We start from the raw sequence: 57,671 nt of genomic DNA on the forward strand, positions 1-57,671 counted from the left end.
GGAGTTGTATGAACGAAGAAAAGAGACAATCGAACGAAATTTTGCAGATTTGAAAGAGAAGCATGGTCTGCGCTGGACAAATTACCGTGGATTGGAAAGAAACCAGATGCAGGCGATGCTTGTTTGTGCTGCGATGAATTTAAAGAAATTAGCAAACTACCTATGGAGAATGGGCACCTCTCCTCTTTTTCAATTATGTATGTCGTTATTTTCGTCGGTTCATCAAGGAAAACAAATATCAAAATGGAACAAAATGGTTGTAAAACAACTGTCTTACAACCATTTTGTCAACAGTCTGAAAGGTTTTAACCTTTTGTTTGACCAAAAAATAAAGCTTGGTTCGTGGCAAGAATATTTAAAAATGAGAGAAATCATTTTAGATTTTAATGATAAATATAGAAACTTACTATCAAAGGACCTTGGTGCAGTAGGAGGACTCCTGTTTGAAATTGGAACGGGAAGATTAGTCATTAGTGAAAACTATGAAATCACATTAGAAAATATGGAAAAGCAAACAAAAGCAAAAATGAAACGTCATTCTGAAGTGATAAATGATGCTATCGAGGAAAATGACCACTCGGAAATGCAATATCATTTAGCAAGATTAGGGAAAGCGCTTGGTTATGATGTATGGATTGCTCAAAATGATCATAAGAGAGAGTGGAATAATCAAAAGTTAGGGGAATTTTCCTTAAAACGCTTAAATTTGCCCAATATCTCTCAGTCAATAAAGGAAACCATTGCTCTCATTGATGTCATTTGGTTGGACAAAAAAGAAAGAATTGTTGGTGCATTTGAGGTTGAAAAAAGTACATCTATCTATTCTGGGATTTTAAGACTCTATGACTTGGCTTTAACTATGAGTGAAAATCAAACTAAGTTTTATTTAGTTGCTCCGGATAAACGCGAGAAAGAAATTAAAGCACAACTTTTAAGGCCGTCCATTCGACATTCAAATGCCTGTCAAATTTCTTACATTTTATTTTCTGAACTCCGATGTGATTGTGATGCGATGTGCAAATTTGGGACTGACATAGGTGTTTTAGACAAAATTTCAAGAAATGTTGGATAAGTATCTAAACGTTTCACTCGGTTGGATAAAAATCAGTTACGTTTCATTGGTTACTGGTCAACAAGAAGCATGAAGCGAAACGACAGTCCACTATGGAGCCGTGTGCGGCGTCGACAAATCAAAACCGTGATGAAAACAATCATCTTTTTTACAGTTAAATGCGTTCATCAGGATTCAGGTGTCACCTAATTTTCTGAATTTCTCCATAGAATCTCCATATTTTATTTTTAACATGATCATATAAAGAAAGAAAATTTGTTCACGGAGGGGAATTTATGAAGGGGAATAAACATATTTCTAGCACCCATAACAAAAATCATCACCATGACCACCATCATCATGATCATGGTCATCATCACGCTCACCATCAAGAGAAACATTCATGTCATCACGAATCCAACACTTTCAGTTCTAGCTCGATGCACTCGGATACCTCACATCAAACAGAAGAGAGAGAAAAACACGAAGATGATGAACAATTGTATCGAAAACTAATGAAAAAATGGTGGTTTGCCGGAATATTGTCGGTTCCTATTATATTGGTATCTTATCCAGATTTTTTTCCAATCATAAGAAATTTGTTGCCTATGGGAAGCAGTCAACTCTGGTTTAGCAGACTGCTCATGGCAGTAGTAGCCTTAATTGTGATGATTTATAGCGGAAGCCAGTTTTTCATTGGGGCATGGGAAGGATTAAAACAACGTTCAGCCAATATGCATACACTGATTGCCATCGGGATCAGTGCGGCATGGATTTATTCGGTTGTCGCCTTGCTTTGGCCGGACTTATTTCCAGATCCATCGATGGCGGAAGTGTATTACGATGTTTCAACGGTTGTCACGGCGTTAGTTGTATTAGGAATGGCGATGGAAGAAAAAGCGAAGGGCAAATCATCTGAAGCGATTAGAAGACTCATTGGTTTACAACCTAAGACGGCTCGGGTGTTAAGAGAAGGAGTCGAAACAGAAATTCCTATATCGCAAATTCAGATCGGGGATATCGTTGTTGTACGGCCCGGTGAAAAGATACCAGTGGACGGGATAATTCTTGACGGAAGTTCAACTGTTGATGAATCGATGTTGACCGGCGAATCGTTGCCTGTACAGAAAGTTCAAGGAGACGAAGTATTTGGCGGCACGATGAATAAAACAGGGAGCTTTACATTTCAGGTGACAAAGTCACCGGATGATACCGCATTATCTAATATCATCAACATGGTGAAGCAAGCTCAAGCCTCCCGTATCCCTGTTCAACGAATTGTTGATAAAGTTTCTGAGATTTTTACTCCGAGTGTAATCATTTTAGCTATCATTGGGTACTTAATTTGGTTTAATTTCGGTCCTTCACCTTCAAGTATGTATGCTCTAATTGTTTTAGTGACGACGCTCATTATTGCCTGTCCTTGTGCATTAGGAATGGCCACTCCTATGTCTTTAACAACCGGGATAGGCAAAGGAGCGGAAAACGGGATTCTCATCCGTTCCGGCGAAGCGCTGCAAATCGCCCAGAAATTAACGACCATCGTTTTAGATAAGACGGGGACGATCACCATGGGCAAACCTTCATTAACCGATGTGATCGCCGTTGGTTCCCTCAAAGAAAAAGAATTAATTTATTTCGCAGCAACGCTCGAACAAGGATCGGAACATCCGTTAGCAAGTGCAATACTTGAAGCAGCTAAAGAGAAAAATATATTGCTGGGAAAAACCGAGAATTTTGAAGCTATACCGGGGCATGGCGTGCAAGGATGGATTGATGGCCACCATGTTCTATTCGGAAACTTAAAACTCATGAAGAAAGGCAACATTGCAACAGAAGCCTATATACAACATGCCGAAAGATTGGCGGACGAAGGAAAAACACCTATGTTTTTGGCGGTTGATGGAAAACCGGAAGGAGTCATCTCCGTAGCGGATACGGTGAAACAAGATTCTTTAGAGGCAATTACGGCAATGAAAAACATCGGATTAGAGGTGATCATGGTTACGGGGGATAATGAGCGAACGGCGCGTGCAATCGCGAAAAAAGTAGGGATTACCAATGTCATCTCCGATGTGCTTCCGCAGAATAAAGCAGAAATTGTTCGGAAACTGCAAGCAGATGGAAAAAAAGTAGCGATGGTGGGAGACGGAATCAATGATGCCCCGGCACTTACGCAGGCAGATATTGGAATGGCAATTGGAACCGGTACGGATGTAGCGATTGAAGTGAGTGATATTACCCTTGTTAAAGGAAGTTTAAAATCGGTAGTGCAGGCGATTCAAATTAGTCGGGCAACGATGAGAAATGTATATCAAAATTTATTTGGTGCGTTCATTTATAATACACTAGGCATCCCAATCGCTCTTGGCGTGCTCTATCCATTGACCGGTTCATTATTGTCTCCGCTTGTAGCCGCAGCGGCAATGGCGTTTAGCTCTGTTACAGTTGTGGCAAACGCCAATCGCCTGAAACGTTTTAAACCAAAGGAGGTATGATTGATGGATATGACTCAAATGATCGTTAATGTGAGTGGGCTGCTCCTTATTGTTTTCGTTGCTTGGTTTTTCTGGGGGCCTAAAAAGGGCGGATACAAAGCTACCTTCACCCCATCTGGATATCAAGAAGCAGAAATAATCGTCAAAGGTGGCTATACTCCACACATTGTTATAGTAAAAAAAGGAAAGCCGGTGAAGTTTCAATTTATTCGCAAAGAGGAAAACTCTTGTTCGGAAATGGTTGTATTTCCTGAATTCAATAAAAGTGCGGCTCTCCCTGTTGGGGAAAAGGTGACGGTTGAATTTCTGCCAAAAGAAAGCGGAGAATATTCGTTTCAATGTCAAATGGGGATGTATCGCGGGAAAGTAGTTGTCGAGGATTAAAAGATGACATAGTGGTTTTTTCATCGTCTTTGGCGAGGAGACCCCCACTTCAACGACCAAAGGGAGTAAGTGGGAGGTCAACTACCCCCACTTAGCTAACGCTTGAAGTGGGGGTAGTTGACAAAAGCTATAAACTAAGCGGAAGAGGAGAGAGACGGAATGAATTGGGCTAATCTTTTAATATTGTTACTATGTCCTTTAATGATGCTATTTTGTATGAGAGGACATAAGCATCATAAACATCATGATCATCATTCTTCTGATCATCATTCCATCAAGGAATTACAGGATCAGATTACAAAATTACAGACAGACAATGAACGATTAAAGGAACAATTAAAAAGTAGATGAGTGGTGAGAAGTGTGTACTAAAAGTGCTCGCTTTTAGTACGCACTTGGCTTTTATGTTATATTATTATTAAGTTTTACATACAACTAAGTGGAATAGCATACAAAAATATGTTGGAGAAAGGTGGTTGATGAAAGTGTTTCATTATACGGTTGAAGTACAAAAGGAAATGAATGAAACGATGGAAATATTGGAGGAGAGTTTAAAAAGAGAAGGATTCGGAGTTTTGTGGAAATTTAGCGTCACGGAAAAGCTTCAAGAAAAAGGATTCGATTTTCAAACACCGTTTGTGATTTTGGAAGTATGCAATCCTCAAGAGGCAGCGCGTGTACTTTCTGAAAATTTATTGGCAGGTTATTTTTTGCCATGCAAAATCGTGGTGTATAAAGAAAATGAAACGACAAAAATTGGGATGCCAAAACCAACCATGTTGATCAGCATGATGAATAATGAACAATTGGAACACTTAGCCGAGGATATTGAAAAAAGATTGATATCCTGCATCAATGAGTGTAAATAAAATAAAGTGAAAATCACATTGTTTTTTGATAAAAAGCCTTTTATTATGGAATTTGGGAAAAGTTTAAAAGTAATAACAAATGGGGATAAATACAATAAAGAAAAGATTCTTTCAGGGAGGATTACACATGATCAGTAAATTACTTAGGGGAGTCCTAGTAGCTGTGCTACCTATCTTTATCATTACCGGATGTAACAATCAAAACAATGACCATAATCAGATGAATCATGATTCGAAAGAAATGGATCATGCAAATATGAATCATGAAGATATGGATATGTCCGCCAATGATAAAGACAAAGATAACAAAACAAATGAAATGGAGTTCGCGAAGCCGCCAAACTCATTCAACCGTTTAGCAAGCCAAAACATCATGATAACAGCGACGAAAAACGTTACTCGTATCAACACGGATGATCCTATTGAGTTATCCGTCATGGTTTCACAAACGGTTTGGCCTGCCACTCATAAAGAAAACCAGCCCGGCGGAATTATTTTAGTGCCCGTTGAAAGTTGGCAAATCGCATTGGCAAGTGTAGACTTAATTCATCATCCGAACAACGGCCCTGTTTTGTTTACAAAAGATCAAAAAATACCGGATGCCGTCTTAAAGGAAATAAACCGTCTTCAACCTTTAGGCACAGCTGACGGTACGCAAATTATGGTGATGGGAAATCTCAAGAAAAGCGAACTAGATAAATTAAAGAATTTTAAGATGAAACAAATTAGTGAAACAGATCCAGCTGCGTTTGCGAAAGAAATTGACCAATTTTACAGCGACATTGCCGGCAAGACTCCACAAAGTGTGATTATTGGTTCTTTGGAAGATAAGGCGAAATTGTACACTCTTATAGCTGCCAATTGGATTGCCCACATGGAAGAACCGTTACTGTACGTCTCTTCGAATGAAATTCCACAGCCAACAAAAGAGGCGTTACAGCAAAGAAAAGGAAAAGCAAATATATATCTTTTAGGTCCCGAATCAGTAATCTCTAAAGAAGTGGAAAACGAACTAAAATCATTTGGCACTGTTGTCCGAATCGCAGGCGATACACCGGTGCAGCAATCCGTTTCTTTTGCTACCTACAAAGATGAAAAAACGAAGTTTGGTTGGGGGCTAAATGATCCGGGACATGGCGTATCATTTATTTCAACGAAAACCCCTGAACTAGCGATTGCGGCTGCACCGTTTTCTCATCTAGGAAAACACGCACCTTTAATATGGCTAGAGAATGGAGCATTAACAAAGGACGTATACGAATTTTTAGCCCGTTTAAAACCAACTTTTACGGATGATCCAACAGTGGGACCGTATAACCATGCATTTTTATCTGGTACATTCCGTTCCATCTCTTATCAAACACAAGGAATTATTGACGAAAAGCTCGAAATTGTTCCGGCAACCGGAGAAGGACATGCAGGGCATTAGAAGCACGTAAATCTATATACGCAAAACAGCTTGCAAGCCGAGCAAGCTGTTTTTTTTATTTTTGAAACTTGTGGTGTTAATATGATGATGCAAACATATGGCATTCAACTAACATCAAAGGTTCTTGAATTATTCGCATATCATCACATACAACTTCTACAAGCTAATTTGTAATGATTCATGTTGTTTAAGAAACATGTAAGCAACAAAGTATGATTATGATGACAGAGCCATTAGGCCATTAGAAATTCTAATCGATTTTTGAAAATATCTAATTACTAATGATAATTCGCGACAAAAATTTGTAAATGTTTATGAACACTTTCTCCATACTTTTTCTTTATTCTAAAACCAGAATAAGAATGGAGGTGTTGAAAAAATGAAAAAACTTATTTCAGGTTTGTTCGTCCTTGTTTCAGCTTTTGTATTAGCTACAGCTGTTTTTGCAGCAAATAAAAATGATAATAATGATTGGAAAGAAATGTTGCCAATGATGAAACAAATGCATCCAAACTTCTCAGAGGAACAATTACAAAAAATGTATGAACAGTGTCGAAATACTAAAAATATGGATCAAATGATGGAACATATGATGAATAATAGCAAAACGAATCAATAAATGATGAAACAAGGATATATGATGTAAAGATCAGTTATTGAAACACTGTAGGCTTAAAACTACAGTGTTTTTTTCGTCCGCCTATTGTTGTATGATATTTGCAAGGCAATATTCGTGTGTATTTTTCACTGTAAAATCCATCGATTCTGCAAATTTATGTCGTAAAATAAAAAGCGCTCTACATAAAAGTAATAATGAGCTCTTATAAGGAAGGGACAAAAGTGCGAAAAATTTCGTTTAAGTTAGGGCTATTATTTTTTGTCTTTGTGTTAGGAATCGAAACGGTTTTATTTGCGTCGTTATATGTGACACTCGTTAACGCTAGAATTAATGAAGAATTTGAGCAGCTGTTAGCGAGAGGGAACAATCACCGTGATGTATTGGAAAAAAGCTATCACCCTTCTACGTTAGAACATGTCACCATGATGGAGTCGGAAGCGGAGACGGATGTTGTCATTACAGATTCAAAAGGGAATATTTTGTATTTTTCCGATCACATTTTACCGTTTGCCAAAAAAATCATTCCGTATGCCGATGTCCACCACATTCCTCACAGCGGGATGGTTGTGCAAAACAACTGGAAAAAAGAATCGTATATCGCTACCGCCAGCCCGATTCGGATTGACGGCAAGATCAAAGGGTATGTCTATATGTTTCAGCATACGGCTTCCATTCAAAACATGATTTATAAGTTAAAGCATCATTTCCTTATGGTTGGAATTCTTTCCGTATTTTTAACGATTATTACGATTGCTTTCTTGTCAAGAATCATTACGATTCCGCTCATTCGGATGAAACAAGCGACCGAAAAACTGAGCAAGGGGGACTTTTCTGTCCGCCTGCAAGTAAAGGGAGAAGATGAGTTGGCACAGTTAGGAAAAGCGATTCAAACATTGGCAAAGGATTTAGAATACTTAAAAAAAGAAAGAAACGAATTTCTCGCTAGTATTTCTCATGAACTTCGTACTCCGCTCACGTATGTCAAAGGATATGCGGACATTGCAAGAAGGCCAACGCTCGAGGAGGAAGAAAGAGCAAAATATTTGTCCATTATTTATGAGGAAGCAGAGCATATGCAAAAGTTAGTGAAAGACTTGTTTGAGCTCGCGAAAATGGATCAACATTCGTTTCAAATCGAGAAAGAGCCAACTCCACTGTGCCTTTTTTTAAAAAAAATATACGTGAAAATGTATCCCGCGTTTCAGACGAAAAATATGTCGCTTGTCTACCGCTGTGATGAAGACATTACTGTCCATATTGATCGACAGCGTTTTGAGCAAGTGATGATGAATCTTTTGGACAATGCGTTAAAATATTCTCATCAAGGTTCTACCGTTTCCATTGATGTAAGAATGGAGAAAAAGAACGTGATGATCATGATTTCCGACGAAGGAATAGGAATTCCTGAAGCAGATTTGCCGCATATTTTTGAACGATTTTACAGGGTGGATAAATCAAGATCGAGAACAGGCGGAGGGACGGGATTAGGCTTGGCGATTGTGAAAGAAATTGTCGAAGCGCACGGCGGTTCGATTTACGCAACGAGCCAATGTAGAAAAGGGACGACGATGATCATTACGTTACCGAAGGGAGATGAACATGTACACGATATTACTAGTTGATGACGAAAAACGAATGTTGGATTTATTAGAGCTGTATCTTATCCCGAACGGGTACCGTTGTGTGAAATGCGAGTCAGGGGTAGCGGCGATCCGCTATTTAGAAAGTAATAAAGCGGATCTCGTTTTGCTTGATGTGATGATGCCAGAGATGGACGGATGGGAAACGTGCAAACAAATACGAGAGTTTTCGGACGTTCCGATTATTATGGTCACCGCAAGAGGGGAAACGACAGACGTTGTCCAAGGGTTGAAAATTGGAGCAGATGATTATATTACAAAACCATTTGACGAATCTGAGCTGCTCGCTCGGATCGAAGCGGTATTGCGCCGTTCTGTAGGAAAACAAGCGAAACTGGAGTTTAACGGCTTAGTTTGGGATGAAGCGCAGCATAAAGTTCAATACGCTGGGCACGATATTTTTCTCACGCCAAAAGAGTTTGCCATTTTAGGACTTTTTCTCAAAAATCCAAACAGGGTATTTAGCCGAGAGCAACTCATCGTGACATTATGGGGATATAACGCCAATACGGAAGAACGAACTGTCGATTCACATGTAAAAAATATTCGCGAGAAGCTCCGCCAAGCCGGTTTTCCGATCGATCAATTTCTGCAAACCGTTTGGGGTGTAGGATATAAATGGGGGGGATAAGGTAAAAAGAAATGGAAGAGAAGCTCATTACATTGTTTCATACATATGAAAGCGTTGCTTATCTCATTAGTATTGCGATCAATATTGTGATCAGTATTTTAGGCGTTGTACCGAGCGTATTTCTCACTGCAGCTAACTTGGCGGTATTCGGTTTTTGGAAAGGCACCCTTTTATCGTTTGTAGGGGAAGCTGTTGGGGCGATTGTTTCTTTCGTTTTATATCGAAAAGGATTTCACAAACTTTCGGAAACGAAATGGTTTTCCTATCCGAAAGTGAAACGTTTGCTTGAGGCAGAAGGGGTAGAAGCCTTTTCGCTTATTTTGTCTTTGCGTCTTCTTCCTTTTGTTCCGTCGGGACTTGTGACGTTTGTGGCAGCGATCGGACACACCTCCTTACTGATCTTTATCATTGCCAGCTCGCTTGGAAAGCTGCCAGCACTTTTGTTAGAGGCATATTCGGTTTATCAAGTGATGAATTGGACATGGCAAGGGAAGGTGATATCGACACTTCTATCTGTTTTTTTATTTATATTTACTTGGAAGAAAATCACTCGAAAAAAGGCTTAAACGAATGAAAAAGGGGTTTGCAATTCCATACATTTTGCAAATCTTTCTGTTATAAAATGTGCGAAATCTACATTATACAAAGGAGAGTCGACCATGACAAAAATGACGAAAGCAATCATCATTACATCATCCATTCTTCTTCTAAGCGCTTGTTCATCATCCAACGAAAAAGAGCAGGCCTTTATTACAAGCAAAGAACAAGCAAAATCGAATGTATCTGTTACCAATAATCCTTTCTTTAAAGAAAAGAAAGAAGGAAAGTTCGAACATTTACATGGAATCGGTTATGCAGGCAACCAAAATGCGATTTACTTTGCTACACATGAAGGTTTACTTGTTTACCAAAATAATAAGTGGTATGAAACGATTTCTAATAAGCATGATTATATGGGCTTTTCGGCTACAGACGACGGCTTTTATTCATCAGGGCATCCGGAAGAAGGTTCATCTTTAGGAAATCCACTTGGTCTTGTGAAAAGTTTTGATAATGGACAAACATTGATGAATTTAGGATTTTATAAAGAATCTGATTTTCATTATATGACAGTTGGCTATAAAAGCCATACCATTTATGTTGTGAACGAAGAAGAAAATAAAACGCTCGGACAAGGGGTATTTTACAGTAAAGACGACGGCAAAACGTGGTCGCCAAGTCAATTGAACGGCCTGCCGCAAACTGCAGCGGGAACGATTGCTGCCCATCCAACGGACGAAAATATGGTCGGAATTAGTACATCGGAAGGAATTTTTGTTTCGAGAGATAATGGGAATACGTTTGAACGGTTTACTCGAAACATCAATACGACGACGTTTACGTTCCAAGAAAAATTCATTGTATTTGCAGCTGTAGAGAACGATAAGCCGATCCTAATCAAACAATCATTAGACACAAAACAAGAGGAAGTTCTTTCTGTTCCTGCATTGGATGAAAAAGATCATATCATGTATATCACTTCTAATCCAGCAAATGACAACGAAATAGTGATTGCGACGATGAACGGGGATATTTTTATGACAAAAAATAACGGTTCAAGCTGGACAAAACTAGCATCGAAAGGGAAAATAAATTTTTAATAAAAGACATGCGGAGGCATGTCTTTTTGCTTAAAATATACCACTCCACAATTTCTGCAAAATTCATTGCTACAATATAGACATCAGATAGAGAAGAAGGTGAGAAGAAGGGTGTATTCGTTCTTGAGTCAAATCAGTAACTTTCTAAGTCAACCGTTTCTTAATATGGCAAATAGCATGACAGCGATTCCTATTTTGTCAGCCTTTCTTCTTGGCATCGTGGGAGCGATGGCTCCGTGTCAACTCACTAGTAATTTAGGAGCGATCACATTATACAGTAATCAGTCTTTGCAAAAAGGAATGGCTTGGAAAGAGTTGCTTTTATTTATTTTCGGTAAAATCGTTGCTTTTTCCGGTTTAGGCTTGATTGTCTGGCTCATGGGGAAAGAGATTCAAAGTACGCTAACATTGTATTTTCCGTGGTTAAGAAAGCTTATTGGTCCCATTCTCATTCTTGTAGGCTTATATTTGTTAGGGCTTTTTAAAATGTATTGGAACGTTACCTTGTTCAAAGTGCCTGAGAGATGGCGAAAAGGAAAAATCGGTTCGTTTTTCATGGGATTTGGCTTTTCGTTAGCTTTTTGTCCAACGATGTTTGTGCTGTTTTTTGTCACTCTCATGCCTCTCGTCTATTCAACGTCTTATGGGGTACTATTACCGAGCATCTTTGCCGTTGGAACTTCTGTACCTGTTATTTTCTTTATCTTTATCCTTTGGTACTTAGGATTTAGCGGCACTGTAATGAAAAAAGGAAGACAAGTAGGGGGGATTGTTCAGAAAACAGCCGGAATCGTGATGGTTTTACTTGGTATATTAGATACGATCACTTATTGGTTTTAAAGTTAGGAAAAGGAGGGAAACTCAATGGGAATGTTTGGAGGTTCTTTCATGATGGTTGGGATGATGTTATTTTGGGTTGTATTAATCGCCGTTGGTTATTATCTCTTATATCGTTTTATCAATGGTCGTAAAGAAGAACTCTCTCCGATAGAAATATTGAAAGTACGATTAGCCAAAGGAGAGATCTCTTTAGATGAATTTGAACAGCTATCCAAAAAATTGTAGTCGTTATATTGTATACAGGAGATGCGATTTACCATTGCTCCCCCCTTTTTTCATTTCATATAGATGAATGAAGTTGTTGATTGCATTGTCAACAACTTCTTTTTATCTCCATAATAAATTCATATTTTTTATTTATAATAAGCCAACTACATAAAATTTTGGAGGGATGCGTATTGCAATTCGGCAATATTGTAGTTCAAGGCGAAAATCTTTTGCTCGTAAGCAGCTTACTGATTAGCTATGTTATGTTTTATTACGGCATTAAGATATTAAAAATAGAACGAAACATCATGGATTTAATTTTGAACAGTTTTATTAACGGTGTACTCATTTGGAAATTTAGTTATGTCGTTTTACATCCAAATTCAGTTTTACAAAATCCGATGACAATCCTTTATTTTAACGGGGGATATGTTGGCGTTAGTATGGCGATTGTTTTTATCACGGTCTATACTTGGTTATACGTAAAAAAGCAGAATATTCCTGTGGCTTCTTACACACGAGCAGTAGTTCCGGTATATTTTGGCTATTTTAGTACTTTTGCATGGATTCGAGTAATGGAAAATTCCCAAAATTATTTCATCATTTTGCAAGCAATAGTAGCGATTTGTTTTTTTATAGTAGCATCACGAGTCAAAATTCAAAAAACTTTATTGCAACTTCTTATATGGTTCCATCTCATTCAATTCGAACTAGCCCTGTATAAAAAATATTTTGTAAATACAGGAATCATATCAAAAGAAGTATGGTTGTATGGCTCTCTCGTTATCGTTTTTATATGTATTTCATATTGGTTAGAGAGGCGAGAAAGAGAAGCGGCTCTTGGGGACGAGAACAAGGGGCGGAGAAACGCAATGACCCAACTCGCTTTAGGTGTGATGATGGTAAGTATTGCTGTAGCTTCTATTTTTAACAATCAACAGGAAGAAGGAAAGATCAAACCAAAGCCGGTCGTGTCTACTTCATTGGATTCGGGAAAAATCGGCACGAATAAAGGAGAAGTTGCCCCGGATTTTGAATTACTTTCAATTACAGGGGATAAAATAAAATTGTCTGATTTGCGTGGAAAAACGGTGATATTGAATTTTTGGGCTACTTGGTGTCCGCCTTGTAGAGCTGAAATGCCAGAAATGCAAAAGTTCTACGAAAACAATAAAAATAACAATGTAGAAATTTTAGCAGTCAACTTAACGAATAGCGAAAGAGGTCCTGATGCGGTGAACGATTTTGTGAAAAATAAGGGAGTGACATTTAAAGTTGTGCTTGATGAGCAAGGGGAAATTGGAAATCTATACGGTGCAATAACGATCCCCACTTCGTATGTCATCGATAAAAACGGGGTTATTAGAGATAAGTATATAGGTCCTATGTCTTATGAAACGATGGATCGCATGATCTCGAATATTCAATAAAAACTAAATAATGATCCCCCCTGAGTGGACAGTAACAAGAATTGTTGCTATTCACTCAAGGGGGATTTCGGGAGTATATTAAAAACCTGTGAACCCACCAAACAAACCTGTAAAAAAGGTAATGATCTTTGTCATCCAATCAAAAAACAGCATAATTCCCATGATAATCATAAGAACCCCTCCGACTTTGACGATGACAGCGTTATATCTTTTTATCCAATTCAACTTGCTGATGAAAAATGACATGATGAAAAAAGGTACAGCAAACCCTAATACATATGCGAACATGTACAACATGGCTGCACTCGGTTTGGTAGCTGCTAACGCGATCACTGATACAAGAATTGGACCTGTGCAGGGAGTCCAGCCCGCTGCGAATCCTATGCCAATTAAAATAGAGCCAAAATAACCGGAAGGCTTGTTGCGGAAAACTAACCGTTTATCTTTCATCATAAAGGAAGGTGAAAATACACCTAAAATGACGAGACCAAAAAAGATAATGAACAAGGCACTAATTTGTCTGATTAAATCTTGGTAATTAACGAATAATTTTCCTATTACAGAAGTACCAAAACCAATAGCGATGAAGATGACGGAAAAACCGAGCAAGAAAAAGAATGTATGGAGTATTGCACGTTTTTGAAGAATCCCATTTTCTTTCTTTATTTCATCAACGGATACTCCAGTAATGTAAGATAAAAAAGCTGGATATAGTGGTAAACAACAAGGGGATATAAAAGACAGTAATCCCGCTCCGAAAGCTAGAAATACATTGATATCGTTCATATTGATCGATCCTCTCTCTTCAATCTTAATAACGATACTGTAAAATAAAATTGTGAATTTTTTGTGGAAAATTGGATTTTCCCTACTTAGTGTTTATTATGGATTGTTGGCGAACATGATTTGTGAGATATCCTAGTTGCGATTTATACCCATTACCGGTATAATGTAATTCAAGGAGTGATGTTTTATGAACCATTGTGAAGATCATAATATGGATAAAAAAATGGTTCCACGAACGGAACAGGAAATCGAAAGCATTATCAAGCGCTTGAAGCGCATTGAAGGACAAGTGCGCGGGGTGCAAAAAATGGTCGAAGACGATCGGTATTGCATCGATATTTTAGTGCAAATTTCTGCGATCACGGCAGCGTTAAATAAAGTCGGATTGAATTTGTTAGAACGCCATGTTGGCCATTGTGTATCGAAAGCGATTCGCGAAGGAAGCGGAGAAGAATCCATTCGCGAATTAATGGATGTCATTAAACAGTTCTCAAAGTGAAAGGAGTGGGAAGCATTATGAGTGAACAAAAGCATGTCACACTTAGAGTGACTGGCATGACATGTGCCGCGTGTGCCAATCGGATTGAGAAAGTATTAAATAAGATGGATGGAGTAGAAGCCAATGTCAATTTGGCAATGGAAAAAGCAACGATTAAATATGATCCATCGAAGCAAACGATCGCCGATATCGAAACGAAAATTGAGAATTTGGGGTATGGCGTTGCGACAGAAAAAGTGACGCTTGATATTGAAGGAATGACATGTGCGGCATGTGCGACACGGATTGAAAAAGGGTTAAATCGTATGGAAGGTGTGACAAGCGCTGCTGTAAACTTGGCGACAAACAGTGCTGTTGTCGAATACAAGGAAGGCGTTACATCTGTCGAAGACATTTTAGAAAAAATCAAAAAGCTTGGGTACAAGGGGCAGATTCGAAACGGAGAACAAGATGATGCTAGTCGGAAAGAAGAGCGGTTGAAACAAAAACAACGCCAACTCGCAATTTCCATCATTTTATCGTTGCCACTGCTTTATACGATGATTGCCCATATGCCGTTTGATATAGGCTTGCCGATGCCGCATCTGCTGATGAATCCGTGGTTCCAGCTTCTTTTAGCTACACCCGTTCAGTTCTACATCGGCGGTCCCTTCTATGTCGGGGCGTACCGAGCGTTGCGAAACAAGAGCGCAAACATGGACGTTCTCATAGCGCTTGGAACATCGGCCGCGTACTTTTACAGCTTGTATGAAGCTTTTCGAACGATTGGGAATCCTGAATATATGCCAAGATTATATTTTGAAACGAGCGCCGTCTTGATTACGCTTGTGGTTGTCGGCAAATACTTTGAGGATCTTGCGAAAGGGCGAACAACAGAAGCTATCTCTAAGCTGTTGAGCCTTCAGGCAAAGGAAGCGACTGTCATCCGTAACGGGGAGGAAAGAAAGGTTCCGCTCGAGGAAGTGGTGATCGGCGATACGATTCTTGTCAAGCCAGGAGAAAAAATCCCGGTAGACGGTACGGTCATCGCTGGGGCATCTTCCGTAGATGAATCGATGATTACTGGTGAATCGATTCCAGTTGATAAGAAGGAAGGCGACTATGTGATCGGGGCGACGATGAATACGAATGGCGTACTGACCATTCGCGCAGAAAAAGTAGGGAAAGATACCGCGCTCGCCAATATCATAAAAATCGTCGAAGAAGCGCAAGGTTCGAAAGCTCCGATTCAGCGGATGGCGGACACGATCTCTGGCATTTTCGTCTCGATTGTTGTAGGAATTGCCGTCGTTGCATTCATTATATGGTACTTCTTTGTTGCGCCGGGTGATTTGGCAAAAGCGCTTGAAGTGGCCATCGCCGTTCTTGTCATTGCGTGTCCTTGTGCGCTCGGTCTTGCCACGCCGACATCGATTATGGTCGGTACAGGCAAAGGGGCAGAACAAGGAATTCTCTTTAAAGGAGGTGAGTACCTAGAGGGAACGCATAAAATCAATGCCGTATTACTCGATAAAACAGGAACAGTGACAAAAGGAAAACCGGAAGTGACAGATGTGTTACAATTCCAAGAAAACATGCTTGACTATGCCGTTTCAGCCGAGAGCGCTTCGGAACATCCGTTGGCTCATGCGATTGTTGAATACGGGAAGAAACAAGCAATTTCTATTAAGCCATTGGAGCATTTCTCTGCCATTACCGGCCACGGAATTGAAGCTGTCATTGACGGAAAAAGCATCCTTATTGGAACGCGAAAATTGATGAAGGAGCGCTCTGTAGAGATTTCTGTGCATGAAGATAAAATGGTAGAGCTTGAAAAACAAGGGAAAACAGTCATGCTCGTTGCCATCGATGGACAGCTTGCCGGCATCATTGCTGTCGCGGATACAGTAAAAGAAAGCTCCAAAGAAGCGATTCGAACATTAAAACAAATGGGTATCGAAGTGTACATGGTAACGGGAGACAATAAACGGACAGCGGAAGCGATCGCAAACCAAGTGCACATTGATCATGTCTATGCAGAGGTGCTGCCGGAAGACAAAGCGAAAATCGTCGAGGAATTGCAAAAACAAGGGAAACGAGTCGCGATGGTCGGTGATGGAATTAATGACGCTCCAGCTCTTGCGAAAGCGGATATTGGGATGGCGATTGGCACAGGAGCGGATGTCGCGATCGAAACGGCCGATGTTACCTTGGTCGGTGGGGATTTAGCCCATATTCCGAAAGCGATTGAGTTAAGCCGCAAAACAATGAAAAACATTCGGCAAAATCTGTTCTGGGCTTTGTTCTATAATACAGTTGGCATTCCTGTAGCCGCTCTCGGGCTGTTGGAACCTTGGATCGCTGGGGCAGCGATGGCATTTAGCTCTGTATCGGTTGTGACAAACGCGCTTCGTTTGAAACGCGTGAAAATATAAACATTTAAGGAGGAATGGATGATGACGATTACATTACAAGTACAAGGAATGACATGCGGACATTGCAAAGCAGCGGTGACAAATGCACTTCAAACGTTAGATGGCGTCAGCCGCGTCGAAGTACATTTGCAAGAAGGTACAGTCGATGTAGATTATGATGAAACAAAAGTAAGCGTAGAAAAACTGAAAGAAGCGATTGAAGAGCAAGGATATAATGTGAAGTAACATAAAGAGGGTGTCTCAAAAGTGATCACTTTTGAGACACCCTCAAATAGTATTATGATGACATTTTACGGCATTCTTCAGCACACTGACGGCATAAATTGGCACATTCCTGACAGTGTGTATCTTGGAATTTTGCACATTCAGCGGCACAAGCATCGCAAATTGTCGCGCAAAGTTGGCAAAACTCCTTCGCATACATGCTTCCGCGAGACATCCATTGAGCCGCCATGGCACAAATATCTGCACAATCCCTTAAAATGTTGATACAATGTGTTCTAGCCTGTACGTCAGCTGCTTTTAAACATGAAGTCAGACATTCTTCACACGCTTGCATACATTGGTTGCAAGCATCAATACACGTTTGAAATTGTTGAACTGATGAACTAATAACTGTCGTCATATATAATCCCTCCAATGATTTAAATTCATTATTATTTTTTTCTAACTAAAAAAAATAAACTGGAAATAAAAACAAAAAAATAAGAGGCTGTCTCAAAAGGGTGTTAACCTTTTGAACTCAGCCTCTTTTATTTACTACGATAAGCTGTTATTCACCTTTATTCGTTGTGTCATTCGGATCTGGGGTATAGTCCGATTTGTAATCGGTATATTTTACTTGTGTGACCATTCCGGCTGAAGCATGGTGCAAGTCATGGCAATGGAACATCCAATTTCCCGGATTATCCGCTTTAAACGCGACGACATATTCTTCACCAGGGTTTACATTTAACGAATCCTTTATCAATGGAGAGCCTGTGACTGGCTTGCCGTTTTTGCTTAATACTTGGAAGAAATGGCCGTGTAAATGCATCGGATGGACATCCGTAGGTGAATTGTTCACTATTTTTACTTTTACTAAATCTCCTGTCTTCACATTGATCGGCGCTGTGTCAGGATACGTTTTGCCGTTAATCGTGTAGACCATGCCATCTTTGCCCATGGCTGTTCCTAAATCCATTGTGTACTCTACATCATATTTTTGGTCTAGTGTAAATTGACCTACTTCATATTTTCCGTATGTTGTCATATCCACAACAGGGAGGTTTTCTTTTGCATTTTCTTTATCCGTATTGTTTGTCTGGTCTTCGTATTGAATTTTCACTTTCATGCCATCGGTACCTTCCATATCACCATGACATTCTAGTAACCATTCACCCGGGTTATTCGCGATAAATTCAATATCATAACGTTCACCCGGAGCAATACTTAAAAGTTCATCTTTGATTGGTTGCGGATCTTTTAACGGCTGCCCGTCAGTTGCGACAATTTTAAACTCATGACCATGCAGGTGAAGTTTGTGGACCATGTATCCTGCGTTTACAAGGCGAAGCCGCACTTTTTCGCCTTTCTTCACTTTTAACGGTTGGACAGCAGCCCCGCTTTTTCCGTTAATCGTGAAAATATCGTACATATTCATATCATGGCCCATGCTGTTCATATCCATTTGTTGATTATCAGAGCTATTTCCATTATTCATATTACTATGATCCATTCCACTCATATCCATATTTCCTTCATCCGGATTGCTCATCCATTCATCTAACACAAGTGTATAATCTCGATCGACTTTTTCTTCATTTTTCGGTTCTACGATTAATGTACCGTATAATCCCTTGTCCACTTGCTCGGCGCTTTCTTGATGGGAATGATACCAATACGTTCCCGGCACGGTTGCTGTAAATTCATACGTAAACGTTTCACCCGGTTTAATGGCGTCCATCGTGACACCCGGTACTCCATCTTGGTTATTTGGAACAGGGTAGCCGTGCCAGTGAATCGTGATCGGTTCTGGCAATTCATTTTTTAAAACAATTTTCACATTATCCCCTTGCTTTACGCGGATTTGCGCACCGGGTACCGATCCATTGTACGTGTAGACCGGAAGTTTGACTTGATCATTTATTTGTAATAATGCTTCCTTAGCAGTAAGATTAATCTCTTTACCGGATAAAACTTCTGTATTGGTTGCCAAAGGTAATTGCTGCTTACTGGATTCATTAGAAGTATTTTCTTTTTTTGTATTCATGTTGGACATGTCGTGTCCTTGCATCGAAGAATTATTTGAGCAAGCTGCACCAATCGCAACAACTCCTGCCAAAACAGTTCCTAACAATAATTTCTTCATCGCTTTCCCTCCATAAACTTGTGATGTAAGTCATAGTAACATCATCATAAAAAATAAATGTGCAAAATTTATGGAGAAAAATTATATTTTTTTCACACGAAGTAGTTCGAAGATTAAAATAAAAAAGATAAGCCACTACCTATAACCGGTTAATTGCGGTTATAGGTAATAGCTTGTTTGCCCATTTGTATCCAAGCTTGAATAAATTCAGACTTAGGTGCTTTTTTATTTTTCGTACCTGTCAATGGGTCATTAAAATAAATATATTTCTCATCATATCCGGTGATTAACACGGAATGCTCTCGGTATGTTATTTTTATAGGGCCTTGCGGGGTCTGCCATTCAATAAATTCAGACGGAGGAAGTATACGAAAGGTTGTGTTGGTAATAACCCAAACTGGGGTACCTTCAGACAAATACTTATATATTTCTTCAAATGATTGTCCTGTTAAATCAACGATTTGGTTTGGTAAATAAATCTCGGCTAATTCTTTTATAGGTTTATGATAGACACCATATCCCGGTTTCTTTATTGTATACATGTCACCAACAAACCCTTCATTTGGATGTCCATAAAATACTTTTCCATTATGTATTCGATAAGGGGTTGGATTTTTCTTTATTTGCTTCGCTAGTGTCATCTTGTCTACATTGATTCCCGCGTGATTCAAAAGCATTGCCAGACTTGTTACCTCGCACCCCCTTGGTAGTTCTGGGAGTTGCGAGAAAAGGGGGGCATCAATGAGAGCTGATTTAACCGGGATTTGTTCTTTTGAATGTCTAGATGATGGATTTCTCGCTTCAACTTTATTTTTATATGATGTTTTCTGTACTAGATTGTTTATAGCGTCGACCATATTTTCAGAATTTACATAATGGAAAAATAGAGTTAAAAACAATAGGAAAAAAGCGATATAGGATCCTATTGCTAGTTTATATAACTTCTCATTGGTTGGCTTTCGTAAAAGAAAAATAGAAAGTGAAACAATCATAAAGGCTAAAAAAAGTATAATCCCTAACATGACAGCTGCACCCCTTTGTTAAACTTGCTGTTTTTATATTATCGACTAAATATGCAGAAACAATGGAGATGATTCTTATCATGTAATTATGTAACAATCTCAAAAAATCCATAATTTCTCCACATTTTATTGTTTTAATATGTTAGAGGAATGAAAATATCGCAAGCAGGTTTCAGGAGGAATAAAAAGTTCATGTGCGGTTTTATTGGTTGTATTCATGATCATCCAAGAATCATTGATGAAAAATGGAAAGAAACGTTTCAAGAAATGAATGATATCATTACTCATCGTGGTCCTGACGATGGTGGTTATTTTTTTGATGAATATGTGAATTTTGGATTTCGACGTTTGAGTATTATCGATCTTGAGACAGGGCACCAGCCATTGTCCTATGAAAATGAACGATATTGGATCATATTTAATGGGGAAATCTACAACTATGTGGAATTGCGAGAAGAATTGCTTGCAAAGGGATATAAATTTACTACTCATTCCGATACAGAAGTCATTATTGCTCTTTATAGTGCTGAAAAAGAAAAAGCTGTAGAAAAGCTTCGAGGTATGTTTGCTTTCGTCATCTGGGACAAACAAGAGAGAACGATTTTTGCGGCACGTGACCCGTTTGGCATAAAACCATTTTTCTATATGGAACAGGGCGACCGTACGTTTTTTGCTTCCGAGAAGAAAAGTATTTTGCTAGCTCTTAAAAATGATTTATTAGACTATGATTCACTGCAGCATTATTTAACATTCCAATATGTACCTGAACCAATGACGATGTCTGTTGGTATTAAAAAGTTAGAACCGGGTCATTATATTAAGAAAAAAATCGGTGAAAAATTAACCATTCATCGCTATTGGAAAGCCAAATTCCAACCTATCATCAAATCAGAAGATGAACTTGTCAAAGAAATTCGCAACGCGCTGTTCGATTCCGTGCAAGTGCATATGCGCAGCGATGTGCCGGTAGGTTCGTTTTTATCAGGAGGAATTGATTCATCCTTCATTGCAGCAATTGCTAAACAATTCAATCCTAATATCAAGACATTTTCTGTCGGCTTTGAGCGGGAAGGCTTCAGTGAAATTGATGTGGCAAAAGAAACAGCGGAAAAGCTGGGCGTTGAGAATATTAGCTATGTCATTTCACCAGAGGAATATATGGCGGAATTACCGAAAATTATGTGGCATATGGATGATCCACTTGCCGATCCTGCGGCAGTACCGCTTTATTTTGTTGCCCGGGAAGCAAGAAAGCATGTAACGGTCGTTCTTTCCGGTGAGGGAGCTGACGAGTTATTTGGCGGTTACAACATTTATCGTGAGCCACAGTCATTGGAACTTTTTGAGCGAATGCCAAGTACGGTTAAATCAGCTTTGAGAGTGATTGCAGGGCTACTCCCGGAAGGAATAAAAGGAAAAAGCTTTATTGAGCGCGGTACAACACCAATGGAAGAACGATATATCGGCAATGCGAAAATGTATAGCGAGACAGAAAAACAAGAACTGCTAAAAGGATATAAGAGGGGATTAGAATATATATATATTACAGCTCCTTTTTATAGAGAAACAACTCATTATCCTCCTGTAAACCGGATGCAATATATTGATATTCATACATGGCTGCGAGGCGATATTTTATTAAAAGCCGACAAAATGACAATGGCCCATTCATTAGAGTTAAGGGTTCCATTTTTAGATAAAAAGGTATTTGAAGTAGCCGCCAAAATTGCTCCGGAAATGAAAACGACAAACAAAACGACGAAATATATTCTACGAAAAGCAGCAAAAGGAATTGTTCCAGATCATGTTTTAAATCGCAAAAAATTAGGATTTCCGGTGCCAATTCGTCATTGGTTAAAAAATGAAATGCATGATTGGGCGAAAAACATTATAAAAGAAAGCGCAACCGATCATTTATTTAATAAAGATGTATTGTATCGTTTACTAGACGAACATTGCAAAAATAAAGCAGACCATAGCCGAAAAATCTGGACCGTCCTTGCTTTTATGATTTGGCATCAAGTATACATGGAAAAGAAATACGATTTTACAAATATATATAGAAAAGACAATATATATAGAAAAGACAAGCTGTCGCTATTAATCTAATTTGACTGATTTTCGTTGCCTGTCTTCTATTGTCGGCCTCCAATCTTGCAAAAACTCCGGGGGATCGACGACAAATGTACCAATCCATAAAGATGATGGACTAAACTTAACCCCAGCTATGTTCAGATAGCTGGGGTTTCATATATTTGGGCATATGAGACATGATGTTCTTATTCATTGTTGTCAAATGACAGTAGTTTACAGTAGGAATTTTTGTTATGATTAAAGTTGTAAGAGATGAAAGAACAAGAAAAGACGGAGGCAGCACGATGAGCAAGTTAACGTTGCAGGAGCTTGAATCTCATTTATGGGAATCAGCAAACATATTGCGTGGTAGTATTGATTCTTCGGACTATAAGAACTATATTTTTGGCATGTTATTTTTGAAACGATTAAACGACGTGTTTGTGGAAACGGCTGAACGGATTGAAAGGGAAGAAGGGGAAGATTACGGTTGGTATGACCGTGATGAACATCAGTTTTTCGTTCCTGAAAAAGCACGTTGGAGCTATATTCAATCCCAATCCCAAGACGTTGGAGCAGTCATTAACAAAGCGTTTGAATTACTTGAAGATGAAAACCCTTCGCTCCAAGGGGTATTAGCGAACATTGATTTTAACGATAAAGAGAAGTTATCAGATAAAACGATTCTTCAATTAGTGCAGCACTTCTCGCAAATTGATTTACGTAACGAAAATTTATCAGAACCCGACATCCTTGGTCGTGCTTATGAGTACCTAATTAAGCAGTTTGCTGACGATGCAGGAAAAAAAGGTGGCGAGTTCTATACGCCAAGCCAAGTCGTTAAACTAATCGTCAAACTGATTAAACCTGAAGAAGGCATGCGTGTATGTGACCCAACCGCAGGGTCTGGAGGAATGCTCATTCAAGCGGTCGACTACATAAAAGAAAAAGGTGGCAACCCGCGCAACATTACATTGCACGGACAAGAGAAAAACTTAAATACGTGGGCAATTTGTAAAATGAACTTGTTGCTTCATGGTTTAAGCGACCATGAAATTAAAAAGGGCGATACGATTCGTGAACCAAAATTGTTAGACGAAAACGGCGAGCTTCTCTTATACGATCGTGTCATTGCGAATCCTCCGTTCAGCTTAAAAAACTGGGGACGTGAGGAGGCAGAAGCAGACGCCTTTCACCGTTTCCGCTTTGGTTTACCGCCAAAAAACGCAGGAGACTATGCGTTTATTCAGCATATGATCGCCACGCTCAATGATGAAGGAAAAGCGGGAGTCGTTATGCCGCATGGCGTTCTTTTCCGCGGCGGAGCAGAAGGGAAAATCCGTCAAGGCATTTTAGAAGAAGATTTAATCGAAGCGATTATCGGTTTACCAGCAAACCTTTTCTACGGAACAGGCATTCCAGCTTGTATTCTTATCATCAACAAAAACAAAGAAGAGCATAAAAAAGGAAAGGTTCTTTTCATTGACGCATCACACGATTATCAAGAAGGAAAAAATCAAAACGTTCTTCGTGATGAAGACATTGAAAAAATCGTCAGCACATACGATGCATGGAAAGATGTGGAGAAATACAGTCGTGTCGTGACACTTGAAGAAATAAAAGAAAACGACTACAACTTAAACATTGCCCGCTACATTGACACAACCGAAGAAGAAGAACAAATCGATGTGGCAGAAGCCCTTCGCCAACTTCGCCAACTCGAACAAGAGCGGGAAGAAATTGAAAAGGTGATGTATGGATATTTGAAGGAGTTGGGGTATGATGGGTGAATTGAATTGGAGACGTGTGAAATTAGGTGAAATTTCAGATATTTTAATAGGCGGTACTCCTTCGAGAAAGAAAGGGGAATATTGGGATAAGGATCTGAAAACTGATAATCTTTGGGTTTCAATTTCTGATTTACAAAGTAAATACATTCAAAACACTAAAGAACGGATTACCGATGAAGGGATACGAAACTCAAACGTAAAGTTATTGCCAGAAAATACTGTAATAATGAGTTTTAAGCTCACAGTTGGAAAAGTTGCTATTACTAAAAGACGATTATATACAAATGAGGCGATTGCTGGTTTCTTGCCAAAACAACAGAATACGTTTTCTAGTGAATATTTGTATTATGCTTTAAGTAATTTAGATTACAAAGATTCTTTAGATGTTGCTGTTAAAGGACAGACATTGAATAAAGAGAAATTAAAAAATTTAATTATAATGTTACCCTCTCTTTCCGAACAACGCAAAATCGCAGCGATTCTTTCTTCTGTTGATGAAGCGATTGAGAAAACCGAAGTGATCATCGAGCAAACAGAAAAAGTGAAAAAAGGGCTTATGCAACAGTTGCTGACAAAGGGAATCGGACATACGAAATTTAAAAAGACGGAGATTGGGGAGATTCCTGAAGAGTGGGAAGTGTTAAAGATACAGGATTTTGCATTAAAAGTTACGGATGGAGAGCATAAAACCCCTAAGCGTACAGAATTTGGAGAACTCCTCTTATCAGCACGAAATATCAGAAATAATATGCTCGATTTGTCCAATGTTGATTACGTCTCTCAAGAGGAGTTGGAAAAAATAACAAAAAGATGTAACCCTGAAGAGGGAGATATCCTTATTTCTTGTTCTGGTACTATAGGAAGAGTATGTGTTGTACCGAAGGGAACGAAGTTTGGTTTAGTACGAAGTGTTGCATTAGTAAAGATAGATAAAAACACTACAAATTCAAAATTTTTGATGTATGCACTCCAGTCTCCAAATCTTCAAAAACAAATGATGTTAAATCAAAGCCAGTTAGCTCAAGCCAACTTGTTTCTGCGAGATATAAATAATCTTAAAGTACCGTTTCCATCGCTTGAAGAGCAAGAAAAAATCGCAAAAATAATTGAAACATTTGATTTAAAGCTTACGTTTGAAACTCAGAGATATCATGAACTTAATAAAATCAAAAAATCCCTAATGCAAACCCTACTCACAGGCAAAGTCCGTGTGAAAGTCGATGATGAGGTGATGTCGCAGTGACCGCCGCAAGTGAATGGAATGAGTTAAATCTTGTAGAAAAACGTTTGATCGAGCAGCTTCAAGAGTTGGGCTATGAGCATGTCACAGGCTCAGCTCTTGAGTCTGAACGTGATTCATTAAGTGAAGTGATTTTAAAAGAACGGTTAAAGAAAGCGATTCAACGGTTAAATCCGTGGATCGATGAGAACAACCTTGCCCGCATCATTTACAACTTGACTCATATCGAAGCAACGGGGCTTATGCAAGCAAATGAAAAATTTCATGACATGCTTGTGAATTACATTTCCATCCAACAAGATGTAGGAAAAGGGAAAAAAAATCAAACGGTGAAACTCATTGATTTTGATAACCCTTATAACAATGAATTTCTTGTCGTTGACCAATTCCGCATTCAAGATGCAAGGGGTTCGATTCGTCCGGATGTTGTCATTTTTGTAAACGGATTGCCTTTGGTCGTCGTCGAATGTAAAAGCCCGACGCTACAAGAAGATGCGCAAATTTCAAAAGCGGTCAATCAACTGCGCCGCTATCAAGAGACGCATGAACAACTGTTCTACTATAACCAATTTATGATTGCGACAAGTAATTATCGAGCGAAAGCAGGAACAATTGGTGCGAAAGTACAACATTATAGCGAGTGGAAAGATCCGTATCCAAGAACGGTGCCTGAACTTGGCGACTCACCTACGAAACAAGATATTTTAGTTGCAGGGATGTTAGCGAAAGAAAACTTGCTTGACTTGATTCAAAACTTCATTGTCTTTGAAGTAGATGGTGGACGTGTCATTAAAAAAATTGCCCGTTATCAACAATTCCGTGCTGTCAATAAAGCGATTCAGCGCATTTTACATGCAAAAACACCAAAAGATCGCGGCGGGGTGATTTGGCATACGCAAGGTTCAGGTAAATCGTTAACAATGTTATATTTAGCCGTCAAACTGCGACGAATCAAAGAGTTGCAAAACCCAACGATTGTCGTTGTGACTGATCGGAAAGACTTAGATGACCAAATTACAAAAACATTCCGTAAGTGCGGCTTCCCGAATCCGCAACAAGCGGAAAGCGTTAAAGACCTTAAAAGGCTATTACAACAAGGACCTGGTTCCACGATTATGACGCTTGTGCAAAAGTTCCAACCAGACAAGGAGCAAGACGAGTATCCAGAACTTTCAAGGTCGGAAAATATTTTTGTGCTAGTCGACGAGTCGCACCGTACGCAATACAAAGGTTTAGCGATGAACATGCGGAAAGGATTGCCGAATGCATGCTATATCGGTTTTACAGGAACACCGATCGATAAAGAAGATAAAAGTACAACACGAACGTTTGGCTCTTATATTGACAAATATACGATTGAACAAGCGGTCGATGATGGGGCTACTGTTCCAATTTTCTATGAAGCGCGAATGGTTAACCTTCATTTGCAAGGCGAGTCACTAGATCGCTTATTTGATCGTAAATTTAGCGACTATAGCGAAGAAGACCGTGAGCGTATTAAAAAGAAATATGCAAAAGAAGAAGCAATCTTAGCCGCTCCGAGCCGCATTGAGCAAATTGCTTTAGATATTGTAGAACACTTTGAAAATTATATCTTACCAAACGGTTTTAAAGCGCAAGTGGTTGCGGTGAACCGTGAAGCGGCGGCGATTTATAAACAAAAGCTTGATGAACTCATTAATGGAAAATATGAAACAGCATTAATTATTTCAACAAGTCCCGAAGATAAAAACAATGAGTTATTAAAAGACTACTCCCTTTCTCGTGAAGAAGAAAAACAATTAATTGAACGATTCAAAAAGCCGTTTGAAGAAGACAAACTAGCGATTTTAATTGTTTGTGATAAACTCCTAACAGGCTTTGACGCTCCAATCGAACAAGTGATGTACTTAGATAAACCGTTAAAAGAGCATAACCTTCTTCAAGCCATTGCCCGTACAAATCGTACGTATGAGGGCAAAACGTATGGGCTTATTGTTGACTACTTTGGGGTATCGAAATTTTTAGAGAAGGCGCTCGCGATTTTCTCTAAACAAGATATTCAAGGAGCGCTGTTGCCGATTGAAAGCGAGTTGCCAAAGTTAAAACAAGCCCATCGAAAAGCAATGAGCTTTTTTGACTATATTAACCGAAGCGATGCCGATGCGTGCGTTCAAGTATTAGAGCCTGAAGATGTGCGTCATGAGTTTGAAAAAGCGTTTAAAGAGTTTTCTAAACGAATGGATATGATTTTACCGAACCGTGAAGCTTCTCCATATGTAGAAGACTTAAAGTTTTTAGGGAAAATACGGCAAATGGCAAAAACGTTATATCGTGACGAACAAATGGACATTTCCGAGTGTGGCGAGAAGGTCAAACAATTAATCGCTGAGCATTTATATGCACAGTCTGTCGAAATCATCCATGAACCAATTGATATTTTGTCGAATAAGTTTGATGAGCGGTTGGAAAAAGCTCCTTCAAAAGAGGCGCAAGCAGCGGAAATGGAACATGCGATTCGTCATGAAATTAAAGTGAAGCTCGAAGAAAACCCTGTCTATTACACATCGTTAAAAGAAAAACTCGAGCAACTCATCGAAGCAAGACGAAAAAAAATGATGGACATTGCGGAATTGGTAGACAAGCTACGCAACATGGTCAACGATATGAGAAATGTCAACCAACAAGCGCAAAATCTCGGCTTTACACGAGAACAATATCCATTCTATCAATTGTTCCAACAGCTTCTTCCAGATGAAGAACATAAAGATGCGATCGATGCGTTGACGCATCTTGTAACAGACATGATTGCCGAGGAAAGTCAAGTGATTGATTGGGTAAATAAAGAAGATGTCAAACGGGAAATGAGGAAGAAGATTAAGAAGCAGTTGCGGGCAAGCGTCATCCCGAAAGATCAGTTAGAAAACGTCACGCAACAAATTATGTCGTTAGCGATGGTTCATTATAAACGATAAACGTATGAAAGCCTCCTACTAATCTAGGGAGGCTTTCGTCATTTACAAAGTTAGCGTTGGGCCATTTACACGCAACCATTCTTTTCTTTGCTCATAGTCCGACATGACAGATTTAATAAAATGCCAAAAATCATTCGAGTGATTTGGATATTTCAGATGTGCTAATTCATGCACGAGTAAATAATCGATAATCGGCACAGGTGCCATCATAATTCTCCAGTTTAAATATATCGCTCCTTCGTTCGTACATGTTCCCCAGCGCATTTTTTGTTCTTTTAATTTCATTTTTGTGGGAGTTACTCCCATTTTAGGGCAATACACGTTTAACCGTTCTTGTAGTTTTATTTCTCCGTGTAAAATGTACCAATCTTTGAATGCTTGTTGGAAAAATGAGATTCTTTCTTCTTCTGTGATATGGGGTGGCACCGTGGCAATAAATTTCCCTTGTTTAAACATAAGAGTTGGCTTTGTTACTTCTTCGCTTTTATATACTTTTAACCGATATTTACGCCCTAAATATGCAAATTTTTCTCCGCTTACGAACTCTTTCGGAGTAGGGGGATGAGAAATTTGATTTAACGCTTGCCATTTATCAATAATCCATCCGGCTTTTTTATAAAGAATGGAATGTAATTGTGAATCCTCGATCCCCTCAGGAGCGACTACCTTCACTCCCTCTAGCCATTCAACTGATATCGTCACATCCTGCTTTTCTGGCTTATACTCTATTGCATAATCTATCGTTGTTTTGCCGTATTGAAAGCTAGGCATACAATACATACTCCTTTAATCGTTTGATTGTCTCTCATTTTATCCTTGGGAAAGCAAAAGGTCAATCGTTGAGTTGTTCGTTTATGGGAAAGGGGCGACAAGACAAAATACTCATCAAGAATTATCACAGAATGTTTGAGAGTTGATCAAGAAGCCATTTCAGCCGCATTTCGTATGCGTAATGGGTGCTTTTTAAATTTGGATGATGTGATGATTGAAAAGATTATATGTGGGGATGGAGGGGTTAATATTGTATGAAATAAATATTTTTTATGGTATAATCTCCTTAAAATAAGCATATAATAGCCTCTCAAGGAGGCGATTGTATGTGGCGGGAGGAGGAAAAGGAAATGGAAGCTGCTTTAAAGAAAAATTCATACAGAGGATTGTCATTAAAGTCTAAGAAAAATGTAATTAAGCCTAAAGTCAAAGACGGAAAACTATTGTTAGACAGAAAAAATCCTTTACACAGATATATTTTTAATGATGGGGAGAATTAATTAATTTATGGCTCATTTTGATTTTGGAGAGGTTTACTGGATTGAAAAATCTTTTGATGACGATCCTGAACAGTCTAAACTCAGACCTGCGATAATTGTTGGAAAAGAAAACGATGATTTAATTTTAGTTGCTACAACAACTCAAGGTCCAGAAGATCCTCCAAAACCATATGATCAATTTAAATTTCCTATTTTAAATTGGCGTAAAGCAGGTTTGACAGAGCCTTCATGGTGTTTATGTTTAGTGTTAATTGAATTACCAAAAGAAGCGTTACAGAAATGTATCGGGAAAATGGATGAAAGAGATTATGAGATATTGTTAGATTTTTTAGAAACTGTACATGGTTAGTTTGATCGATAAAAAATGAGATATATTTTTGATTAATCAGTCGTCATCAGATGACTTTTTATTTTTATATAACCCATGGTGCTAGTTGAGCGTTAGTACTCAACTAACACCACGAGTAAATTCTAATAAAAATAAAATAGAATGTGAAGTGGTTCCTCTTAAAAGTCGTCGAGCCACTTAGTGGAGGTCGCTGGTTCGAGCCCAGTCGGAATCATCACAACCCCCGAGTTCTCTTAGAGAGCTCGGGGGTTTTTCGTTGTATTTAACCTCTCCTCTCGACTGCCACAAATGTTTTCGTATGCAGGAAAATAGTCGATGTTGTCGAATAAAAACATCGAAACGATTGTATGCGAGGTGACTATATGTCCATTGACCACGATCGTCTGTTTAAAGAGTTGATCCAAACGTTTTTTGAGGAGTTTATTGTTCTCTTTTTTCCGGCGATGCACGAGCATATCGATTTTCGCCACGTCTCGTTTTTATCCGAGGAACTGTTCACCGATGTGACGGCAGGGGAGAAGTACCGCGTCGATTTGCTTGTCGAAACGAAGTTAAAAGGGGAAGATGGGCTTGTGATCGTGCACATCGAAAACCAAAGCTACGTCCAACCATCGTTTCCTGAACGGATGTTTATTTATTTTAGCCGTTTGTTTGAAAAATACCGTAAAAACATTGTACCTATTGCTGTATTTAGCTACGATACGATCCGCGACGAACCATCGACATTTACCCTCCAATTTCCATTTGGCCACGTGCTTGATTTTCGTTTCTTCACTGTCGAATTGCGCAAACAAAACTGGCGAAATTACATCCGAAATGATAACCCCATTGCCGCTGCATTGTTGAGCAAAATGGGATATACTGAAAGTGAACGAGTAGAACTGAAAAAACAATTTTTACGCATGCTTGTCCGATTGGAATTAGACGAAGCGAAACAACGATTACTGTTTGGCTTTTTTGAAACATATATCAAACTATCCGATGAAGAAGAACGAAGACTAAGAAGCGAGGTGAATGAAATGGAGACGAAAGAAAAAGAACAAGTGATGGAATTAATTATTTCGTATGAACAAAAGGCGTTAGAAAAGGGAAGAGAAGAAGGAATGAAGCAAGGAATAAAACAAGGAATGAAGCGCCTTGTACAAACGATGGCGAAAAAAGGGATGAGCGTAAAAGATATTGCGAACGTCACGGACCTTTCGGAAGAAGAAGTGGAGCGGTTGTTGGAGTAGGGGGGACTGTCGTCGACCTTTTTGGCGACGACAGTTTTTTGTTTTTACAATGAGTAGGTGCCAATATGATGTTCGCTTGCCGTTTAACACACTCCCTTTTAACGCCGTGAATTTATCGCCATACACTTTCGTAATTTGCTTTTCTCCCCCATGCACATGATTGAAAATGCGTCAATATTTGATTTTTCACTCACAGAAGAAGAGATGGAATGAATTGATAGCTTGAATAAGAACGAGCGAGTGGGTTCAGATCCTGACCATTTCGATTCTTAATGAAAAAAGTCAGCGCTTTTGTCGCTGGTTGAACTTGTTTGGCAGTGAATACTCCTCAAGAATTAGCACAAATTCATACTTGCGTACATATGAAAGGAACGCACTTTCCTATGGCAGTAACGATTTTTGTATTTATCATTTCTTTTTTACGACCGTGGAGAAAGAAAAAATGGCCGATGGGAAAGCAGGTGTAAGAAGTGCCCTTGCATGTTCGTAAGGGCACTCCCTTAAAAAATGTCGAAATTAATCGCTCAATCGTTCTCGTATTTCCTCCTCTGTCATATCGAGAATATGGGCAACGTCTGTTATATCCATTCCTTTTTCGAGCATTTTTCGAATCGTTTCATTTTTTCCTTCTTCTCGCCCTTGTTTCAATCCTTCTTTCAATCCTTCTTGCCTTCCTTCTTCCCGACTGCCGCGAATGTTTGAGAGTTGATCAAGAAGCCATTTCAGCCGCATTTCGTATGCGTAGCGGTTTTCAGGGTCGACACTTAAGTTTTGCCATTCTTCTAGCGCTTCTAAAATGTCTTGTTCGTTCATGGCGATTCCCTCCAATTCGCGAAACATCTCTTCATCCATTTTTTTCGTTCGTCCATCGACAGCGGACAACATCGTGAGCCATGGCCATTCGGGTGATTGCTTCACTTCTCTCCGATATTTCTTCCATTTTACCATAAATTGTGACAAGTCGAGTACATGAAATTCAAGGTGATTGCTCCAAAGAAATTGTTCTTCATCTTCACGAATGTGAAAGACGGTATGGAAGCGGTCGGTTTCATGTGGGAAAAGTGGGTAATTTAAGATGGCGATCATAATCGTTGGAGGAAGGGTGTCGTACCGTTCTCCTTTCGATAGTGAAGATGAAAACAACCGTGCCCAGTAATACAACAGCCGTTCAGGCATACCGTATTGTGGGATGATTTGAATTTCGATATGAATGCGCTCGCCGCGATTTGTGCGGACGATGACATCTAACCGTCCTGTTTTTCCATCTTCTGTTTCTTTCGTTAGTTCGGTGTTTTCAAACTGCACATCGACGATGCGGTCATCGCCGGTTCGATGTAGAAGCGCATTTAAAAACGCCATGGTGATTGACTTTCTGCTTGGGTGACCAAACAGTTGCTTAAACATAAAATCCATTTTTAAATCGAGGTATTGCATATGGATCATCCTTTCGTAGAATGTAGGGGACAATTTGATTAAAATCGGGAAATAAGGGAAATGCAAAAGTGGAAAATTGAATTTTGAGGAGAATTTTTATGGCAAACGGAGTGAAAAAGCGAGGGATGAACCATTTTTTTTCGTTGAAAATTCAATTTTTGGAGGGAAAGGGATCGTGATTAAAAGAGAAAAGAAATCCCAACTGTTTAAAAACAGTCGGTGAACGACCAACCATATTTCAATGATGTCATTAAGGAACATCAACAAAACTACACAATATATCTTGAAAATAAAAAATAGAAAAGTCAAAAAAATTTGATACAATGAAAAAATGAACAGAGGGGAGTCCTAAGACGGAGGGAGAAAAGATGAGGCAAACGTTTTTCGGTTCGTTGTATTTGTCGCTCGCTGCTAGCATTTGGGGTGGAATGTATGTCGTTAGTAAATATGTGCTCGATTACGTTCCGCCATTTACGCTCGTATGGCTTCGTTATGCGATTGCTTTTTTTGTATTATGGACGATTTTACGACTAAAGCGCATCCCGATGCCAAAAGGAAAAAACGATTGGAAACCGATCATATATATTGGAGTTGTTGGATACGTTCTTTCGATTTCCTTACAGTTTGTCGGGACGAAATGGTCGGATGCGCACACGGCTTCGCTTATTACGTCAGCAACGCCTGCTTTCATCGTCATCTTCGCTCGCTGGATGTTGAATGAGACGATGACTCTTAGGAAACTAAGTGCGTTGTTACTCGCAACAGCAGGGGTTGTTGTTGTCGTTGGATTTAGCGAGGGGGAGGCGACTTCGTTTTTCGGGAACGTCTTACTCGTTGGAGCTGCGGTGACGTGGGCGCTTTTATCTGTGCTCGTCAAAATCGCATCTGCGCGCCTTTCCGTATTAGTAATCACGACGTACGCGATTTTTGTCGCTTTCATTGGCACAACGCCGATGATGGTATGGGAATGGTCGGAAGGGATGTCACAAACGTTTTCGTTTTCGGTCGTGCTCGGGATTTTTTATCTTGGGATTGTGTCGACGGCTGGGGCGTTTTTTCTTTGGAATAAAGGAATGGAAATGATGGATGCTGGGGTCGGTTCGCTCTTTTTCTTTTTCCAGCCACTTGTCGGTTCTTTGTTCGGCTGGCTGTTTTTGCATGAGCAATTACATGTCTCATTTTGGATTGGTGGAACGTTCATTATTGTTGCAGTGGTCATGGCTGTTTTGGAGAAAAAAGGAGTGGAAAGCGAACGGCAAAATGAAGAAAAAGTCAGCGTGTGATGCGCTGACTTTTCACTATGACACCATCGTATATACGGTTAACACAAGGACAGATATGAAGACGACGCCCATGACGTTCGCGCCGAGCCATGCGGCAATGACGGCACTTACAAAGCCGAGGATGCCAAATACCGGATCGTCTTGAATGAGAAAGATGCCCGGAACAATTAAAGCGCCGAGCGTGGCGTATGGGACGTTGCGCAATACACCGCGCCAAAACGGCGGCAAGTGGATGCGATGAAAAACCGTCAATGGAAGCATGCGCGGAATGTATGTCACGATGCCCATGCCAAGAATAATGAGAAAAAGGTTATTGTGCATATTCCGTCTCCTTCCTTTTTTCTACAATCCATTGGATACATATAGCCGAAACGATTGTAGAGATGACGATCGCCCATCCTTTCGGGACGTTGAGCCATAATAAAAGCGCGCAGTTCATGAGACCAGAGCACACCGCAAGCCAAAGCGCCTTTCGTTCTGTTTTGACGGCAGGGACTAATAGCCCGACAAACATCGCATACAAGGCGACAGATAAGCTCACTTGTACGTTTTCCGGCAAATACCCGCCAACAATATGTCCGATGGCCGAATGGACGACCCAACTGCTGTAGGAAATGAAAATGAGTCCGAACATATACGAAGCAGAGATCGTTCCTTCTTTCATGGCGGCGACAGAAAACGTTTCATCTGTAATGCCGAATGCGTATAGTGCTTTTTTCCAAAGTGCGTCATGTTCAGCTTTTTCATTGAGTGATGCGGACATTAAAAAATGCCGAATGTTTAAAATAAACGTCGTTAAAATGATTTCAAACGGACCGGTGCCAAGAGATAGTAAATTGAGCGAAATGTATTGCGCCGCCCCCGCAAATACAATCATGCTCATAAGCGTCGTGTCCATAAGCGACAGCCCTGTTGATTTCGCTAACAAACCGAACGTAAGCGCAACAGGCGCATATCCAATCGCAATGGCTACTCCTGATTTTACTCCGTCGCGAAACATGTACATCCCCCCTTCTTCTGTATTTTCATAAAATTTTTTCTATTTCGCAAGGATATATTTTGAATATGAAACTTTTTTCTTATTTTTTCGTATAGTAAGCTATCCGTGATGAAGGGGATGATAACTATGTTGAAAAAATTGCTTGACATGCTTTTACACAAAAATATGCACAAGCATCGTTACAGCAGTAGCGATCGTTATACGTACCGTCCGCATCGCCATCCGTCGCAATACGGCTATAAGCATTATAAGAAAAAACATCATAGCCACAGCATTTTCTCTAGCTTTTTTGGCAGTTCATGATGTTTGTTGAAAAGCCGTATCGAGAAGGAACGGTCGTAAACGGGCGATACACGATTCAAGCACTGCTTGGAGAAGGAAGTTACGGTATGGCGTATGTGGCGCGCGATGAAGAAACGAAGGAGCTTGTCGTTTTAAAACAGATGAAGCGGGCGAAAAAAAAGAAGCGGCGCGCATCGTTTGAACGAGAAGCGCTCATTTTAAAAAAGCTCAATCATCCACAAATTCCGAAGTTGTACGACTCGTTTGACGTGCGCGGCACGTTGCATCTTGTCATGGAATACATTGAAGGAGATACGATGGAGACGCTTATTTTTGATAAAAACAAAACGTACGATGAAAAAGAAGCGTTTTCACTATTGGCGGATGTGTTGCGTGTCGTGCAATACATTCATGAGCACGGCATTGTACATCGCGATTTGCGCATCCCAAATATCGTTTTTCGCAACGGGGTTGTATATGTGCTCGATTTTGGACTTGCGCGCTTTTTATCCGAAAAAAATGAACGGTTGTTTACGCTTGAACAGCGACTGCGGCGAACGATTGATGTAAAAAGCGACATATACGCCCTCGGTCATTTTTTATTGTTTTTATTGTATTCTTCTTATGAACCGACAGCGGACAAAGAGAAAAGTTGGGAAGACGAACTTTCCTTGTCAAAAGAAGCGCGCTATGTGTTGCGGCGCATGTTGCAGTTGGATTTGCCGTATGCATCTGTTGCGCAATTGGCGCGCGATGTTGCTGATGTAATTGGATAGGCGTTGTATGGCGCCTATTTTTTATTTTCGATGTCGCGTTTTGCGCGGATGAAGGCGATGAGTTGAATGATTTCGTCTTCCGTCACGGCTTCACCGTCTACTGTCAGTCGAACCGTCGGGAGAGTGAGCTCGATCGACGGTTGTTCCTCGTCTGTTGTCCCGAGTAAGTAGTCTGTTGTTGTGCCAAACAACGTTGCCAGCTCCTTGACCGCTTCGAGCGACGGCTGGCGATAACCGGACTCATAGCCTGCGTACGTGCTTTTAGCAATATTTAGCTGGTCGGCAATATATTGCAGCGACCATTGCTTTCTCTTTCTTAATTCCGATAGTCGTTTTGAAATCATCATGTTTCTCCCCCTTATTGCTGTTCGCGAAATGAATAAAAACACTTGTTATTTTCTTTTTTCCTAAATATAATTGAAATGAATGTACGCGAATCGCGAACGAATGTATTCATAGTTTACACTACATGACACAAAGAATACAATAGATGACTTAAAATCGCCATATTTGAGGTGACGATGATGAAAAAAATTTTGTTGCTTGCGACAGGCGGCACAATTGCTTCGGTGCCAAGTGAAGAAGGATTGACACCGAAACTAACCGCAAAAGAATTAACAAGCTACATTACGATCGACAATCAGCCGTATCGGCTACATAGCCAAATTTTAATGAACATCGACAGCACAAACATGCAGCCAGAACATTGGCGCGATATTGCTGAGGCGATTTATACACATTACGATCAATATGACGGTTTCGTCGTCACACACGGAACGGATACGATGGCTTATACGGCAGCCGCGTTATCATATATGATCCAAAACAGCCACAAACCGATCGTGTTGACCGGTTCACAAGTGCCGATCGGTTTTCCGAAAACAGATGCGAAAAAAAATATACGCGATGCGCTTCGTTTTGCGTGCGAAGACGTCGGCGGGGTATTTGTCGTCTTCGATGGGCGCGTCATTTTAGGAACGAGAGCGGTAAAAATGCGGACGAAAAGTTACGACGCGTTTGAAAGCATTAACCATCCGTACGTCGCCTACATTCATGGAGAAACGATTGATTATCAATATGAGTTTCCGAAGCCGAGCGGAAAACTGCAGTTTGATGCGTCGCTTTGTCCGGATGTGTTTTTGTTGAAGCTTCATCCGGGCACAAAGCCAGAAATATTTGATTACATTCGCCATTTATATCGCGGCGTCATTATCGAAAGCTTCGGAAGCGGCGGCGTGCCGTTTCAAGGGCGGAATTTGTTGCCGAAAATAAAAGAACTGATCGACGATGGCATGGCCGTCGTTATTACGACGCAATGTTTAGAAGAAGGGGAAGACTTAACGTTATACGAAGTCGGGCGAAAAGTGGCGCAAAATACGGTCATTTTATCAGGCGATATGAATACGGAAGCGATCGTGCCGAAGCTCATGTGGGCGCTAGGAAAAACGACGAATTTGCTTGACATAAAAAACTTGATGGAAACGCCAATCGCAAATGACATGACACAAAAACAAGAAGAAAGTTGGGATGCGTAAATGATGCAAACGAAAGCCGTACGAATCGAACGAGATTTGCTTGGCGAAAAAGAAATTCCATACGACGCATATTACGGCATTCAAACGATGCGCGCGGCAGAAAACTTCCCGATTACAGGGTATCGATTGCATCGCGAACTTATTCAGGCGATGGCGATCGTCAAAAAAGCGGCCGCGCTTGCGAACATGGAAACGGGTCAACTCGATGCGCGCATCGGTCAAGCGATTGTCAAAGCGGCAGAAGAAGTGATCGCAGGACAATGGCACGATCAGTTTATCGTCGACCCGATTCAAGGCGGCGCAGGAACGTCGATCAATATGAATACGAACGAAGTGATCGCGAATCGCGCACTTGAATGGTTAGGGGAGAAAAAAGGAAGTTACCATATCATTAGTCCAAATACGCACGTCAACATGTCACAATCGACAAACGACGTGTTTCCGACGGCCATTCATATCGCGGTGTTAAACATGGTGAACCAATTGCTTCAAACGATGGAGCATATGCACGATACGTTCGCTGATAAAGCAAAACAGTTTGATCACGTCATTAAAATGGGACGGACGCATTTACAAGATGCCGTTCCAATTCGGCTCGGGCAAGAATTTGAAGCATACCGCCGCGTCGTGAAGCGCGATATGGAGCGCATTGCGCAGTCGCGCCAACATGTATACGAAGTGAATATCGGCGCAACGGCGGTAGGTACAGGATTAAATGCCGATCCGGTCTATATTGAGCGCGTCATTTTTCATCTCGTTCGTTTGACCGACTTGCCGCTTGTGCGCGCAGAACATCTCGTTGATGCGACACAAAATACAGATGTGTATACAGAAGTGTCGGCTGCCTTAAAAATATGTATGATCAACATGTCGAAAATCGCTAACGATCTTCGTCTCATGGCGTCTGGTCCGCGCGCAGGGCTTGGGGAAATTACATTGCCTGCTCGTCAACCGGGATCGTCCATTATGCCGGGAAAAGTGAATCCGGTCATGGCGGAAGTCGTAAATCAAGTGGCGTTTCAAGTGATCGGCAACGACCAAACGATTTGTTTAGCATCGGAAGCAGGGCAGCTCGAGTTAAACGTCATGGAACCTGTGCTTGTGTTTAATTTGCTTCAGTCGCTTCATATGATGGACAACGTGTTTCGCGTGTTTACCGACTACTGCTTAGCTGGCATTGAAGCGAATGAAGAAAGATTAAAACAACATGTCGAAAACAGCATCGGCGTCATTACAGCAGTCAATCCGTACATCGGCTATGAAGCGGCATCACGCATCGCAAAAGAAGCGCTTCGTACCGGAAAATCGGTGCGTGAATTATGCCTCGAGCAAAATTTATTGAATGAAACAGAGCTACGTGCTATTTTAGACCCGTATGCGATGACAAGTCCAGGCATTGCAGGAAAATAACACGAATCGACAAAGAAAAGGAAGGTACATACGATGTCAAGCGGAGCAAACATGCACATTACTATTCGACTACAATTTGCGAAAAACGTTGTCGCTTTTAGCGACATTGCGACAGCGATCGGACAAGCTGGCGGGGATATTGTCGGTATCGACGTCATTTCTTCAAGCAAAACACATACGGTGCGAGATATTACCGTCAGCGTTCTTGACTCCAAACATGCGGACGTAGTTGTCGATACGTTGCGAAAAACGACAGGTGTCAAAGTCATTCACGTTTCTGACCGCACGTTTTTAATGCATATCGGCGGAAAAATTGAAGTGAAATCGAAAATTCCGATTAAAACGCGCGATGATTTAGCGCGCGTGTACACGCCGGGTGTGGCGCGCATATGCACGGCAATTGCGGAAGATCCGACGAAGGCGTATTCGTTAACGATTAAACGAAATACAGTGGCGGTCATTTCCGACGGAACGGCCGTATTAGGACTCGGAGATATTGGACCGTATGCCGCGATGCCGGTCATGGAAGGGAAGGCGATGTTATTTAAACAGCTTGCGGGCGTCGATGCGTTTCCGATTTGTTTAGATACGAAAGATACGGAAGAAATTGTGCAAATCGTCAAAGCGATCGCCCCAGCGTTTGGCGGCATTAATTTAGAAGATATCGCCGCACCACGTTGTTTTGAAATTGAAGAACGATTAAAACAAGAGCTCGACATTCCTGTCTTCCACGATGACCAACATGGAACAGCGGTCGTCTTACTTGCAGGGTTGTTAAATGCGTTAAAAATTGTAGATAAAAAAATTGAAGACATTAAAGTCGTATTAACAGGCATTGGTGCTGCAGGAATCGCCTGCACGAAAATATTGCTTGCGGCTGGTGTGAAAAACATTATCGGTGTCGATCGTCAAGGGGCGATTCATCGCGGTGTACAATACGACAATCCGTATTGGAACGAATATGCGCAATTAACGAATCCAGAAAATATGACAGGCTCTCTTTCCGACGTCATCGTTGGGGCGGACGTATTTATTGGCGTATCCGCACCGGGCATTTTGAAGGTCGAAGATGTGAAAAAAATGGCGAAAGACCCGATCGTTTTTGCGATGGCAAACCCTGTTCCAGAAATTGATCCAGAGCTTGCCGAACCGTACGTTCGCGTCATGGCGACAGGGCGTTCAGACTATCCGAACCAAATTAATAACGTCCTTTGCTTCCCAGGCATTTTCCGTGGGGCGTTAGATTGCCGCGCCATCGAAATTAACGAAGAAATGAAGCTAGCAGCAGCCGAAGCGATCGCCTCTGTCGTCACCGACGAAGAATTAAGCGAAACATACATTATCCCAAGCGTCTTTAACAACAAAGTGGCTGAACGCGTGCGCGAAGCTGTCATGAAAGCTGCATACAAAACAGGCGTCGCCCGAAAAGACGATATGATGTTCCGATAAAAACATGGCGTCATTGCGCCATGTTTTTTCGTTTCAAGTATCACAACGAAGTCGTCAGGGACAGGATTAGGATTAACGATCGTCAAACGAATTATTGAAAACCATGGCGGAACGATTGCGCTTCACGACAGCTCGGAACAAGGAACGACGTTTGTCATTCGTCTTCCGATTCACAGATAAAAACAGCATATTTATGGTTTTGTTCATCATTTCACAACTGTCGTCGACCTCCAATCTTGCAAAAAACTCGGGGGATCGACGACAAGTTGTTTTTGGGGATTTTTACATATGTAGCAAGGAATATAGACTATTGACTGAATTTTCGAATATGGGTATAATGTTACTGTATAGCTTTTCCATGTGATGATCCATCAACACTTTTTGGGGTTTGTATCGTACCTATGAGGAATTGAAACTGATGTGAACCTCGCTTCCACAAGCATCGCATGTCCTCGTTTGTATCATACCTATGAGGAATTGAAACACAGAAGACGAAGAAATGATGGCAATCGCTAAACGTTGTGTTTGTATCGTACCTATAAGGAATAAAACAAAAAAGTCAGCGACTAACACGCTGACTTCTTTTTCTTTTTATTATAAATTGTGGCAAGTAGAGAGTAAGAAATGAAAATATGAGTATAGAATTGAAAATTCATGTCGATTCATGAAAGCAATGAATAAAAAGGAATTTTTTTTATTTTGTCGAATATTGCAACATGTTATCATACATTGAAGGGGAGAGAGGGTTGTTAAATTGTTTTAAGAAAAGTTTTCATGGAACAATTGATGTGTACGCTTATAGTATTTTGGAGAATATAGATATAAAGAAGGGGAGATACTTTACTGATTTTGGTCAAGGTTTTTATGTTACAAGCAGTTATGATCAGGCGAAGGAATGGGCAATGAAAAAGTATAGGGATCATCTAAATAGCATTTCTGAGCCAAAGCCTGCGATTGTGCAATTGTGGTTAGATGTTGAAGCATTAAGTCGATATGTTAAAAGCGGATTAATTTTTGAAAGACCTGATGACAAATGGAGTGAGTTTATTTATAATTGCCGTAAATACGGTAGAAAAAATGCGATGTATCATTCACATGATTTTGTATGTGGTCCTTTGGCTGATGGGAAAATTGTTCCTCTGATGAACAAAGTGGAAAGAAATGAAATATCATTATTAGAGTTTAAGCGACACATACTCCCGAGAGGAAACATTGTAAATCAACTTTCTTTGCATACTGAGGAAGCTTTGGCATACGTACTTCATAAGGAGGTGCATATCATTGAAACTTTTAAAATATCCTCTTGATGAACTTGATCTTGAATTTATTTTAGAAATTCAGAACAGATTAAAACAACATTTCGGCGACCGTGCGTCGATTATTTTGTTGAATTCAGGATTGTTAGAACGAATAGTAGAGGATCCGGATTACGTTTACCATTACGATGAAGCGTATTGGGTTGAGCGAATCAAGAATAATTATGAGTCAAAACAAAATACTGTGTCGTAAAGGAGCTTATTTTTCATTCAATAAATGAAGCTCCTTTTGTTTTGACTTGTTGTTCAGATGACAAACATCGAAAAAAAGAGTAAAATACGGATGTGGGTATAAAAAAGAAAAGGACGGATGATTCATGGCAGGGAATCGATTTCATCATTCGAAAGCAGAGAAGTTGTTGAATCCGAAAAGGAGAGAACTCATTGCTCCAGAGGAAGTCGTTTCGTTATTGCACATCAGCGAACGGGATGTCGTGGCGGATTTAGGGGCAGGGAATGGCTATTTTACTGTCCCGATAGCGAAAGTGGCAAAAACGGTATATGCGGTTGATGTACAACAAGAAATGCTCGCTTCCCTACAGCAACATGCAGAAAAAGAAGGGGTAGAAAACATTGCTTACATCCTAAGCGATGTGACCGCAACAACGATTCCATCGCAATCGGTTGATCAAGGGCTGATGGCGTTTGTTCTTCATGAAGTGGCCGATCGGGAAGCGGTGTTTGCGGAAATTGCTCGCATCATGAAACCGAACGGTGCGTTTCTATTGATTGAGTGGGAAGCGGTTGAAAGCGACATGGGCCCACCGACTCATGAACGCATTCCTTCGCAACAGCTGATGGACGAGGCAAAAGCGGCATTTGCACATGTCGAGCTCGTTCATTTTCACCCGAGCGTATATGGAATCGTGATGAAAAAGTAGTCATCTTATTGTCGATGGCTATTTTTTTATAAACTTTCCTCCCTTCGCAACATACAGTAATAAAAGAGCATGCGATGAAGGGGGCTGAGGTGTGAACATTTTAGTCATTTGGCGGTTGTTGACGGTTGGTGGGGTGAATGCGGGCTGGCGCAATCGGGCGATCTATTTTAAAAAACATGGGATCGCGATGGACTTTTTATATACAAAAGACCTTGGTGGCATGCATATGATGGAAGACGTCGCAAACGTTTACGTCATGAAAAAGAAAAATGACATATACGATCTGTTACAAAAACGATATGATGCGATTATCGTCGTCGATACGAGCCAAGCGTACGATTGGTTAAGCGATGTCGGGTATCGTGGACCGATTATTGTCGAGGCGCGCACACCAGAATTGTTAAAATTGAAGCGAAATTTACAAGGGATTGAAAAAGTGACACTGCGTCAATTTATCGTTCCGTCTTTTTATCAAAAACGTCTTCTTTCCGTTTTGAGCGACGAACGAGCACCGATTACGGTCATTTATAACGGCTTAGATGCTTCTTTTTTTCGCCCGATGGAGTGCGATGATGTCCCGGATAAAAAAATTGTTGCGTACGTCGGACGGTTAGATGGGCGTAAAAATTGGCGTGCGTTTTTACGAATCGCCTCGTTGTTGCAAAAAGAGCGCGATGATGTGGAATGTTGGATCATTGGCGGACAACATAGTGTAGATAAAGAAGCGTTTGAAACGGAATGGAAGGAAAAACAGCTGACACCATTTGTGAAATGGTTTCCCGTTGTGCCGTATCAACAAATGCCGAATATGTATGCGAAAATTCGTCAATCGGGCGGCTGTTTATTAGCGACGACGAAAGTCGAATCGTTCGGAAATACATTTATTGAAGCGATGGCGTGCGGCGTGCCTGTCGTTGCCCCGCGCGTATCGGCAATGCCGGAAATTATCGTTCACGGAAAAACAGGATATTTATTTCGCGAGCATCATACGCGCGGTGCGGTTCGTGCGATCGCTGAAGTGTTAGACGACAAACAACAATATGCTCATATGAGCGAAGCTGGGCGAGCGCATGTGCTCAACCGATTTACGATCGAACGTTGCGCCCAAACGTATGTCGACTTATTACACAACATCGTGAGGGATATACATGAAGTATGAACGGACATTTGCGCAACATAAACATAATTCCCATCTTGTCACTTTTGACGATGGCAAACGGTATGTCGTGAAATGTTATGATGCGAAAAAACCGAAGGCGCTCATAAACGAATGGCTCGCTTATCAAATCGCAAAATATATGAACCTTCCAATCCCACACGCCCGTCTCGTTTCTTTGCCTCATACGCTTTTGCCTATTCCAGACGATACGACCGTTATAAAAACAAAAACGCAATTTGCGAGCGCGTATATCGAAGGGAAAAACGCCCACGAAACGACGATCGAACATGTTGAAAATGGATGGCAATTGGCGAGCGTCATCGTTTTCGACTATTGGTTGTACAATCGCGATCGGACGAGAAAAAATGTTATCATCGAGCAACGAGAGGAAAGGCAAACGTTATGGATCATCGATCATGCCGACATATGTGGTTGTTCGGCGTGGACGGTTGAACAATTAAAACAGTTGCCGCAAACGATTATAGACAGCAAAACACATCGCATGATGGCGTCGTTTACGACGGTAGAACAGTTCGAACAAGCAATCGCCATCATTCAAACGATGCCGACGCTTTTAATAGAAGAAATGATGAAACATATGCCAGAAGATTGGGACATTACGGAAGAAGAAAGAAAGCAGCTCGTTCATACGCTCGTTTATCGGCGCGACCATCTCGTTCCCCGTCTCATTCGCAAATTTTGCAAACAACTTTGGCCTGAGCTTGTATAGCTTAGGCTTTTTTTATGCATATTTTTCATTTGTTGTTAAAAAATAATGGGGAATGGAGGGGGGGTATGAGATTGTTTGCATTTGGATTCATCATCGTTTGTTTACATGCATTGCCGTATTTCGTGCTCGGGGAAGATGCGCATATGCGCGTACACGACAATTTAGATTCAAACATCGCTTGGTATCGCGTGCTCGTACGAAGCGGTGAGCTGTTCGGCTCCGTTCATGCGACGATTCCGCAAGTGATAAACGGGTTGCCGCGCAACGCATACGGAACGGAATTTAGCGGCATCGTCTGGCTTCACGCCCTTTTTCCGCCCGTCTATGCATACGGATTGAGCCAGTTGATGACGCGCGTCTTTGCATTTATCGGCATGTATGCATTGTTGAAAACGCACGTGATTAAGGAAAAAGAAAAAACAGCGGAGTGGATTCGTGTCGGCGTGGCGCTTGCGTTTGCCTTGACACCGTTTTGGCCATCGGGGATGCTTAGCACGCTCGGCATGCCGCTAGCGCTCTGGGCGCTACTGAACATTCGCGCTGGTGATCGCTCGTTGAAAAACTATGTCGTCCTTACTTTGTTGCCGCTCTATTCTAGCTTTGTGCTTGGCTTTTTCTTTTTTTTAAGCGCAATGTTTTTGTTTTGGATCGTTGATGCGTGGCGCCGTCGCCCGAACATCTCGTTATTGTTGGCGCTCGTATATATGACTGCTCTTTATTTGGCAGTGGAATATCGGCTCGTTCATTCGTTTTTATTTTCGACAGAACCGACAAGTCGAGATGAATATTTTCATGCCCGTCTGTCGTTATGGCGCTCGCTGCGATTAACATTCAAAAACTACATACTCGGTCATACGCATGTGATGACAATTCATACGCTCATTATTTTACCGATCACGTTCATCGCATTATATATCGTATGGAGAAAAAAATGGTGGCGAAACGAACGGCTATTTTGGCAACTTCATGTGCTGAATTTTGCGCTATCGCTTTGGTATGCGTTTTGGTTTTACAAGGGATGGATTCCTGCGACGGAGGCATTTCCGTTTTTAGACCGGTTTAATTTTGCGCGCTATCATTTTTTACGTCCGATGGTCATTTACGTGCTGTTTGCATTGTCGCTTCGCATCATTTGGCGCGCATGGGATGGGCGCATCGTTTCGTTTGCGCTTTTTGCGCAGCTTGTTGTGGCGCTGTTGTTTCATGAACAAATCGTCTATCGCGACAAGCCAACGTTTCGCGCGTTTTATGCCGAAAAGCAATTTCAAGACATCAAACAATATATAAAAAAGCCTGTTCATACGTATCGGGTCGTCAGCATCGGCATTCACCCAGCGATCGCTCAATATAACGGCTTTTACACGTTAGATACGTACAACAACTTTTATCCGCTTTCGTACAAACATCAATTTCGGCAAGTGATTGCGAGCGAGCTAAACAAAAATAAAAAGCTGAAGGAATATTTCGATGAATGGGGCGGACGTTGTTACGTATTTGTCGATGAGCTTGGCAAACGTTATATGTTTACGAAACAATCAAACAAACGCATTCGCCGTATGCAGCTCAATACGAACGTATTATACGACATGGGTGGGCGATACGTCTTTTCCGCCGTGCCGATTGACAATGCGAAAAAAAACAAACTAAAGCTATTGCGAACGTTTGAACACGAGGAGTCCGCATGGACGATTTATTTATACGAAATAGAAAGGAGTGAAACGACATGACGATTTTAGCGATCGTTGTCCCTTGTTATAACGAGGAAGACATATTGCCAGAGACGATTGAACAATTGCGGGCGTTGCGACAACAGCTCATCGAGGAACAGCTCATTTCTTCGGAAAGTAAAATCGTATTTGTCGATGATGGAAGCCGTGATCGGACATGGTCGATCATTTATAGAGCATGTTTGCGACACGAAGAAATTAAAGGGATTAAACTGGCAGGAAATGCAGGGCATCAACATGCGCTCCTTGCGGGAATGTTTGCCGCCAAACAAATGGCGCATTGCATTGTGACGCTCGATGCTGATTTACAAGATGATATATATGTCGTTCGTGAGTTTTTGCGTAAATTTCATGAAGGATATGACATCGTTTATGGGGTGAGGAAAAAGCGCGATGTCGATTCGTATATGAAGCGATGGACAGCTGAAACGTTTTATCGCGTCATGAATCGCATCGGGGTGAAACTCATTTACAACCATGCGGATTACCGTCTCATGAGTCGGCGCGCCGTCGAAGCGTTAGCACAATTTCGCGAAGTAAATATGTTTTTGCGCGGGGTCGTGCCGCTTCTTGGATTTCCATCTACAACCGTATATTACGACCGAAAAGAGCGAAAAGCTGGAGTGACGAAATATCCGTTCATGAAAATGATTCGCTTTGCGTTTGACGGATTGACGTCATTTAGCATGATGCCGATTCGTTTCGTTTCCGTTCTCGGCTTTTGTTCATTTTTTGTGAGCATCTTGTTTGCGATGTATGTGTTATTTTTAAAAATGACTGGTCATACACAAACAGGTTGGACGTCGCTTATGATGTCCATTTGGCTTGTCGGAGGATTGCAGCTCATTGCGATCGGGTTAGTTGGAGAGTATATCGGAAAAGTATATCAAGAAACGAAACAACGTCCGCGCTATATTGTCGATATGGATTTGTTAAATGGACCGATGATCGCGGCACGTGAACGAGAAACGTTTAGTGAAGAAGGAATTAGTTAAGGCTCCGATTAAGCGGAGCCTTTTTGCATCATTGTTCGTTGAAACGATTGAAACAGGGCGAATGAAACGAACGTAAGCACGATGCCTGTTATATACGGCAAACTCGGCTTTAATGTAAACAGCCATCCAGCAATGGCAGGTCCGCCGATGCGCCCGAGCGAATCGAACGACGATAACAGTCCTGTTGCGCTTCCTTGCCCATCGGTCGTCTGTTTCGTTAATAAGGCGGATACGCATGGGCGAATGACGCCGTTGCCGAGACCGAAAATCGTTAAATACAGGGCGGCTGTCCAAAAGTGATGGATGAATAAAATAAGAAAAAAGCCGAGTGCTGAAATAAATAGTCCACCACGAATGACCGTTCCTTCACCGAACGACTGAATGAGTTTTCCAAGCAATCCCCCTTGGACGATCGCACCGGCAAGTCCCATAATCATAAAAATGTAGCCAAGCTCTGTCGATGAAAGTCCTGCACGTTTTGCGGCAAAATAAGCAAACGTCGCCTCAAGTCCTGCAAGCGAAAACGTGACGATAAACTGCAATACGTATAGACGCGATACGTCGCTTCGTAGTGCCGCCATGAGTGATGGGCGTTTCGTTTCTCCGTTCGATCGCTTTTCTTTCGGAAGCGATTCATGTAAGAAAAAGAAAACGAATATGGCAGTGATAAGCGCCAAACTGCCTGCGATCCAAAACGGAACGGTTAAGCTCGCCTTTGAAAACACGCCGCCGATCGCTGGTCCGAAAATAAAGCCAAGCCCGACCGCCGCACCGATTATGCCCATTCCTTTCCCGCGGTTTTCTTCGGTCGTGACGTCTGCGACATATGCCATCGCTGTCGGCATTGTAGCGGCGGATAAAAAGCCACCGATGATGCGAGCGGCAAATAACATCCAAAGTTTTGTCGCCAACGCGAACAAGAAAAACGAAAGTGCCAAACCGAAAATGCCGAGCAGTAAAAACGGTTTGCGTCCGTAACGATCGGACAGCCGTCCCCACATCGGCGCAAATAAAAATTGCATAAACGAATATACAGCCATTAACCAACCAAGCTGTGTCGGAGTCGCACCAATGTTTTCTGCGAAAAACGGAAGGACAGGGATAATAATGCCAAATCCAACCATGACTAAAAACATCACGACAAATAAAAGCGGCAAATAACGCCGATCGTTCATCATCACCATCTCCACTATGTAGTTTGCATATTTATCATAATGGAAACGTGATCATTTTTCAAAGATGTCGCTGCATTGACAACGGAAAAAGTTTTCGCGAAACTGAAAAAAGGATGAACGATGTGGGAGAGTTGAGAAAGATGACATATATTAATCAGCACGTGTTAAACAATTTGTTTTACATTTTAGTGAGCATTTTTTTCTTTTACTTTTTATACGATTACGTTCGATTTTTCCAGCGCAAAAAAGTGTATCAACGTTTGTTGTTTGTTGTTTGCTTAAGCGTGCCGCTTATTTTATGTATGAAATATCCGATTTACATTGCGCCCGATTGCGTGCACGATTTGCGGCAAGTTCCGTTTCTCATCGGCACGTTTTACGGCGGATGGACGGTGAGCCTGCCGTTGCTTATTATTTTACTCGTTGCGCGATGGGTGATGTACGGGTATCAGTTTATTACGGTCGCTGTGTACGTCATGATGTTTATGTTCGGAAGTTTGTTTTCTCCATTTTTTAAACAGTTGCCGAAAACAAAACGGATGATTGCTTCCATGATGATGACGTTTATTCTTGCGATTGCAGCAACAATATTAGCGATAGCGATTTCCGATTTCGAAGTGACCGAGTCGTACATCGTTGATTTTATTCTCGTCCCTCCTGTCGCCGTACTATTTGTTGTGTTTGCGATGGAAACGTTACGAGAAGCGTTGCTCATTCGTTCGAAAGCGATCAAGCTGGAGAAAATGGAAGTCGTTAGCCAGCTTGCCGCAAGCATTTCTCATGAAATTCGCAATCCCCTTACCGTTGTTAAAGGATTTATGCAACTGATGAGAGGAAAAGACATATCGGAGGAAACGAAAGAGCAATATATGAATATCGCCCTTGAGGAATTAGACCGCGCCTGTGCCATTATTGACGATTATTTAACGTTTGCGAAGCCGTTCCCAGAAAAAACAGAACCGCTTCATGTACATCATGAACTACAAAAAGTGATCGACATGTTGCGTCCGTTCGCGAACATTCATGGGGTGAAAATCGTCCCAACACTTATGCCTGCAACAATCAAAGGGAACGGACAATATTTTCGGCAATGCTTTTTAAATATAATAAAAAATGGAATTGAAGCGATAGAAGGCGACGGGGCGGTGTACGTCGCTGTATATGTCGCTGAAAAAACGGTTACGATCGTTGTGCGCGATGAAGGAAAAGGAATGACGAAAGAGCAGTTGGCGCGATATGGGGAACCGTATTTCAGCACGAAAGAAAAAGGGACAGGGCTCGGGGCGATGGTATCGATTCGCATCATTGAAATGATGGACGGCACGTGGACGATGGAAAGCGAAAAAGGGCGCGGAACGACGATGAAAGTCACATTCCATCTGTTATTGGAAAAATAAAAATATTTCGAAATAGCGAAAAAGTATTGTCTTTAACGATTTTGGGCGTTAAAGTATAAAATGAACATAACAAGTAAGGGGAGTTTACAACGATGAGTTTGTTTCGGAAAAAGTCCATTGATGCGCTCATGAGCGAGTCGGGAAAAGGGGCAGCGCTCAAAAAAGAATTAGGCGCCTTTGATTTAACGATGCTCGGAATTGGAGCAATTATTGGAACAGGCATTTTCGTTTTAACAGGGGTGGCTGCAGCTGAGCATGCAGGACCAGCGCTCGTTCTTTCGTTTATTTTATCAGGATTGGCGTGCGTCTTTGCGGCGCTTTGTTATGCGGAGTTCGCCTCAAGCGTGCCGGTGTCGGGAAGCGCCTATACGTACAGCTATGCGACGTTTGGTGAGTTAATCGCATGGATGCTCGGCTGGGATTTAATTTTAGAGTACGGAGTGGCAGCGTCAGCAGTAGCGGCGGGATGGTCCGGCTATTTTCAAGGGTTGCTCGCTGGATTTGGCATTGAGTTGCCAAAGGCATTGACAAGCGCCTACGATCCGGCAAACGGTACGTTCATTGATGTGCCAGCGATTGTCATCGTTTTGCTTATTACGTTTTTATTGACGCAAGGGGTGAGAAAATCAGCGCGCTTTAATGCGGTGATGGTTTTTATTAAAGTTGCGGTCATTTTATTGTTTATTGCTGTTGGGGTTTGGTATGTGAAGCCAGAAAACTGGACGCCGTTTATGCCGTTTGGCTTTTCAGGCGTGGCGGCAGGGGCAGCGACGGTGTTTTTCGCATACTTAGGGTTTGATGCGGTATCGACAGCGGCAGAAGAAGTGCGCAATCCGCAGCGCAACATGCCGATCGGCATTATCGCATCGCTTGCGATTTGTACGCTTCTTTATATTGCCGTCTCGCTCATTTTAACAGGCATTGTGCCGTACGACCAACTAGGTGTAAAAAATCCGGTTGCTTTTGCGTTAAACTATATTGAGCAAGATTGGGTGGCAGGATTTATTTCGCTCGGGGCGATTACGGGGATTACGACGGTGCTTCTCGTGATGCTTTATGCCCAAACGCGCCTCTTTTATGCGATTAGCCGCGATGGCTTGCTTCCGTCATTGTTTGCGAAAGTGAGCGAGCGGAAACAAGTACCGCTTGTTAATTCATGGGTGACAGGCATTGCGGTTTCCATTTTCGCTGGGGTTATTCCGTTAAATAAATTAGCGCATTTAACAAATATCGGAACGTTGTTTGCGTTTACGACTGTGGCGATCGGCATTTTAATTTTACGCAAAACAGAACCGAACTTAAAACGAAGCTTTATGGTGCCGTTTGTGCCTGTCATTCCGCTTCTTGCGGTAGCGTTTTGTACGTATTTAGCGCTTCAGCTTCCAGCGACGACGTGGTTAAGCTTTGGCGGCTGGCTTGCGGTCGGTCTCGTCATTTACTTCTTGTACGGCCGCAAACATAGTAAATTAAATGAGGCAAACGGTGAGCAAAAACAAGTGAGTTAACGGATTGACAAAATAAGTTCGTACGCTTATAATGAAATTACAAATAACATAGTTTTCCTTTACAAAGGGGAGTAGCGTTCAGGCGTTGCCTGAAAACAAAGTCGTCAGTTCATGGACGTCGTCCATCGGCTTTGTTGGCACAACATGTGTCTAGCGAGACCTTTGCCGTTTGGCAAAGGTCTTTTTTGCGTTTTTATGATTTTTGCCGACGGACGAGGGAAAACTACATATTACAGGAGGGATCATTCATGGATGTATCATTATTGTTAGAGTACGGTTGGGTGCTTCTCGTTTTAATCGGTTTAGAAGGCATTTTAGCTGCCGATAACGCCGTTGTGATGGCGGTCATGGTAAAGCATTTGCCAGAGAAGCAGCAGAAACGAGCGCTCTTTTACGGGCTTGCCGGTGCGTTTATTCTTCGCTTTGCAGCGCTGTTTGTCATTTCTTATTTAGTGAACATTTGGCAAATTCAAGCGCTCGGTGCGTTATATTTAATGTTTATCGCCGTGCATCATTTTATTAACAAAAACAGAGACGGTTCGCATAAAGAAGGGAAAAAGCAGTCCGGTTTTTGGATGACAGTATTTAAAGTGGAACTTGCTGATTTAGCGTTTGCGATCGATTCGATTTTAGCAGCGGTCGCTTTAGCGATGACGTTGCCAAATACGAATTTACCAACGATCGGGGGGCTAGATGGCGGAAAGTTTTTAGTCATCTTCGCCGGTGGATTAATTGGTGTCATTATTATGCGTTTTGCGGCAAATGCGTTCGTGAAATTGTTGCATAAACGCCCAAGCTTAGAATCCGCTGCATTTTTAATCGTCGGCTGGGTTGGCGTGAAGTTGGCAGTCTATACGCTTGCGCATCCAAGTTTAGCCATCGTTTCGGAACATTTTGCCCATTCAGCATTATGGAAATCGATTTTCTGGATCGTTCTTTTAGCGATTGCCGCTGGCGGCTGGTTTTTCTCCGGAAAAGAAACGAAACAACAAAAAGAAGCGATTCAAACGTTGAAAAAAGCGCAAAACGAATAAGGGGAGGCACGTTCCTCCTCTTTTTGTTATAATAAAGAAAGAGAGGAGTGTTGATGTATGTTAAGTGAAAAATTGTTAAACGGACTGAACGATCAAATGAATTTTGAATTTTATTCTGCGCATGCGTACATGGCGATGGCAGCATATTGCTCGGCGGAAGGGTTGGACGGTTTTGCGAACTTCTTTTTAGTTCAAGCGGAAGAAGAGCGCTTCCATGCGATGAAGTTTTACAACTTTATTAACGCGCTTGGCGAACGAGCGATTATGACAGGCTTCCCATCGCCAAACAACGAATTTACGTCCGTTCGCGATTGTTTCGAAAAAGCGCTCGCTCATGAAAAAGAAGTGACGCGCCGCATTTATAAACTATCTGACTTAGCGTTAGACGAGCGCGAACATGCGACGATGAACTTTTTAAAATGGTTTATTGACGAACAAGTTGAAGAAGAGTCGCTGTTCGATACGCTTATCCAAAAACTTAAGCGCATCGAAAACGACAGCAACTCGCTATTTATGCTTGACAACGAACTCGCCCAGCGCACATTTACACCAGAAGCATAAAGGGAATGCATACGCATTCTCTTTTTGTTTAAGGGGATCGCATATGTGTACAAATGATTTTTGTGAATGCTATAATATTGGAAAAGGAATGGAGGGATGAAGATGTCACAACGAATCGAAACGCCGATTTCTTCTCAAGTAAAACAAAGTAAACCGAATACGTCCTTTGTTGACTTTGCACAATTAAGAAAGAAGATCGCGAAACCTTCCCCTTTTGGCAGAAAGCTCGTTGATATGTATAAACAAGGAAGGTAGCGTCACATGTCTTTCGTATTGACTTTTGAAGATGCGCGTCATGAAAGCTTTCAACAAGCGTCCATTTACATTGATGCTTGTTTTATTTTGGCTTACATGAACAGCGATGATCCACGCGGTGATAAAGTTTGTGAAATGTTACAAAAATGGCAAGGAGAAGGTGTCGCTAAATTAGGAATAAGCAGTCATGTGTTTGGAGAAGTCATTCATCAGTTGTTTATTCAAGAAATATTGTTTCCGCTCGAAATATACCACAACAAGCAGTTGCATCGAAAGTTAAAATCCCATCCAGATGTTCAGTTAGGACCGCTAGAAGAATCTACTGCATTTCTTTATGACATATGGAAAAAAGAAATCCCTCATTTTTACAATAACAATTTTGTCGTGAATGTATCCCGTCTTATTAAGTCTGTAAAAAATCGTTATCCATCGCACAGAAATAAGTTGCAAATTTTTTATAACAATGCGATTGATCGCTATAATGAGTTTATGAATGCCTTAAGAAATGATTTTCACGTATCGTTTTTGACTACAAATAGCGATATTCAACAGTTAACATTCGCTCAAATGAAATTATTTCAATTAGAAGTGTACGACGCATTACATTATGCGCTCGCGATGTATCACGGTTATGATTATTTCGCAACGCTAGATGGTGATTTTGTCCATCATCTTTACTCTGAAAACAGTAAAACGAAAATTTTAAAAATTGCCTAACATACTTTTTCTTCCCGCCTAACTAAATGTCGCACATGAGGCGATAAATGTAGGTAGGAGGGATTCGGATGGGATGGTTAGTCAATGATGATCCGTTGTTTGTTTTGCCGACGGTGGCGGTGAGGCTCGGGTTGAATGAAAGCATTTTTTTGCAGCAGCTTCATTATTGGCTCGGGAAAAGTACGCATACGTATGACGGGCATGTGTGGGTATATAACACGTACGAAGGGTGGCAAAAGCAGTTTCCGTTTTGGTCGGAAAGCACGATTCGGCGCACGATCGTTCGGCTTGAGAAAAAAGGCATCGTCGTATCAAGGTATCGCTCCAAGCTTGATAAAACGAAATGGTATCGCATTGATTATGATGTGCTAGCGAACGTCATGAATGACGAGGAAAAACGACAAAATGATGACACGAACGCGCAACATGAACAAAAGACGGTGCAACATGACGCGTCGTACGTGTCAACTTGCCTAGACGGACATAGCACGATGAACAGACAAACAAATATAACAACAGATCATACATTACAAAATATTATACAATTTTATGAACAAAACGGTTTCGGGACGATAAGTGGCTATGTTGGAGAAAAAATCGCATTATGGGTCAATGAAACGTCAGAGGAAATGGTGCTTCATGCGCTGAAAGTCGCTTTACAAAACGGGGTAAACACGTGGACATATACGGAAGGCATTTTGCGTAACTGGAAGAAAAACGGATATGTAACGACAAAAGAGCGAAGAAGAAGACCGGTGCGAACGGAGATGATTCCAGAGTGGCTACATATCGATTATTCGCAATATGAACGAAAAGCTTGCAGTGAAGCCGAGCTCGAACAAAAAAGACGGGCATTAGAAAAACGGCTAAGGGCTGCCCCTTAGCCTGTTTGCTTCATCGGCTCAGTCGCTTCTTTCGTCGCTTCGACCGCTTCAAAAAGCAAGTCGACGAGATGAACGGCGCGCACGTTTGCGAGCCCTTCACGTTCAATGCCAAGCTTCATTTGTAGTAAACAACCGGGATTGGCGGTAACGATCGTCGTCGCTTTCGTCTGTTTCGCTTGTTCCATTTTGTAATCGAGCACTTGCATCGACATATCCGGATGAACGATGTTATAAATGCCCGCAGACCCACAGCACCGGTCGGCATCTTTCATTTCGCGAAACTCGACGCCTGCAATCGACTGAAGAAGAAGGCGCGGCTCACTCGCTGTTTTCATCACGTTGCGCAAATGGCATGAATCTTGATACGTCACGATTTGGTTTGGCAAGCGCAAGCTGCGATGATGAAAGCCGAGCTCTACTAAAATGACGGAGACGTCTTTGATTTTGGCAACGAACGCTTTCGCGCGCTCCGCCCAAACGGGATCGTCTTTTAACAAATGGTCGTATTCGATTAAAAACGCTCCGCAACCGCCGGCGTTTGTGACGATGTAGTCGACGTTTAGCGCTTCAAACGCTTCAATGTTTCGTTTCGCTAACGTTTTTGCGTCCGCTTTTTCACCGCTATGTCCATGGAGCGCCCCACAACACGTTTGCGCCTCAGGAATGACGATGTCGCAGCCGGCAAGCTGCAATAGTTTCATCGTGCGATCGTTTATGTCCATAAACATCGTATCCATTAAACAACCGCTAAAAAAGGCGACGCGACGCTTTCGTGGGGCAAGCGCTTCAACGTGCGTCGGACGTTCGTTCATTTCTTTCCACGTCGGCACGTTCGGAAGCACTTTTTCCATTGTCGCTAAATGGTTCGGCAACAGGCGCAACAAGCCAAGTTTTCGCGCGAAAGATTGCAGCCCAGACCGTTGATAAAAGCCGAGGAGCGCCGTTGCGATGCGCATGCGCTTCGGATATGGAAACAGCTGTTTAAATACGAGGTGGCGAATGAAACGAACGATCGGCGAATACGTTTTATGTTGCGCAATAATATCGCGCGCTTCTTCAAGCAAATGACCGTAGCGCACGCCAGAAGGGCAAACGGGTTCGCACGCCCGACAGCCAAGGCAAAGTTGAAGCGAACGTTCAACGTCTTCATCCGGTTCAATGAGCCCATCGACGACCGCTTTCATTAACGCGATCCGCCCGCGCGGCGAGTGCGACTCTTGAAAGCCGGATTCAATATATGTCGGACATGTCGGTAAACAAAAGCCGCAGCGCATACAGTTTAATAGTTCGTCTTCGTTCATGCGCGCTTGAAATTGTTGTTGCATGATCTGTTCATTTTTCATCGCGTCACCACCACCCGTTTGCGCGTGCTTTTTGCGAACACTTTCCCCGGATTCATAATGTTGTTCGGATCGAGCGCTTGTTTAATCGCTTTCATAGCCGCGATTCCTTCTTTGCCGAGCTTCCATTCTAAATACGGCGCTTTCATGACGCCGACACCGTGTTCGCCTGTAATCGTGCCGCCAAGTTCAATTGCTTTCGCAAATATGTCTTCAAACGCTTGCTCGACGCGATGCAGTTCGTCTTTGTCGCGCACATCTGTCGGACATGTTGGGTGAAGGTTTCCATCTCCCGCATGGCCAAACGTGCAAATGGTGACGTTATATTTTTGCGCAATATCGTTAATCGCTTTCACCATATTGGCAATTTGCGAGCGCGGGACGGTCGCATCTTCTAAAATGGTCGTCGGCTTTAAGCGAGCGAGCGCCGATAAGGCAGAACGTCTTGCGGTGCGCAAATTGTTCGCTTCTTCTTCCGTTTTTGCGACTTGAACGGAAATGGCGCGTTGTTCGCGACAAATGCGCGCCATCGCTTCCATATCGCGGGCGACGACTTCTTTTGAACCGTCTTGTTCAATAAGCAATACCGCTTTTACGTCCGTCGGCAAGCCGATGTTGACGAACGATTCGACGACTTGCAGCGTCGGCTGATCTAAAAATTCAAGCGTCGTCGGAATGATTTTGTTGGCGATAATCGTTGAAACGGAACGGGCAGCCGCTTCTAAATCTTCATAAAGCGCGAGCATCGTTTGCTTCGTCTCCGGCATCGGAATGAGCTTTAACGTCGCTTCCGTAATGATTCCAAGCGTGCCTTCCGAGCCGACAAATAAACGGGTGAGGTCATAGCCGGCGACGTCTTTCGCAAGTTTTCCACCTGTGCGGATGATGTCGCCGCTAGCGAGCACAACTTCAAGCCCCATGACGTAATCGCGCGTCACCCCGTATTTTAAGCCGCGCAAACCGCCGGAGTTTTCGTTAATGTTGCCGCCGATCGTCGAAATTTTCATCGAGCTCGGATCCGGTGGGTAAAATAACCCTTTCGCTTCGACCGCTTGAATGAGGTCGAGCGTAATGACGCCCGGTTGAACAGTAACCGTTAAGTTTTCCTCATCGATTTCTAATATGCGATTCATATGTTTAAACAATAGGACGATGCCACCTTCTGTTGGGCACGTGCCAGCGCAAAGGTTCGTCCCTGAACCGCGCGGAACGATCGGAATGCGCTCTTCGTTACAAATTTTTACGATGTCGCTCACTTCTTTTGTGTTGCGCGGTGCGATGACCGCATCAGGAAGCGATTGAAAGTTTGGGGTTGCATCATATGAATAAACGAGCCGTCCGGCTTTCGAATCGTCGTAGTTTTCTGCACCAACAATGTCAATAAACTGTTGCTTCACTCGTTCAGTGATCATGTCATCCACCTTCTTTTTCAAAAGATAAGAAAGTATAAGATTTCAGATTTATGGAGCTGTCTAGCTCCAAGCGCCATCGGCTTGAGCCGCTCCGCCCCACACTGCGGCGGCGACAGCCTCCTCGGTGGGGCTTGTGCGCCCTTCGCCGATAGGCGGGCGCTTTTCGCTTTTCTTATTTGTACTATAAGCATAAAAA

55 protein-coding genes and 3 pseudogenes are annotated in these 57,671 nt (G+C 41.6%); 45 read left to right on the plus strand and 13 right to left on the minus strand.

Annotated elements, in window-relative coordinates:
- The 14 genes and pseudogenes from JV16_RS15565 to JV16_RS15300 all read left to right on the plus strand — a co-directional run.
- Positions 1 to 184, plus strand: a pseudogene (locus JV16_RS15565) (transposase); the annotation flags it as partial.
- A 1,163-nt stretch (positions 185 to 1,347) separates the two neighbouring features.
- Positions 1,348 to 3,549, plus strand: coding sequence for a copper-translocating P-type ATPase (locus JV16_RS10705; protein ID WP_244463827.1), 2,202 nt, complete (start codon positions 1,348 to 1,350; stop codon positions 3,547 to 3,549).
- A 3-nt stretch (positions 3,550 to 3,552) separates the two neighbouring features.
- The gene (locus JV16_RS10710; protein WP_042535788.1) at positions 3,553 to 3,933 is read left to right on the plus strand and encodes a cupredoxin domain-containing protein; all 381 of its coding nucleotides are present in this window, start codon (positions 3,553 to 3,555) and stop codon (positions 3,931 to 3,933) included.
- 159 nt (positions 3,934 to 4,092) lie between these two features.
- Positions 4,093 to 4,284, plus strand: a complete 192-nt coding sequence (locus JV16_RS10715; RefSeq protein WP_035021201.1) for a DUF2933 domain-containing protein — start codon at positions 4,093 to 4,095, stop codon at positions 4,282 to 4,284.
- Positions 4,285 to 4,418: 134 nt separating this feature from the next.
- Positions 4,419 to 4,802 carry a DUF302 domain-containing protein gene (locus JV16_RS10720; RefSeq protein WP_042535852.1) on the plus strand — a complete coding sequence of 128 codons (384 nt, stop codon included), beginning with the start codon at positions 4,419 to 4,421 and terminating at the stop codon, positions 4,800 to 4,802.
- Positions 4,803 to 4,932: 130 nt separating this feature from the next.
- Positions 4,933 to 6,231, plus strand: coding sequence for a cell wall-binding repeat-containing protein (locus JV16_RS10725; protein WP_420864994.1), 1,299 nt, complete (start codon positions 4,933 to 4,935; stop codon positions 6,229 to 6,231).
- Positions 6,232 to 6,610: 379 nt separating this feature from the next.
- Positions 6,611 to 6,850: a hypothetical protein gene (locus JV16_RS10730; protein WP_042535791.1), complete on the plus strand. Its 240-nt coding sequence runs from the start codon at positions 6,611 to 6,613 to the stop codon at positions 6,848 to 6,850.
- 221 nt (positions 6,851 to 7,071) lie between these two features.
- Positions 7,072 to 8,472: a sensor histidine kinase gene (locus JV16_RS10735; protein ID WP_042535793.1), complete on the plus strand. Its 1,401-nt coding sequence runs from the start codon at positions 7,072 to 7,074 to the stop codon at positions 8,470 to 8,472.
- Positions 8,450 to 9,121 (plus strand): response regulator transcription factor, encoded by a 672-nt coding sequence (locus tag JV16_RS10740; protein ID WP_042535794.1) that lies wholly within the window; start codon positions 8,450 to 8,452, stop codon positions 9,119 to 9,121. The genes JV16_RS10735 and JV16_RS10740 overlap by 23 nt, the downstream gene beginning before the upstream one ends.
- An 11-nt stretch (positions 9,122 to 9,132) precedes the next feature.
- Positions 9,133 to 9,687, plus strand: coding sequence for a TVP38/TMEM64 family protein (locus JV16_RS10745; protein ID WP_042535795.1), 555 nt, complete (start codon positions 9,133 to 9,135; stop codon positions 9,685 to 9,687).
- Between the two features lie 93 nt (positions 9,688 to 9,780).
- Complete coding sequence (locus tag JV16_RS10750; RefSeq protein WP_042535797.1) at positions 9,781 to 10,761, plus strand: F510_1955 family glycosylhydrolase; 981 nt, start codon at positions 9,781 to 9,783, stop codon at positions 10,759 to 10,761.
- Between the two features lie 111 nt (positions 10,762 to 10,872).
- Positions 10,873 to 11,601, plus strand: coding sequence for an urease accessory protein UreH domain-containing protein (locus JV16_RS10755; RefSeq protein ID WP_042535799.1), 729 nt, complete (start codon positions 10,873 to 10,875; stop codon positions 11,599 to 11,601).
- A gap of 24 nt (positions 11,602 to 11,625) precedes the next feature.
- Positions 11,626 to 11,826, plus strand: a complete 201-nt coding sequence (locus JV16_RS10760) for an SHOCT domain-containing protein (protein ID WP_042535801.1) — start codon at positions 11,626 to 11,628, stop codon at positions 11,824 to 11,826.
- Positions 11,827 to 11,999: 173 nt separating this feature from the next.
- Complete coding sequence (locus tag JV16_RS15300) at positions 12,000 to 13,238, plus strand: TlpA disulfide reductase family protein (protein WP_244463828.1); 1,239 nt, start codon at positions 12,000 to 12,002, stop codon at positions 13,236 to 13,238.
- A gap of 78 nt (positions 13,239 to 13,316) precedes the next feature.
- Here the strand turns inward: JV16_RS15300 and JV16_RS10770 are convergent, their stop codons facing one another.
- Positions 13,317 to 14,024: a cytochrome c biogenesis protein CcdA gene (locus JV16_RS10770; RefSeq protein WP_042535803.1), complete on the minus strand. Its 708-nt coding sequence runs from the start codon at positions 14,022 to 14,024 to the stop codon at positions 13,317 to 13,319.
- A gap of 187 nt (positions 14,025 to 14,211) precedes the next feature.
- Here JV16_RS10770 and JV16_RS10775 point away from each other — a divergent pair, with 187 nt between their 5' ends.
- From JV16_RS10775 to copZ, 3 genes are read left to right on the plus strand one after another with little or no spacing between them, the layout of a single operon-like run.
- Positions 14,212 to 14,523 carry a metal-sensing transcriptional repressor gene (locus JV16_RS10775; RefSeq protein ID WP_042535805.1) on the plus strand — a complete coding sequence of 104 codons (312 nt, stop codon included), beginning with the start codon at positions 14,212 to 14,214 and terminating at the stop codon, positions 14,521 to 14,523.
- 17 nt (positions 14,524 to 14,540) lie between these two features.
- Complete coding sequence (locus JV16_RS10780) at positions 14,541 to 16,937, plus strand: heavy metal translocating P-type ATPase (RefSeq protein WP_042535807.1); 2,397 nt, start codon at positions 14,541 to 14,543, stop codon at positions 16,935 to 16,937.
- Between the two features lie 21 nt (positions 16,938 to 16,958).
- Positions 16,959 to 17,162, plus strand: coding sequence for a copper chaperone CopZ (gene copZ / locus JV16_RS10785; RefSeq protein WP_042535809.1), 204 nt, complete (start codon positions 16,959 to 16,961; stop codon positions 17,160 to 17,162).
- Between the two features lie 52 nt (positions 17,163 to 17,214).
- Here copZ and JV16_RS15305 read toward each other — a convergent pair whose 3' ends face one another.
- From JV16_RS15305 to JV16_RS10795, 3 genes are all read right to left on the minus strand, one after another.
- A complete protein-coding gene (locus JV16_RS15305) occupies positions 17,215 to 17,562 on the minus strand; it encodes a four-helix bundle copper-binding protein (RefSeq protein ID WP_077428960.1) in 348 nt (115 codons plus the stop codon).
- A 147-nt stretch (positions 17,563 to 17,709) separates the two neighbouring features.
- The gene (locus JV16_RS10790) at positions 17,710 to 19,287 is read right to left on the minus strand and encodes a multicopper oxidase family protein (protein WP_042535811.1); all 1,578 of its coding nucleotides are present in this window, start codon (positions 19,285 to 19,287) and stop codon (positions 17,710 to 17,712) included.
- A gap of 149 nt (positions 19,288 to 19,436) precedes the next feature.
- Complete coding sequence (locus JV16_RS10795) at positions 19,437 to 20,309, minus strand: C39 family peptidase (RefSeq protein ID WP_042411611.1); 873 nt, start codon at positions 20,307 to 20,309, stop codon at positions 19,437 to 19,439.
- A gap of 192 nt (positions 20,310 to 20,501) precedes the next feature.
- On the opposite strand from JV16_RS10795, the gene asnB reads away from it, so the two are divergent.
- From asnB to JV16_RS10815, 4 genes are all read left to right on the plus strand, one after another.
- Positions 20,502 to 22,418 (plus strand): asparagine synthase (glutamine-hydrolyzing), encoded by a 1,917-nt coding sequence (gene asnB / locus JV16_RS10800; RefSeq protein ID WP_042535814.1) that lies wholly within the window; start codon positions 20,502 to 20,504, stop codon positions 22,416 to 22,418.
- A gap of 269 nt (positions 22,419 to 22,687) precedes the next feature.
- A complete protein-coding gene (locus tag JV16_RS10805; RefSeq protein ID WP_042535858.1) occupies positions 22,688 to 24,172 on the plus strand; it encodes a type I restriction-modification system subunit M in 1,485 nt (494 codons plus the stop codon).
- A complete protein-coding gene (locus JV16_RS10810; protein ID WP_052135726.1) occupies positions 24,162 to 25,415 on the plus strand; it encodes a restriction endonuclease subunit S in 1,254 nt (417 codons plus the stop codon). Before JV16_RS10805 ends, JV16_RS10810 begins: the two co-directional genes overlap by 11 nt.
- On the plus strand, positions 25,412 to 28,366 hold the full coding sequence (locus JV16_RS10815) for a type I restriction endonuclease subunit R (protein WP_042535815.1): 2,955 nt from the start codon (positions 25,412 to 25,414) through the stop codon (positions 28,364 to 28,366). Before JV16_RS10810 ends, JV16_RS10815 begins: the two co-directional genes overlap by 4 nt.
- 42 nt (positions 28,367 to 28,408) lie before the next feature.
- Here the strand turns inward: JV16_RS10815 and JV16_RS10820 are convergent, their stop codons facing one another.
- A complete protein-coding gene (locus JV16_RS10820; protein WP_042535817.1) occupies positions 28,409 to 29,137 on the minus strand; it encodes a M48 family metallopeptidase in 729 nt (242 codons plus the stop codon).
- 326 nt (positions 29,138 to 29,463) lie between these two features.
- On the opposite strand from JV16_RS10820, the gene JV16_RS15795 reads away from it, so the two are divergent.
- The 3 genes from JV16_RS15795 (at position 29,464) to JV16_RS10835 (ending at position 31,218) form a co-directional block, all read left to right on the plus strand.
- The gene (locus JV16_RS15795; RefSeq protein ID WP_167333732.1) at positions 29,464 to 29,637 is read left to right on the plus strand and encodes a hypothetical protein; all 174 of its coding nucleotides are present in this window, start codon (positions 29,464 to 29,466) and stop codon (positions 29,635 to 29,637) included.
- 7 nt (positions 29,638 to 29,644) lie between these two features.
- Positions 29,645 to 29,986, plus strand: a complete 342-nt coding sequence (locus JV16_RS10830; RefSeq protein ID WP_042535821.1) for a type II toxin-antitoxin system PemK/MazF family toxin — start codon at positions 29,645 to 29,647, stop codon at positions 29,984 to 29,986.
- A 362-nt stretch (positions 29,987 to 30,348) separates the two neighbouring features.
- On the plus strand, positions 30,349 to 31,218 hold the full coding sequence (locus tag JV16_RS10835; RefSeq protein WP_042535823.1) for an Rpn family recombination-promoting nuclease/putative transposase: 870 nt from the start codon (positions 30,349 to 30,351) through the stop codon (positions 31,216 to 31,218).
- 75 nt (positions 31,219 to 31,293) lie between these two features.
- Here JV16_RS10835 and JV16_RS16200 read toward each other — a convergent pair.
- A pseudogene (locus JV16_RS16200) lies at positions 31,294 to 31,375 on the minus strand (winged helix-turn-helix transcriptional regulator); the annotation flags it as partial.
- 359 nt (positions 31,376 to 31,734) lie between these two features.
- Positions 31,735 to 32,652, minus strand: a complete 918-nt coding sequence (locus JV16_RS10840; RefSeq protein ID WP_042535826.1) for an Rpn family recombination-promoting nuclease/putative transposase — start codon at positions 32,650 to 32,652, stop codon at positions 31,735 to 31,737.
- Positions 32,653 to 33,020: 368 nt separating this feature from the next.
- Here JV16_RS10840 and JV16_RS10845 point away from each other — a divergent pair, with 368 nt between their 5' ends.
- On the plus strand, positions 33,021 to 33,935 hold the full coding sequence (locus tag JV16_RS10845; protein WP_042535828.1) for a DMT family transporter: 915 nt from the start codon (positions 33,021 to 33,023) through the stop codon (positions 33,933 to 33,935).
- A gap of 15 nt (positions 33,936 to 33,950) precedes the next feature.
- Here the strand turns inward: JV16_RS10845 and JV16_RS10850 are convergent, their stop codons facing one another.
- Positions 33,951 to 34,256, minus strand: coding sequence for an AzlD domain-containing protein (locus JV16_RS10850; RefSeq protein ID WP_042535830.1), 306 nt, complete (start codon positions 34,254 to 34,256; stop codon positions 33,951 to 33,953).
- Positions 34,246 to 34,935 (minus strand): AzlC family ABC transporter permease, encoded by a 690-nt coding sequence (locus JV16_RS10855; protein WP_042535832.1) that lies wholly within the window; start codon positions 34,933 to 34,935, stop codon positions 34,246 to 34,248. The genes JV16_RS10850 and JV16_RS10855 overlap by 11 nt, the downstream gene beginning before the upstream one ends.
- A 126-nt stretch (positions 34,936 to 35,061) precedes the next feature.
- Between JV16_RS10855 and JV16_RS15800 the strand changes: the two genes are divergently transcribed.
- Together JV16_RS15800 and JV16_RS10860 are read left to right on the plus strand one after the other, a co-directional pair.
- Positions 35,062 to 35,238 carry a hypothetical protein gene (locus JV16_RS15800; protein WP_167333733.1) on the plus strand — a complete coding sequence of 59 codons (177 nt, stop codon included), beginning with the start codon at positions 35,062 to 35,064 and terminating at the stop codon, positions 35,236 to 35,238.
- Complete coding sequence (locus JV16_RS10860; RefSeq protein ID WP_042535834.1) at positions 35,235 to 35,993, plus strand: serine/threonine protein kinase; 759 nt, start codon at positions 35,235 to 35,237, stop codon at positions 35,991 to 35,993. Before JV16_RS15800 ends, JV16_RS10860 begins: the two co-directional genes overlap by 4 nt.
- Positions 35,994 to 36,007: 14 nt before the next feature.
- Here JV16_RS10860 and JV16_RS10865 read toward each other — a convergent pair whose 3' ends face one another.
- On the minus strand, positions 36,008 to 36,337 hold the full coding sequence (locus tag JV16_RS10865) for a helix-turn-helix domain-containing protein (protein WP_035063022.1): 330 nt from the start codon (positions 36,335 to 36,337) through the stop codon (positions 36,008 to 36,010).
- Positions 36,338 to 36,517: 180 nt separating this feature from the next.
- Between JV16_RS10865 and JV16_RS10870 the strand changes: the two genes are divergently transcribed.
- The 11 genes and pseudogenes from JV16_RS10870 to JV16_RS10915 all read left to right on the plus strand — a co-directional run bounded on the left by JV16_RS10870 (position 36,518) and on the right by JV16_RS10915 (position 47,195).
- Positions 36,518 to 37,528, plus strand: a complete 1,011-nt coding sequence (locus JV16_RS10870; protein WP_035063012.1) for an asparaginase — start codon at positions 36,518 to 36,520, stop codon at positions 37,526 to 37,528.
- Positions 37,529 to 38,938 (plus strand): aspartate ammonia-lyase, encoded by a 1,410-nt coding sequence (gene aspA / locus JV16_RS10875; protein ID WP_021094318.1) that lies wholly within the window; start codon positions 37,529 to 37,531, stop codon positions 38,936 to 38,938.
- A 33-nt stretch (positions 38,939 to 38,971) separates the two neighbouring features.
- Positions 38,972 to 40,387 carry an NAD-dependent malic enzyme gene (locus JV16_RS10880; protein WP_035063011.1) on the plus strand — a complete coding sequence of 472 codons (1,416 nt, stop codon included), beginning with the start codon at positions 38,972 to 38,974 and terminating at the stop codon, positions 40,385 to 40,387.
- A gap of 27 nt (positions 40,388 to 40,414) precedes the next feature.
- Positions 40,415 to 40,567: pseudogene (locus tag JV16_RS15310) on the plus strand (ATP-binding protein); the annotation flags it as partial.
- Positions 40,568 to 41,133: 566 nt separating this feature from the next.
- A complete protein-coding gene (locus tag JV16_RS10885; protein WP_035063010.1) occupies positions 41,134 to 41,694 on the plus strand; it encodes a DUF3990 domain-containing protein in 561 nt (186 codons plus the stop codon).
- The gene (locus JV16_RS10890; protein ID WP_042535836.1) at positions 41,669 to 41,896 is read left to right on the plus strand and encodes a hypothetical protein; all 228 of its coding nucleotides are present in this window, start codon (positions 41,669 to 41,671) and stop codon (positions 41,894 to 41,896) included. The genes JV16_RS10885 and JV16_RS10890 overlap by 26 nt, the downstream gene beginning before the upstream one ends.
- A 124-nt stretch (positions 41,897 to 42,020) precedes the next feature.
- Entirely contained in the window at positions 42,021 to 42,584 is a 564-nt protein-coding gene (locus JV16_RS10895) for a class I SAM-dependent methyltransferase (protein WP_042535838.1), read from the plus strand.
- A 91-nt stretch (positions 42,585 to 42,675) separates the two neighbouring features.
- Positions 42,676 to 43,743, plus strand: coding sequence for a glycosyltransferase family 4 protein (locus tag JV16_RS10900; RefSeq protein ID WP_042535840.1), 1,068 nt, complete (start codon positions 42,676 to 42,678; stop codon positions 43,741 to 43,743).
- The gene (locus JV16_RS10905) at positions 43,733 to 44,473 is read left to right on the plus strand and encodes a HipA family kinase (RefSeq protein ID WP_021094312.1); all 741 of its coding nucleotides are present in this window, start codon (positions 43,733 to 43,735) and stop codon (positions 44,471 to 44,473) included. The genes JV16_RS10900 and JV16_RS10905 overlap by 11 nt, the downstream gene beginning before the upstream one ends.
- A 14-nt stretch (positions 44,474 to 44,487) precedes the next feature.
- Positions 44,488 to 46,200 carry a DUF6044 family protein gene (locus tag JV16_RS10910; protein WP_084220351.1) on the plus strand — a complete coding sequence of 571 codons (1,713 nt, stop codon included), beginning with the start codon at positions 44,488 to 44,490 and terminating at the stop codon, positions 46,198 to 46,200.
- The gene (locus tag JV16_RS10915; protein ID WP_021094310.1) at positions 46,197 to 47,195 is read left to right on the plus strand and encodes a glycosyltransferase family 2 protein; all 999 of its coding nucleotides are present in this window, start codon (positions 46,197 to 46,199) and stop codon (positions 47,193 to 47,195) included. The genes JV16_RS10910 and JV16_RS10915 overlap by 4 nt, the downstream gene beginning before the upstream one ends.
- An 8-nt stretch (positions 47,196 to 47,203) precedes the next feature.
- Here JV16_RS10915 and JV16_RS10920 read toward each other — a convergent pair whose 3' ends face one another.
- Complete coding sequence (locus JV16_RS10920) at positions 47,204 to 48,370, minus strand: MFS transporter (protein WP_178378759.1); 1,167 nt, start codon at positions 48,368 to 48,370, stop codon at positions 47,204 to 47,206.
- A 140-nt stretch (positions 48,371 to 48,510) separates the two neighbouring features.
- Here JV16_RS10920 and JV16_RS10925 point away from each other — a divergent pair, with 140 nt between their 5' ends.
- The 7 genes from JV16_RS10925 (at position 48,511) to JV16_RS10950 (ending at position 54,723) form a co-directional block, all read left to right on the plus strand.
- The gene (locus JV16_RS10925; protein WP_035063019.1) at positions 48,511 to 49,767 is read left to right on the plus strand and encodes a sensor histidine kinase; all 1,257 of its coding nucleotides are present in this window, start codon (positions 48,511 to 48,513) and stop codon (positions 49,765 to 49,767) included.
- A 92-nt stretch (positions 49,768 to 49,859) separates the two neighbouring features.
- Entirely contained in the window at positions 49,860 to 51,272 is a 1,413-nt protein-coding gene (locus JV16_RS10930) for a branched-chain amino acid transporter BcaP (RefSeq protein WP_021094307.1), read from the plus strand.
- 248 nt (positions 51,273 to 51,520) lie between these two features.
- Positions 51,521 to 52,306 carry a TerC family protein gene (locus JV16_RS10935; protein WP_021094306.1) on the plus strand — a complete coding sequence of 262 codons (786 nt, stop codon included), beginning with the start codon at positions 51,521 to 51,523 and terminating at the stop codon, positions 52,304 to 52,306.
- Between the two features lie 57 nt (positions 52,307 to 52,363).
- Positions 52,364 to 52,867: a ferritin gene (locus JV16_RS10940; RefSeq protein WP_021094305.1), complete on the plus strand. Its 504-nt coding sequence runs from the start codon at positions 52,364 to 52,366 to the stop codon at positions 52,865 to 52,867.
- Between the two features lie 102 nt (positions 52,868 to 52,969).
- On the plus strand, positions 52,970 to 53,122 hold the full coding sequence (locus JV16_RS15715) for a hypothetical protein (RefSeq protein WP_021094304.1): 153 nt from the start codon (positions 52,970 to 52,972) through the stop codon (positions 53,120 to 53,122).
- 6 nt (positions 53,123 to 53,128) lie between these two features.
- Complete coding sequence (locus JV16_RS15315) at positions 53,129 to 53,839, plus strand: hypothetical protein (protein ID WP_021094303.1); 711 nt, start codon at positions 53,129 to 53,131, stop codon at positions 53,837 to 53,839.
- 68 nt (positions 53,840 to 53,907) lie between these two features.
- Positions 53,908 to 54,723 (plus strand): DnaD domain-containing protein, encoded by an 816-nt coding sequence (locus tag JV16_RS10950; protein ID WP_021094302.1) that lies wholly within the window; start codon positions 53,908 to 53,910, stop codon positions 54,721 to 54,723.
- Here the strand turns inward: JV16_RS10950 and JV16_RS10955 are convergent.
- Together JV16_RS10955 and glcD are read right to left on the minus strand one after the other, a co-directional pair.
- On the minus strand, positions 54,720 to 56,066 hold the full coding sequence (locus JV16_RS10955; protein WP_021094301.1) for a (Fe-S)-binding protein: 1,347 nt from the start codon (positions 56,064 to 56,066) through the stop codon (positions 54,720 to 54,722). The genes JV16_RS10950 and JV16_RS10955 overlap by 4 nt on opposite strands.
- Positions 56,063 to 57,475 carry a glycolate oxidase subunit GlcD gene (gene glcD, locus JV16_RS10960; protein ID WP_021094300.1) on the minus strand — a complete coding sequence of 471 codons (1,413 nt, stop codon included), beginning with the start codon at positions 57,473 to 57,475 and terminating at the stop codon, positions 56,063 to 56,065. Before glcD ends, JV16_RS10955 begins: the two co-directional genes overlap by 4 nt.
- Positions 57,476 to 57,671 lie beyond the last annotated feature (196 nt).

Origin of the sequence: Anoxybacillus ayderensis (assembly GCF_000833605.1) — a bacterium.
Lineage (GTDB): Bacteria > Bacillota > Bacilli > Bacillales > Anoxybacillaceae > Anoxybacillus > Anoxybacillus ayderensis.

Excerpts from the sequence above, each read along its gene's own strand:
- JV16_RS10705 (WP_244463827.1), top strand. The coding sequence starts at position 1,348 with ATGAAGGGGAATAAACATATTTCTAGCACCCATAACAAAAATCATCAC.
- JV16_RS10710 (WP_042535788.1), top strand. The coding sequence starts at position 3,553 with ATGGATATGACTCAAATGATCGTTAATGTGAGTGGGCTGCTCCTTATT.
- JV16_RS10715 (WP_035021201.1), top strand. The coding sequence starts at position 4,093 with ATGAATTGGGCTAATCTTTTAATATTGTTACTATGTCCTTTAATGATG.
- JV16_RS10730 (WP_042535791.1), top strand. The coding sequence starts at position 6,611 with ATGAAAAAACTTATTTCAGGTTTGTTCGTCCTTGTTTCAGCTTTTGTA.
- JV16_RS10740 (WP_042535794.1), top strand. The coding sequence starts at position 8,450 with ATGTACACGATATTACTAGTTGATGACGAAAAACGAATGTTGGATTTA.
- JV16_RS10745 (WP_042535795.1), top strand. The coding sequence starts at position 9,133 with ATGGAAGAGAAGCTCATTACATTGTTTCATACATATGAAAGCGTTGCT.
- JV16_RS10750 (WP_042535797.1), top strand. The coding sequence starts at position 9,781 with ATGACAAAAATGACGAAAGCAATCATCATTACATCATCCATTCTTCTT.
- JV16_RS10760 (WP_042535801.1), top strand. The coding sequence starts at position 11,626 with ATGGGAATGTTTGGAGGTTCTTTCATGATGGTTGGGATGATGTTATTT.
- JV16_RS10770 (WP_042535803.1), bottom strand. The coding sequence starts at position 14,024 with ATGAACGATATCAATGTATTTCTAGCTTTCGGAGCGGGATTACTGTCT.
- JV16_RS10775 (WP_042535805.1), top strand. The coding sequence starts at position 14,212 with ATGAACCATTGTGAAGATCATAATATGGATAAAAAAATGGTTCCACGA.
- JV16_RS10780 (WP_042535807.1), top strand. The coding sequence starts at position 14,541 with ATGAGTGAACAAAAGCATGTCACACTTAGAGTGACTGGCATGACATGT.
- copZ (WP_042535809.1), top strand. The coding sequence starts at position 16,959 with ATGACGATTACATTACAAGTACAAGGAATGACATGCGGACATTGCAAA.
- JV16_RS15305 (WP_077428960.1), bottom strand. The coding sequence starts at position 17,562 with ATGACGACAGTTATTAGTTCATCAGTTCAACAATTTCAAACGTGTATT.
- JV16_RS10790 (WP_042535811.1), bottom strand. The coding sequence starts at position 19,287 with ATGAAGAAATTATTGTTAGGAACTGTTTTGGCAGGAGTTGTTGCGATT.
- JV16_RS10795 (WP_042411611.1), bottom strand. The coding sequence starts at position 20,309 with ATGTTAGGGATTATACTTTTTTTAGCCTTTATGATTGTTTCACTTTCT.
- asnB (WP_042535814.1), top strand. The coding sequence starts at position 20,502 with ATGTGCGGTTTTATTGGTTGTATTCATGATCATCCAAGAATCATTGAT.
- JV16_RS10805 (WP_042535858.1), top strand. The coding sequence starts at position 22,688 with ATGAGCAAGTTAACGTTGCAGGAGCTTGAATCTCATTTATGGGAATCA.
- JV16_RS10810 (WP_052135726.1), top strand. The coding sequence starts at position 24,162 with ATGATGGGTGAATTGAATTGGAGACGTGTGAAATTAGGTGAAATTTCA.
- JV16_RS10820 (WP_042535817.1), bottom strand. The coding sequence starts at position 29,137 with ATGCCTAGCTTTCAATACGGCAAAACAACGATAGATTATGCAATAGAG.
- JV16_RS15795 (WP_167333732.1), top strand. The coding sequence starts at position 29,464 with ATGTGGCGGGAGGAGGAAAAGGAAATGGAAGCTGCTTTAAAGAAAAAT.
- JV16_RS10830 (WP_042535821.1), top strand. The coding sequence starts at position 29,645 with ATGGCTCATTTTGATTTTGGAGAGGTTTACTGGATTGAAAAATCTTTT.
- JV16_RS10835 (WP_042535823.1), top strand. The coding sequence starts at position 30,349 with ATGTCCATTGACCACGATCGTCTGTTTAAAGAGTTGATCCAAACGTTT.
- JV16_RS10840 (WP_042535826.1), bottom strand. The coding sequence starts at position 32,652 with ATGCAATACCTCGATTTAAAAATGGATTTTATGTTTAAGCAACTGTTT.
- JV16_RS10845 (WP_042535828.1), top strand. The coding sequence starts at position 33,021 with ATGAGGCAAACGTTTTTCGGTTCGTTGTATTTGTCGCTCGCTGCTAGC.
- JV16_RS10850 (WP_042535830.1), bottom strand. The coding sequence starts at position 34,256 with ATGCACAATAACCTTTTTCTCATTATTCTTGGCATGGGCATCGTGACA.
- JV16_RS10855 (WP_042535832.1), bottom strand. The coding sequence starts at position 34,935 with ATGTTTCGCGACGGAGTAAAATCAGGAGTAGCCATTGCGATTGGATAT.
- JV16_RS15800 (WP_167333733.1), top strand. The coding sequence starts at position 35,062 with ATGTTGAAAAAATTGCTTGACATGCTTTTACACAAAAATATGCACAAG.
- JV16_RS10860 (WP_042535834.1), top strand. The coding sequence starts at position 35,235 with ATGATGTTTGTTGAAAAGCCGTATCGAGAAGGAACGGTCGTAAACGGG.
- JV16_RS10865 (WP_035063022.1), bottom strand. The coding sequence starts at position 36,337 with ATGATTTCAAAACGACTATCGGAATTAAGAAAGAGAAAGCAATGGTCG.
- JV16_RS10870 (WP_035063012.1), top strand. The coding sequence starts at position 36,518 with ATGAAAAAAATTTTGTTGCTTGCGACAGGCGGCACAATTGCTTCGGTG.
- aspA (WP_021094318.1), top strand. The coding sequence starts at position 37,529 with ATGATGCAAACGAAAGCCGTACGAATCGAACGAGATTTGCTTGGCGAA.
- JV16_RS10880 (WP_035063011.1), top strand. The coding sequence starts at position 38,972 with ATGTCAAGCGGAGCAAACATGCACATTACTATTCGACTACAATTTGCG.
- JV16_RS10895 (WP_042535838.1), top strand. The coding sequence starts at position 42,021 with ATGGCAGGGAATCGATTTCATCATTCGAAAGCAGAGAAGTTGTTGAAT.
- JV16_RS10905 (WP_021094312.1), top strand. The coding sequence starts at position 43,733 with ATGAAGTATGAACGGACATTTGCGCAACATAAACATAATTCCCATCTT.
- JV16_RS10910 (WP_084220351.1), top strand. The coding sequence starts at position 44,488 with ATGCATATTTTTCATTTGTTGTTAAAAAATAATGGGGAATGGAGGGGG.
- JV16_RS10915 (WP_021094310.1), top strand. The coding sequence starts at position 46,197 with ATGACGATTTTAGCGATCGTTGTCCCTTGTTATAACGAGGAAGACATA.
- JV16_RS10920 (WP_178378759.1), bottom strand. The coding sequence starts at position 48,370 with ATGAACGATCGGCGTTATTTGCCGCTTTTATTTGTCGTGATGTTTTTA.
- JV16_RS10925 (WP_035063019.1), top strand. The coding sequence starts at position 48,511 with ATGACATATATTAATCAGCACGTGTTAAACAATTTGTTTTACATTTTA.
- JV16_RS10930 (WP_021094307.1), top strand. The coding sequence starts at position 49,860 with ATGAGTTTGTTTCGGAAAAAGTCCATTGATGCGCTCATGAGCGAGTCG.
- JV16_RS10935 (WP_021094306.1), top strand. The coding sequence starts at position 51,521 with ATGGATGTATCATTATTGTTAGAGTACGGTTGGGTGCTTCTCGTTTTA.
- JV16_RS10940 (WP_021094305.1), top strand. The coding sequence starts at position 52,364 with ATGTTAAGTGAAAAATTGTTAAACGGACTGAACGATCAAATGAATTTT.
- JV16_RS15715 (WP_021094304.1), top strand. The coding sequence starts at position 52,970 with ATGTCACAACGAATCGAAACGCCGATTTCTTCTCAAGTAAAACAAAGT.
- JV16_RS15315 (WP_021094303.1), top strand. The coding sequence starts at position 53,129 with ATGTCTTTCGTATTGACTTTTGAAGATGCGCGTCATGAAAGCTTTCAA.
- JV16_RS10950 (WP_021094302.1), top strand. The coding sequence starts at position 53,908 with ATGGGATGGTTAGTCAATGATGATCCGTTGTTTGTTTTGCCGACGGTG.
- JV16_RS10955 (WP_021094301.1), bottom strand. The coding sequence starts at position 56,066 with ATGAAAAATGAACAGATCATGCAACAACAATTTCAAGCGCGCATGAAC.
- glcD (WP_021094300.1), bottom strand. The coding sequence starts at position 57,475 with ATGATCACTGAACGAGTGAAGCAACAGTTTATTGACATTGTTGGTGCA.